56 protein-coding genes, 1 tRNA gene and 1 other RNA gene (2 of these 58 cut by a window edge) are annotated in these 55,580 nt (G+C 64.3%); 18 read left to right on the top strand and 40 right to left on the bottom strand.

The window, feature by feature from the left end; genetic code table 11:
- Positions 1-213, top strand: the 3' end of a protein-coding gene (locus C7455_RS08770; RefSeq protein WP_109667403.1) for a GNAT family N-acetyltransferase. It extends 294 nt beyond the left edge of the window; 213 of the gene's 507 nt are visible here — the last part of the coding sequence; the start codon falls outside the window, past its left edge; it ends in the stop codon at positions 211-213.
- Positions 214-273: 60 nt separating this feature from the next.
- Here C7455_RS08770 and C7455_RS08765 read toward each other — a convergent pair whose 3' ends face one another.
- The gene (locus C7455_RS08765) at positions 274-966 is read right to left on the bottom strand and encodes a metal-dependent hydrolase (protein WP_109667572.1); all 693 of its coding nucleotides are present in this window, start codon (positions 964-966) and stop codon (positions 274-276) included.
- Positions 967-1,135: 169 nt separating this feature from the next.
- Between C7455_RS08765 and gatC the strand changes: the two genes are divergently transcribed.
- From gatC to rnpB, 5 genes are all read left to right on the top strand, one after another.
- Positions 1,136-1,423, top strand: a complete 288-nt coding sequence (gene gatC, locus C7455_RS08760) for an Asp-tRNA(Asn)/Glu-tRNA(Gln) amidotransferase subunit GatC (RefSeq protein ID WP_109667401.1) — start codon at positions 1,136-1,138, stop codon at positions 1,421-1,423.
- 2 nt (positions 1,424-1,425) lie between these two features.
- The gene (gene gatA / locus C7455_RS08755) at positions 1,426-2,910 is read left to right on the top strand and encodes an Asp-tRNA(Asn)/Glu-tRNA(Gln) amidotransferase subunit GatA (RefSeq protein WP_109667399.1); all 1,485 of its coding nucleotides are present in this window, start codon (positions 1,426-1,428) and stop codon (positions 2,908-2,910) included.
- 34 nt (positions 2,911-2,944) lie between these two features.
- Positions 2,945-3,790 carry a hypothetical protein gene (locus C7455_RS08750; protein WP_245904268.1) on the top strand — a complete coding sequence of 282 codons (846 nt, stop codon included), beginning with the start codon at positions 2,945-2,947 and terminating at the stop codon, positions 3,788-3,790.
- On the top strand, positions 3,787-4,440 hold the full coding sequence (locus C7455_RS08745) for an N-acetylmuramoyl-L-alanine amidase (RefSeq protein ID WP_109667398.1): 654 nt from the start codon (positions 3,787-3,789) through the stop codon (positions 4,438-4,440). The genes C7455_RS08750 and C7455_RS08745 overlap by 4 nt, the downstream gene beginning before the upstream one ends.
- A gap of 33 nt (positions 4,441-4,473) precedes the next feature.
- An RNA gene (gene rnpB / locus C7455_RS08740) (RNase P RNA component class A) lies at positions 4,474-4,855 on the top strand.
- A 100-nt stretch (positions 4,856-4,955) separates the two neighbouring features.
- Here the strand turns inward: rnpB and C7455_RS08735 are convergent.
- The 18 genes from C7455_RS08735 to C7455_RS08650 form a co-directional block, all read right to left on the bottom strand.
- Complete coding sequence (locus C7455_RS08735; protein WP_109667569.1) at positions 4,956-6,725, bottom strand: IlvD/Edd family dehydratase; 1,770 nt, start codon at positions 6,723-6,725, stop codon at positions 4,956-4,958.
- Between the two features lie 111 nt (positions 6,726-6,836).
- Entirely contained in the window at positions 6,837-7,043 is a 207-nt protein-coding gene (locus C7455_RS08730; RefSeq protein ID WP_109667396.1) for a formate dehydrogenase subunit delta, read from the bottom strand.
- Entirely contained in the window at positions 7,030-7,842 is an 813-nt protein-coding gene (gene fdhD, locus C7455_RS08725) for a formate dehydrogenase accessory sulfurtransferase FdhD (protein ID WP_109667395.1), read from the bottom strand. The genes C7455_RS08730 and fdhD overlap by 14 nt, the downstream gene beginning before the upstream one ends.
- Positions 7,839-10,751: a formate dehydrogenase subunit alpha gene (fdhF, locus tag C7455_RS08720; protein WP_109667393.1), complete on the bottom strand. Its 2,913-nt coding sequence runs from the start codon at positions 10,749-10,751 to the stop codon at positions 7,839-7,841. The genes fdhD and fdhF overlap by 4 nt, the downstream gene beginning before the upstream one ends.
- Before the next feature lie 115 nt (positions 10,752-10,866).
- Positions 10,867-12,363: an NADH-ubiquinone oxidoreductase-F iron-sulfur binding region domain-containing protein gene (locus C7455_RS08715; protein ID WP_109667391.1), complete on the bottom strand. Its 1,497-nt coding sequence runs from the start codon at positions 12,361-12,363 to the stop codon at positions 10,867-10,869.
- Entirely contained in the window at positions 12,360-12,836 is a 477-nt protein-coding gene (locus C7455_RS08710) for a formate dehydrogenase subunit gamma (RefSeq protein WP_109667390.1), read from the bottom strand. The genes C7455_RS08715 and C7455_RS08710 overlap by 4 nt, the downstream gene beginning before the upstream one ends.
- A gap of 134 nt (positions 12,837-12,970) precedes the next feature.
- Positions 12,971-13,855, bottom strand: a complete 885-nt coding sequence (locus C7455_RS08705) for a LysR family transcriptional regulator (protein ID WP_109667568.1) — start codon at positions 13,853-13,855, stop codon at positions 12,971-12,973.
- A 44-nt stretch (positions 13,856-13,899) separates the two neighbouring features.
- Positions 13,900-14,790, bottom strand: a complete 891-nt coding sequence (locus C7455_RS08700; RefSeq protein ID WP_109667388.1) for a homocysteine S-methyltransferase family protein — start codon at positions 14,788-14,790, stop codon at positions 13,900-13,902.
- A gap of 255 nt (positions 14,791-15,045) precedes the next feature.
- Positions 15,046-17,778 carry a glycosyltransferase gene (locus tag C7455_RS08695; protein ID WP_109667386.1) on the bottom strand — a complete coding sequence of 911 codons (2,733 nt, stop codon included), beginning with the start codon at positions 17,776-17,778 and terminating at the stop codon, positions 15,046-15,048.
- Positions 17,775-18,806 carry a hypothetical protein gene (locus C7455_RS08690; protein WP_146199965.1) on the bottom strand — a complete coding sequence of 344 codons (1,032 nt, stop codon included), beginning with the start codon at positions 18,804-18,806 and terminating at the stop codon, positions 17,775-17,777. Before C7455_RS08690 ends, C7455_RS08695 begins: the two co-directional genes overlap by 4 nt.
- A gap of 86 nt (positions 18,807-18,892) precedes the next feature.
- Positions 18,893-19,495, bottom strand: coding sequence for a class I SAM-dependent methyltransferase (locus C7455_RS08685; protein ID WP_109667383.1), 603 nt, complete (start codon positions 19,493-19,495; stop codon positions 18,893-18,895).
- A complete protein-coding gene (locus C7455_RS08680; RefSeq protein ID WP_170119034.1) occupies positions 19,482-20,753 on the bottom strand; it encodes an NAD(P)/FAD-dependent oxidoreductase in 1,272 nt (423 codons plus the stop codon). The genes C7455_RS08685 and C7455_RS08680 overlap by 14 nt, the downstream gene beginning before the upstream one ends.
- Positions 20,750-21,013, bottom strand: coding sequence for an acyl carrier protein (locus C7455_RS08675; RefSeq protein WP_146199964.1), 264 nt, complete (start codon positions 21,011-21,013; stop codon positions 20,750-20,752). Before C7455_RS08675 ends, C7455_RS08680 begins: the two co-directional genes overlap by 4 nt.
- Positions 20,997-22,445 (bottom strand): AMP-binding protein, encoded by a 1,449-nt coding sequence (locus tag C7455_RS08670; RefSeq protein WP_109667379.1) that lies wholly within the window; start codon positions 22,443-22,445, stop codon positions 20,997-20,999. The genes C7455_RS08675 and C7455_RS08670 overlap by 17 nt, the downstream gene beginning before the upstream one ends.
- On the bottom strand, positions 22,442-23,542 hold the full coding sequence (locus C7455_RS08665) for an acyl-CoA dehydrogenase family protein (protein WP_211315468.1): 1,101 nt from the start codon (positions 23,540-23,542) through the stop codon (positions 22,442-22,444). The genes C7455_RS08670 and C7455_RS08665 overlap by 4 nt, the downstream gene beginning before the upstream one ends.
- Positions 23,543-23,580: 38 nt before the next feature.
- Entirely contained in the window at positions 23,581-24,516 is a 936-nt protein-coding gene (locus C7455_RS08660; RefSeq protein ID WP_109667376.1) for an LpxL/LpxP family acyltransferase, read from the bottom strand.
- The gene (locus C7455_RS08655) at positions 24,513-25,442 is read right to left on the bottom strand and encodes a lysophospholipid acyltransferase family protein (protein ID WP_146199963.1); all 930 of its coding nucleotides are present in this window, start codon (positions 25,440-25,442) and stop codon (positions 24,513-24,515) included. Before C7455_RS08655 ends, C7455_RS08660 begins: the two co-directional genes overlap by 4 nt.
- Positions 25,443-25,690: 248 nt before the next feature.
- Positions 25,691-25,775 (bottom strand) — tRNA-Leu (locus C7455_RS08650).
- 242 nt (positions 25,776-26,017) lie between these two features.
- On the opposite strand from C7455_RS08650, the gene C7455_RS08645 reads away from it, so the two are divergent.
- Complete coding sequence (locus C7455_RS08645; RefSeq protein WP_245904267.1) at positions 26,018-26,509, top strand: Hint domain-containing protein; 492 nt, start codon at positions 26,018-26,020, stop codon at positions 26,507-26,509.
- Here C7455_RS08645 and C7455_RS08640 read toward each other — a convergent pair.
- The gene (locus C7455_RS08640; RefSeq protein WP_109667566.1) at positions 26,506-28,053 is read right to left on the bottom strand and encodes an NAD(P)H-hydrate dehydratase; all 1,548 of its coding nucleotides are present in this window, start codon (positions 28,051-28,053) and stop codon (positions 26,506-26,508) included. The two genes, C7455_RS08645 and C7455_RS08640, sit on opposite strands and share 4 nt — an antisense overlap.
- Positions 28,054-28,247: 194 nt before the next feature.
- Here C7455_RS08640 and C7455_RS08635 point away from each other — a divergent pair, with 194 nt between their 5' ends.
- On the top strand, positions 28,248-28,586 hold the full coding sequence (locus C7455_RS08635) for a P-II family nitrogen regulator (RefSeq protein ID WP_109667371.1): 339 nt from the start codon (positions 28,248-28,250) through the stop codon (positions 28,584-28,586).
- Positions 28,587-28,667: 81 nt separating this feature from the next.
- Positions 28,668-30,074, top strand: coding sequence for a type I glutamate--ammonia ligase (glnA, locus tag C7455_RS08630; RefSeq protein ID WP_109667370.1), 1,407 nt, complete (start codon positions 28,668-28,670; stop codon positions 30,072-30,074).
- A gap of 109 nt (positions 30,075-30,183) precedes the next feature.
- On the opposite strand, the gene C7455_RS08625 is transcribed toward glnA, so the two are convergent.
- The 9 genes from C7455_RS08625 to C7455_RS08585 form a co-directional block, all read right to left on the bottom strand.
- Positions 30,184-30,378 (bottom strand): hypothetical protein, encoded by a 195-nt coding sequence (locus C7455_RS08625; protein WP_109667368.1) that lies wholly within the window; start codon positions 30,376-30,378, stop codon positions 30,184-30,186.
- 98 nt (positions 30,379-30,476) lie between these two features.
- Positions 30,477-31,151, bottom strand: a complete 675-nt coding sequence (gene scpB / locus C7455_RS08620) for an SMC-Scp complex subunit ScpB (RefSeq protein ID WP_109667367.1) — start codon at positions 31,149-31,151, stop codon at positions 30,477-30,479.
- On the bottom strand, positions 31,148-31,951 hold the full coding sequence (locus C7455_RS08615; protein ID WP_109667365.1) for a segregation and condensation protein A: 804 nt from the start codon (positions 31,949-31,951) through the stop codon (positions 31,148-31,150). Before C7455_RS08615 ends, scpB begins: the two co-directional genes overlap by 4 nt.
- On the bottom strand, positions 31,944-32,957 hold the full coding sequence (locus C7455_RS08610) for a glycoside hydrolase family 3 N-terminal domain-containing protein (RefSeq protein WP_109667364.1): 1,014 nt from the start codon (positions 32,955-32,957) through the stop codon (positions 31,944-31,946). The genes C7455_RS08615 and C7455_RS08610 overlap by 8 nt, the downstream gene beginning before the upstream one ends.
- 10 nt (positions 32,958-32,967) lie before the next feature.
- Entirely contained in the window at positions 32,968-33,966 is a 999-nt protein-coding gene (locus C7455_RS08605; RefSeq protein WP_109667362.1) for an SPOR domain-containing protein, read from the bottom strand.
- 97 nt (positions 33,967-34,063) lie between these two features.
- Positions 34,064-35,794 carry an arginine--tRNA ligase gene (gene argS, locus C7455_RS08600; protein ID WP_109667360.1) on the bottom strand — a complete coding sequence of 577 codons (1,731 nt, stop codon included), beginning with the start codon at positions 35,792-35,794 and terminating at the stop codon, positions 34,064-34,066.
- 135 nt (positions 35,795-35,929) lie between these two features.
- A complete protein-coding gene (locus C7455_RS08595) occupies positions 35,930-36,289 on the bottom strand; it encodes a hypothetical protein (RefSeq protein ID WP_109667359.1) in 360 nt (119 codons plus the stop codon).
- 116 nt (positions 36,290-36,405) lie between these two features.
- Positions 36,406-36,747 (bottom strand): hypothetical protein, encoded by a 342-nt coding sequence (locus tag C7455_RS08590; RefSeq protein ID WP_146199962.1) that lies wholly within the window; start codon positions 36,745-36,747, stop codon positions 36,406-36,408.
- Positions 36,748-36,806: 59 nt separating this feature from the next.
- Complete coding sequence (locus tag C7455_RS08585; RefSeq protein WP_109667356.1) at positions 36,807-37,982, bottom strand: deoxyguanosinetriphosphate triphosphohydrolase; 1,176 nt, start codon at positions 37,980-37,982, stop codon at positions 36,807-36,809.
- A gap of 99 nt (positions 37,983-38,081) precedes the next feature.
- Here C7455_RS08585 and C7455_RS08580 point away from each other — a divergent pair, with 99 nt between their 5' ends.
- Complete coding sequence (locus C7455_RS08580; protein ID WP_109667565.1) at positions 38,082-38,408, top strand: HesB/IscA family protein; 327 nt, start codon at positions 38,082-38,084, stop codon at positions 38,406-38,408.
- Positions 38,409-38,429: 21 nt separating this feature from the next.
- Here C7455_RS08580 and C7455_RS08575 read toward each other — a convergent pair whose 3' ends face one another.
- Entirely contained in the window at positions 38,430-39,365 is a 936-nt protein-coding gene (locus tag C7455_RS08575; RefSeq protein ID WP_170119033.1) for a Hint domain-containing protein, read from the bottom strand.
- A 172-nt stretch (positions 39,366-39,537) separates the two neighbouring features.
- Between C7455_RS08575 and xth the strand changes: the two genes are divergently transcribed.
- The 5 genes from xth to C7455_RS08550 all read left to right on the top strand — a co-directional run bounded on the left by xth (position 39,538) and on the right by C7455_RS08550 (position 44,769).
- On the top strand, positions 39,538-40,320 hold the full coding sequence (gene xth, locus C7455_RS08570) for an exodeoxyribonuclease III (protein WP_109667563.1): 783 nt from the start codon (positions 39,538-39,540) through the stop codon (positions 40,318-40,320).
- Positions 40,321-40,530: 210 nt separating this feature from the next.
- The gene (gene ugpB, locus C7455_RS08565; protein WP_109667352.1) at positions 40,531-41,856 is read left to right on the top strand and encodes a sn-glycerol-3-phosphate ABC transporter substrate-binding protein UgpB; all 1,326 of its coding nucleotides are present in this window, start codon (positions 40,531-40,533) and stop codon (positions 41,854-41,856) included.
- Positions 41,857-41,954: 98 nt separating this feature from the next.
- Positions 41,955-42,842, top strand: a complete 888-nt coding sequence (gene ugpA / locus C7455_RS08560; protein ID WP_109667351.1) for a sn-glycerol-3-phosphate ABC transporter permease UgpA — start codon at positions 41,955-41,957, stop codon at positions 42,840-42,842.
- A gap of 14 nt (positions 42,843-42,856) precedes the next feature.
- Positions 42,857-43,705 (top strand): sn-glycerol-3-phosphate ABC transporter permease UgpE, encoded by an 849-nt coding sequence (gene ugpE / locus C7455_RS08555; protein ID WP_109667349.1) that lies wholly within the window; start codon positions 42,857-42,859, stop codon positions 43,703-43,705.
- A 2-nt stretch (positions 43,706-43,707) separates the two neighbouring features.
- Positions 43,708-44,769: an ABC transporter ATP-binding protein gene (locus C7455_RS08550; RefSeq protein ID WP_109667348.1), complete on the top strand. Its 1,062-nt coding sequence runs from the start codon at positions 43,708-43,710 to the stop codon at positions 44,767-44,769.
- A 54-nt stretch (positions 44,770-44,823) separates the two neighbouring features.
- Here C7455_RS08550 and C7455_RS08545 read toward each other — a convergent pair whose 3' ends face one another.
- The 6 genes from C7455_RS08545 to C7455_RS08520 form a co-directional block, all read right to left on the bottom strand.
- On the bottom strand, positions 44,824-46,563 hold the full coding sequence (locus tag C7455_RS08545; RefSeq protein WP_109667346.1) for a SulP family inorganic anion transporter: 1,740 nt from the start codon (positions 46,561-46,563) through the stop codon (positions 44,824-44,826).
- A gap of 57 nt (positions 46,564-46,620) precedes the next feature.
- Positions 46,621-46,968, bottom strand: coding sequence for a protein tyrosine phosphatase family protein (locus C7455_RS08540; protein WP_109667345.1), 348 nt, complete (start codon positions 46,966-46,968; stop codon positions 46,621-46,623).
- Positions 46,969-47,068: 100 nt separating this feature from the next.
- On the bottom strand, positions 47,069-47,953 hold the full coding sequence (locus tag C7455_RS08535) for an MBL fold metallo-hydrolase (protein WP_109667561.1): 885 nt from the start codon (positions 47,951-47,953) through the stop codon (positions 47,069-47,071).
- Positions 47,954-47,970: 17 nt separating this feature from the next.
- Complete coding sequence (locus C7455_RS08530) at positions 47,971-48,408, bottom strand: DUF6691 family protein (RefSeq protein ID WP_109667343.1); 438 nt, start codon at positions 48,406-48,408, stop codon at positions 47,971-47,973.
- A gap of 4 nt (positions 48,409-48,412) precedes the next feature.
- Positions 48,413-48,844, bottom strand: a complete 432-nt coding sequence (locus tag C7455_RS08525) for a YeeE/YedE family protein (RefSeq protein WP_109667342.1) — start codon at positions 48,842-48,844, stop codon at positions 48,413-48,415.
- A gap of 199 nt (positions 48,845-49,043) precedes the next feature.
- Positions 49,044-49,715, bottom strand: coding sequence for a Crp/Fnr family transcriptional regulator (locus tag C7455_RS08520; protein ID WP_109667340.1), 672 nt, complete (start codon positions 49,713-49,715; stop codon positions 49,044-49,046).
- A gap of 366 nt (positions 49,716-50,081) precedes the next feature.
- Between C7455_RS08520 and C7455_RS08515 the strand changes: the two genes are divergently transcribed.
- Together C7455_RS08515 and C7455_RS08510 are read left to right on the top strand one after the other, a co-directional pair.
- Positions 50,082-50,810, top strand: a complete 729-nt coding sequence (locus tag C7455_RS08515) for a Hint domain-containing protein (RefSeq protein WP_146199961.1) — start codon at positions 50,082-50,084, stop codon at positions 50,808-50,810.
- Between the two features lie 113 nt (positions 50,811-50,923).
- Positions 50,924-52,513 carry an ABC transporter substrate-binding protein gene (locus C7455_RS08510; RefSeq protein WP_109667337.1) on the top strand — a complete coding sequence of 530 codons (1,590 nt, stop codon included), beginning with the start codon at positions 50,924-50,926 and terminating at the stop codon, positions 52,511-52,513.
- Positions 52,514-52,595: 82 nt separating this feature from the next.
- Here the strand turns inward: C7455_RS08510 and C7455_RS08505 are convergent, their stop codons facing one another.
- Entirely contained in the window at positions 52,596-53,045 is a 450-nt protein-coding gene (locus C7455_RS08505) for a nucleoside deaminase (protein ID WP_245904266.1), read from the bottom strand.
- Positions 53,046-53,098: 53 nt separating this feature from the next.
- On the opposite strand from C7455_RS08505, the gene C7455_RS08500 reads away from it, so the two are divergent.
- Positions 53,099-53,926 (top strand): pseudouridine synthase, encoded by an 828-nt coding sequence (locus tag C7455_RS08500; protein ID WP_109667335.1) that lies wholly within the window; start codon positions 53,099-53,101, stop codon positions 53,924-53,926.
- On the opposite strand, the gene C7455_RS08495 is transcribed toward C7455_RS08500, so the two are convergent.
- The 3 genes in view from C7455_RS08495 to ftsY are tightly spaced (at most 38 nt apart) and all read right to left on the bottom strand, a layout consistent with a single transcriptional unit that may run on beyond the window.
- Complete coding sequence (locus C7455_RS08495) at positions 53,880-54,512, bottom strand: inner membrane-spanning protein YciB (RefSeq protein ID WP_109667558.1); 633 nt, start codon at positions 54,510-54,512, stop codon at positions 53,880-53,882. The two genes, C7455_RS08500 and C7455_RS08495, sit on opposite strands and share 47 nt — an antisense overlap.
- A gap of 11 nt (positions 54,513-54,523) precedes the next feature.
- Positions 54,524-55,426, bottom strand: coding sequence for an EamA family transporter (locus C7455_RS08490; protein WP_109667333.1), 903 nt, complete (start codon positions 55,424-55,426; stop codon positions 54,524-54,526).
- 38 nt (positions 55,427-55,464) lie between these two features.
- A protein-coding gene (ftsY, locus tag C7455_RS08485; RefSeq protein ID WP_109667557.1) for a signal recognition particle-docking protein FtsY crosses the window boundary here: on the bottom strand, positions 55,465-55,580 show its end. Its footprint extends 1,042 nt past the window's final position; 116 of the gene's 1,158 nt are visible here — the last part of the coding sequence; its start codon lies beyond the right edge, outside the window; its stop codon occupies positions 55,465-55,467.

Below are 55,580 nucleotides of genomic sequence, written 5' to 3'. Positions count from 1 at the left end.
CCCAGCCACCTGCGCAAGGGACTGGCGCAGGCAATCGTGACGCGCGTTCTGGCCGATGCGTTGGCCGCAGGGGTGGAGCGGATGATCTGCCAATCGACGCAGACCGCCGTGCCCTTCTACAAGGCGATGGGCTTCCGCGTGCGCGGAGAGATCTTGATCGCGCTGCGCCCCGGCATCACCTTTCCCGCCGTGGAGATGGAGCGCGCGCTTTAGGCGCGGCACAGGGGGAAACCCCGGGGTTTCCCCTGCGACAAACGCGCGTTTTTCACCCCCTCAGACCTCGATCGTGACGCCGGGATCGGGGTCGAGCACCCGGACGCCCGGCAGCGCGGCCTTCATCGCATCCGCCGATTGCTCCAGCACCGGAAAGGTCTTGTAGTGATACGGGATCACGGTCTTGAAGCTGAAGAGCCTTGAGGCCGCATAGGCTGCGCGGCTCATGTTCATCGTGTAATGCCCGCCTGCGCACAAGATGCCGACGTCGGGCGCGTGGATATCGGCCCAGATCTTCATGTCGGCCATCACGTCGGTATCGCCCGAGACATAGACGCCCCGCCCGTCAGCCTCGATGATGTAGCCCGCTTCGGACCCGGCACAGAGCGGGCCGTCGGGCCCCGACAGAGACGACGAATGGGTGGCATTCACCATCGTGACGGACACGGACCCAAGCTGCACCGTGCCGCCCTTGTTGAACCCCGCCGTCTCGATCCCGTGCGCGCCCTTCAGGCACCCCACCAGCTCGACCATGCCGTAGACCGTCAGCCCGCGCTCCAGCGCCAGTTCGGGCACACCGCCCACATGATCGCCATGTCCATGCGTCAGCAAGATCGCCGTGGCGCCTTCGAACATCACCTCGCGCCGGTCTTGGGGGAACATCGGGTTGCCCTGTTCCCAAGGGTCGATCAGCAGCACCTGATCGCCGATCTCAAGGCGCACCCCCGCATGCCCCAACCATGTGTATTTCATGTCGCGTTTCCTTTGCATCCGGTCCATGTGGCCAATGCAGGATAGACAGCGACGCCCCGGCGGAAAAGACCCCTGCGCCCGCCACGCCCGAGATGCTTGCGGGCCGGGCGGCGCAGGGCTAAACCGCCCCCTGTCCGGCACCGCCCACCCACGAGGAGGCCCCACCGTCATGTCGATTGACCGCGCCACCGCCGCCAAGGTCGCCAAGCTTGCCCGTATCCGCGTGGAAGAGGCAGATCTGCCCGCGCTCGCAGATGAATTCAACGCGATCCTCGGCTTCATCGAGCAATTGCAGGAACTGAACGTCGATGACGTGGACCCGATGGTCAGCGTGACGCCGATGCGCCTGCCCCGCCGGACCGATGTGGTCTCTGACGGCAATCAGCAAGCCGCGGTTCTGGCCAATGCCCCCGACGCCCGCGAGGGCTTTTTCGCCGTTCCCAAGGTGGTGGAGTGAGCATGTCCGACCTGACGAAACTGACCATCGCCGGTGCCCGCGACGCGCTGCGCAAGGGCGAGGTGACGAGCGTAGAGCTGACCGAGGCCTGTCTGGCCGCGATCGACGCCGCGGACGCGCTTGGCGCTTTCGTCCACAAGACGCCCGAGATCGCGCTGGAGCGTGCCCGCGCCGCCGACACGCGGATCAAGGCAGGCGACGCGCCCGACATGTGCGGCATCCCGGTAGGCATCAAGGACCTGTTCTGCACCGAGGGCGTGCCGAGCCAGGCGGCATCGAAAATCCTCGAAGGCTTTCGCCCCGAATACGAATCCACCGTCTCGGGCCAGTTGCGCGACGCAGGTGCCGTGATGCTGGGCAAGCTGAACATGGACGAGTTCGCCATGGGGTCCAGCAACGAAACATCCGTTTACGGCAATGCCGTGAACCCGTGGCGCGCGGGCAATTCCGATGCGGCGCTGACGCCCGGCGGCTCCTCGGGCGGCTCCGCCGCCGCTGTCGCCGCCGACCTCTGCCTTGCAGCCACCGGCACGGACACCGGCGGTTCGATCCGCCAGCCCGCCGCCTTCACCGGCATCGTGGGGCTGAAACCCACCTATGGCCGCGCCTCGCGCTGGGGGATCGTCGCCTTTGCGTCCTCGCTCGATCAGGCAGGGCCGATGACCAAGACGGTGCGCGACGCGGCCATCATGGGCGCGGCGATGATGGGCCATGACCCCAAGGATTCGACCAGCGCCGAGTTGCCCGTGCCCGATTTCGAGGCGATGCTGACCGGCGACATCCGGGGCAAGGTGATCGGTATCCCCAAGGAATACCGCATGGACGGCATGCCCGCCGAGATCGAGGCGCTCTGGACCCGTGGCCGCGAGATGCTGGCCGACGCAGGTGCCGTGATCCGCGACATCAGCCTGCCGCACACGAAATACGCGCTACCGACCTATTATGTCATCGCACCGGCGGAGGCGTCGTCGAACCTGGCCCGCTATGACGGCGTCCGCTTCGGCTACCGCGCGAAACTGGCGCAGGGCGACGGCATCACCGAGCTCTACGAGAAAACCCGCGCCGAAGGCTTTGGACCCGAGGTGCGCCGCCGCGTCATGGTCGGCACCTATGTGCTGTCGGCGGGCTATTACGACGCCTATTACAACCGCGCCCGCAAGGTCCGCACACTCATCAAGCACGACTTCGAGACCGTGTTCAACGAGGGCGTCGACGCGATCCTGACGCCCGCGACACCCTCGGCCGCCTTTGCACTGGGCCAAAAATTCGACGATCCGGTGCAGATGTACCTCAACGACGTCTTCACCGTGACCGTGAACCTTGCCGGTCTGCCCGGTCTGGCCGTGCCCACGGGCCTTGATGCGCAGGGGCTGCCGCTGGGGCTGCAACTGATCGGCAAGCCTTGGGAAGAGGGCGAGTTGCTCAACATCGGCTATGCCTTGGAACAGGCAGCCGGATTTGTAGCGAAACCCGAAAAATGGTGGTAATGTCTCGAAAACGATAAACCTTCGAGGCAGTAAAATGGCAGGTTTTCCGAGGGGCGGCAGTGCCCTTATCCTTGTTGCGTGGGTCCTTGCGGCCTGTGGCGGTGGCGCGCCGCCCAATGATGTCGCGCAAGGTGTGGGCTTCAGCGACCTTCAATCCTTCCAGATGCGGCAGGCCGCGCTCCGGGGCACTTGGGTGCCGGTGCGCACGACGACGACCGTCACCTCTCCCATCGCGCCCGTCAGCGCAGCCCTGCCGCCTCGGCCTGCAGCCCCTCCGGCAGCCGCGGTGCCCCCTGTCGCCGTGGCCCGCGCGCCTGTCGCCACACAGGCCCCGATCCCGGCCGCAGCCCCCGCCCCGGCCCCAGAGGTCGCCAGCGTCGCGGCCGCCGCCATTGCCGCCCTTGACGCCAGCCCCCGACCGACCGCCTCCGCCCCGCAGGTGGCACTGGCCAGTGCACCCCCGCCGGAGAGCGTCGCCAACCCCGGGATCTCGGATGAACAGGAATTCGACGCGGTCGCAGGCCGCGAGACCATCGAAAGCGACGCCGCACGGCTTGCCCGGATGCAGGCCGAACGCGTGGTGATCGCGCCCACTGCCATTCCCGAACGGCCCGAGGGGCTTGGCCCCAACATCATCGATTACGCGCTGGCCACCTCGCATCCCGTGGGCGAGCGCCGCTACAACCGTCGCCCCATCTCCGAAGAAAGGCACCAACGCGCCTGCATCGCCTTCCGCTCCGCCGATCTGGCGCAGGAATGGTTCTTGCAAAACGGCGGGCCGGGCCGCGACCGGCAGGGGCTCGACCCCGACGGCGATGGCTATGCCTGCGGCTGGAACCCCGGCATGTTCCGGTCGGCTGCGGCGGCCGCGCGGAATTGAGCCTCTCGCCCAATTTCGGGCCGCGCCGCGACGGGCTGCGGCCCGAGCTTGTTGTATTGCACTACACGGCCATGCCCGATTGCGACGCGGCACTGCGCGTCTTGTGCACGCCTGAGCGCGAGGTTTCGGCCCATTACCTGATCCGCCGCGACGGGCGGGTGGTGGCGCTGGTCGACGAGGCAATGCGGGCATGGCATGCGGGTGCGGGCACATGGCGGGGGCATGGCGACGTCAATTCCCGCTCCATCGGGATAGAGCTGGACAATGATGGCGGCTCGCCCTTCGCAGCACCGCTGATGGACGCGCTGGAGGGGCTTTTGCCCGGTATCCTGTCGCGCTGGTCCATCCCGCCCCATGGCGTGATCGGCCATTCCTGCATGGCGCCCGGCCGCAAGATCGACCCCGGCCCGCGCTTTGACTGGTGCAGGCTGGCGCGCGCGGGGCTGGCGCTCTGGCCCGAAGGCAAGGGCGAGGCCCCGGTTGACGCCGAGCGTTTCCGCACCGAGGCACAGGCTTATGGCTTTCCCGATGTCGCGGACGATCTGCTGCTGGCCGCCGTCCGCCTGCGCTTCCGCCCTCGCGTAACCGGGCCGCTGGATGGCCGCGATTGCGGGGTCATGGCCGAGATGGCGGCGCGCATCAGCGCTTGAACCGCAGCGCGCACAGGCGTAGCAGGCACGGGCGCGGAGGGCTGGATGACCGCGGGCGGGCAACCGTTCGAGGAAAGTCCGGACTCCCCTAAGCCACGGTGCCGGGTAACGCCCGGGCGGAGCGATCCGACGGAAAGCGCCACAGAAAACAGACCGCCGCGGCCTTCGGGGCGCGGTAAGGGTGAAACGGTGGGGTAAGAGCCCACCGCGCGACTGGCAACAGGAGCGGCACGGCAAGCCCCACCGGGAGCAATGCCGAATAGGGATACCGCGGGGGCAACCCCGGGGCTTGGCTTCGGCCCCAGGTATCCGGGTTGGCAGCTTGAGGCGCAGAGGCAACCCTGCGTCCAGAGGAATGGTCATCCAGAGGGGGCAACCCCTTGGACAGAATCCGGCTTACAGGCCCTCCGCGCAAATTCGGGGCTTGGCCGCAGACGCCAAAGGCCTGCTTGACCGCTGGTTCAGTGATTGTCGTGCGGAACGCGCGCTCAGGGATTATCCCGCGGAGCGCGCGCTCAATGATTGTCCCGCGGCAGGTCCTTGGCGATGCGCTGATAGGCCGTCGCCAGTTCCAGACAGCCACCTCGCGCCAGTTGACCCACATGAGTGCGGTAGATCTCCTGCCAAGGCGTCTGGTGCACGATCTGGGGCGGTTGCCACGCATCGCGCCGCGCCTGCCAATCCTCGGGCGAGACCACCGCATCGAGCCTGCCCGCGTTCAGATCGAGCCGCACACGGTCGCCCGTCTGCAGCAGCGCAAGACCGCCCCCCACCACCGCCTCGGGCGAGGCGTTGAGGATCGAGGGGCTTTCCGACGTGCCCGATTGCCGCCCGTCGCCGACCGTCGGCAGGTGGCGGATGCCCGCGCGCACCAGATGGTCGGGCGGCTGCATGTTCACCACCTCGGCGGAACCCGGATAGCCGACGCAGCCCACACCTCGGATGAACAAGATCGTCGTCTCGTCGATGCCAAGGGCGGGATCGTTGATCCGGTCGTGGTAATCCTCGGGCCCTTCAAAGACCACGGCGCGGCCTTCGAAGACACCATCCTTGAGGAACCGCGCCCGGAAATCAGCTGAAATGACACTGGTTTTCATCAAGGCGCTGTCGAACAGGTTGCCCGTCAGCACCGCGAAGCCCGCCTTTTCGCGCATCGGGCGCTCGACGGGGCGGATCACATCGGGGTCCACGCTGCGCGCCGCCCCCAGCGCGTCGGCCAAGGGCTTGCCGCTGGCCGTCATCACGCTGCCATCCAGATGCCCTGCCGCCAGCAATTCACCCATCACGGCCGGCACGCCACCTGCGCGGAAAAAGCTCTCGCCCAGATATTCACCGGCTGGCTGCATGTTCACGAGCAAAGGCAGGTCCAGCCCATGCACCTGCCAATCCGTCACGTCCAGGTCCACCCCGGCATGCCGCGCGATGGCGGCCAGATGTGGCGGCGCGTTGGTCGATCCGCCGATGGCGGTGTTGACCTTGATCGCGTTCAGAAACGCCGCGCGGGTCAGGATGTCGGAGGGTTTCAGATCCGCCTCGACCATCTCCACGATCCGTCGCCCCGTGAGATAGGCCATCTCCATCCGCTCGCGGAAGGGCGCGGGGATGGCGGCGGCCCCGGGCAGGGTCATGCCCAAGGCCTCGGCCAGCGCATTCATGGTCGAGGCCGTGCCCATCGTGTTGCAATGCCCCAGCGACGGCGAGGAGGCGCAGGCGCGCGCCATGAATTCCTCGTAGCCGATCTTGCCCTCGGCCATCAGCCGGCGGCTTTCCCAGATGATCGTGCCCGACCCGGCGCGCTTGCCCTGCCACCAGCCATCCAGCATCGGCCCGCCGTTCAGCGCGATGGCGGGTAGGTCGACCGTGGCCGCCCCCATCAGCATGGCCGGCGTGGTCTTGTCGCAGCCGGTGGTCAGCACCACGCCGTCGATCGGGTAGCCATGCAGCACCTCGACAAGGCTCAGGTATTGCAGGTTGCGATCCAGCGCCGCCGTGGGCCGCTTGCCGGTTTCCTGAATCGGATGGACCGGGAATTCCATCGGGATGCCGCCCGCATCACGGATGCCCGCCTTGATGCGGTCCATCAAGAAGACATGGATCTTGTTGCACGGCACCAGATCGCTGCCCGTCTGCGCGATACCGATGATCGGCTTTTCCGCCTGCAATTCCCCTTGGGTGAAAGCCTGGTTCTGGTAGCGTTCCAGATAGAGGGCCGTCATCCCGGGGTTGTTGGGATTGTCGAACCATTCCTGGCTGCGATAACGGCGGTTCGCGCGGGTGTTGGACATGGCATGTTCCATATAGTGAAACCTTTGGCCGCATAGTGGAACGACCTGCGCCAGTGGTAGCGGAGGAAGCCACGCCCCCACAACCCCTTTGCCAAGAGCCGCCCGCGCGCCTCAGATCAGCGGCAGCGCCTGTCGCACCAGCACGTCCAGTTCGTCCTCTTGCGTCTTGGCCTTGGCCTTGAGATCCGCCCGCATTTCGGGGCCCCAGTAATCCTTGAGATGGGCGGCCACCCGCTCGGCCTGATCTGGGCCGGGCTGGCTGTGGAAGAAGATGGCGATCTGGTTGGCCATGCGGATCAGCTTGTCAGGCGACGACATCGACGGCTCCCTCGTTGATCCTGCGGGCGTGGGTGAAGACCTCGATCCGGCCGCCACGCGCCAGCGCCGCGACCGTCAGCCTGGCCGCATCTGCCACGCGCAGCGCCTGCGCGGTGGGGGCGGAGACGGCGATCAGGATCGCGCACCCCGCCAACACCGTCTTTTGCACCATCTCGACCGATACACGGCTGGTGATCACGACGGCGCCACAGGCAGGGTCGATCTCTGCCCGCAGCGCCGCCCCGATGAGCTTGTCGAGCGCATTGTGCCGCCCGACATCCTCTCGTGCCAGCACGATACCCTGACCAGGCATGAAAAAGCCAGCCGCATGAACCGCCTGTGTCAGGTCATGCAAAGGCTGATGGGCGCGCAGCGCCTCGCCGGCGCCCGCCGCGTCGTCAGCGGCAAGCGACAGGTCGGCCGACACGGGCCGCAGATCGCGCAGCGCCTGCTCGAGGCTGTCGATGCCGCAAAGCCCGCAGCCGACCGGCCCCATCATCGCGCGTCGTCGCGCGCCCAAAGCCGCCGCTGCCTCCTCCTCGATCCAAAGTCGCGCCTCGATCCCTTGCGCGACCTCGATGATCTCGATCCCCTCGATCTGCGATGGGGTCGCATACCCTTCGGTGAAGGCAAAACCCGTTGCAAAATCCTCAAGATCGGACGGCGTGCACATCATCACGGCCTGCGTCGAGCCGTTGCAGGTGATGGCCACCGGCACTTCCTCGGGCAGCGAGCGGGCAATGGCGCGCGCGCCATCGGGGCCAAGCGCCCTGGCGGATATGGACCGGCTCGCCCTCATTCGGCCGCCGGCAAGATGCGACGCGCGGCCGCCGCCTGCGCCTCATAGTCACGCTGCCACTCGGTCGGCCCGTTCGACAGCCCGACCTGCACCGCCGTCACCTTGTATTCAGGGCAATTCGTGGCCCAGTCGGAATGATCGGTCGTGATGACGTTGGCCTGTGTCGTGGGATGATGAAAGGTCGTGTAGACCACGCCGGGGCTGACCCTGTCGGTCAGATGCGCCCGCAGGCTGGTCTCGCCCGACCGGCTTGCCAGCTTCACCCAATCGCCCGCCTTCACGCCGCGCACCTCGGCATCATGGGGATGGATCTCCAGCACATCCTCGGCATGCCAGACGGTATTCGCCGTCCGCCGCGTCTGCGCGCCCACGTTGTATTGCGACAAGATGCGCCCCGTGGTCAGCAAAAGCGGAAACCGCGGCCCGGTCCGTTCCTCGGTTGCGACATATTCCGTGACGATGAACCGCCCGCGGCCCCGCACGAAGCCATCGACATGCATGATCGGCGTGCCCTCGGGCGCGGCGTCATTGCAGGGCCATTGCACCGACCCCTTTTCCTCCAGCAGTGCATAATCGACATGGGCGAAGCCGGGGGTCGTGGCCGCGATCTCTTCCATGATCTGCGCGGCGTGGGTGTAGCGCCACAAGGGCCGCCCCTCGGCCTCCAGCATCGCATTGGCCAGCAGCTGCGTGATCTCCCAATCCGCGTAGCCGTTGCGCGGCGCCATCACCTTGCGCACCCGGTTGATGCGGCGTTCGGCGTTGGTGAAGGTCCCGTCCTTTTCCAGAAATGTCGACCCGGGCAAGAAGACATGCGCGTAATTCGCCGTCTCGTTCAGGAACAGATCATGGACGATGACACAGTCCATCGCCGCCAGCCCCGCCGAGACATGCCGCGTGTCGGGATCGGATTGCAAGATATCCTCGCCCTGACAGTAGAGCCCCTTGAACTGGCCCGAGACGGCGGCATCGAGCATGTTGGGAATGCGCAGCCCCGGCTCCGGGTCGATCTCGACACCCCATGCGGTCTCGAAGATCGCGCGCACCTCCGGGTTCTTCACATGGCGGTAGCCCGGCAATTCATGCGGGAAGGATCCCATATCGCAGGACCCTTGCACATTGTTCTGGCCACGCAGCGGGTTCACCCCCACCCCTTCGCGCCCGATGTTCCCCGTCAGCATGGCAAGATTGGCAATCGCCATGACGGTGGTGGAGCCCTGGCTGTGCTCGGTCACGCCCAGCCCATAGTAAATCGCTCCGTTGCCGCCCGTGGCGTAGAGGCGCGCCGCCGCCCGCAACTCCTCGGCCGGAACGCCGGTCAGCATCTCGGTCAACTCGGGCGAATGACGCGGATCGCTGACGAACTCCGCATATTCCGCGAACTCGTCCCAGTCGCAGCGGGCTCGGATGAACCCCTCGTCAAACAGACCCTCGGTCACGATGACATGCGCCATGGCGGTCACCACGGCGACATTGGTGCCCGGCCGCAGCGGCAGATGATGCGCCGCCTCCACATGCGCCGTCTTGACCAGATCGATCCGCCGCGGGTCGATCACGATCAGCTTCGCCCCCGCCCTGAGCCGCTTTTTCAGCCGCGAGGCAAAGACGGGGTGCCCGTCGGTCGGGTTCGCCCCGATCACCACGACCACATCGGCCGCCGCCACGGAGTCGAAATTCTGTGTGCCCGCGCTGGTGCCGAAGGTCTGGCCAAGCCCATAGCCCGTCGGCGAATGGCACACCCGCGCGCAGGTGTCGGTGTTGTTGTTCAGAAACACCGCCCGCGTCAGCTTCTGGACCAGATAGGTTTCCTCGTTGGTGCAGCGGCTCGAGGTGATGACGCCCACCGACTTGCGCCCATGCCTCGCCTGAATGCCGCGCATCCTTGCCGCGGCAAAGGCCAGCGCCTCATCCCAGCTCACTTCCTGCCAGGGATCCTCGATCCGCTCGCGGATCATGGGCTTCAGGATGCGGTCGGCATGCGTCGCATAGCCATAGGCAAAGCGCCCCTTGACGCAGGAATGCCCGCGATTGGCCGCGCCGTGCTTGTAGGGCGTCATCCGCACCAGCTGGTCGCCGTTCAGCTCCGCCTTGAACGAACAGCCCACCCCGCAATAGGCGCAGGTCGTGATGACCGACCGCGTGGGCGTGCCCAGCGCGATCACCGATTTCTCCTGCAGCGTCGCCGTCGGGCAGGCCTGGACACAGGCCCCGCAGCTGACGCAATCGGAGGCGAGGAAATCATCCCCCACACCGCCCGCGCTCACTCGGCTCTCGAACCCGCGCCCTTCGATTGTCAGCGCGAAGGTGCCCTGCACCTCCTCGCAGGCCCGCACACAGCGGTTGCAGACGATGCATTTGGCCGGATCATAGGTGAAATAGGGGTTGCTGTCGTCCTTGGGCAACCACTCGGGGTTGGCCTGCCCACTGGTGTCGCGCGCCGCGAAATGGGTCCGTATCCCCCCCTCAGGCGCTGTATAGCGCTGGTCGCGCAACCCCACGACGCCTGCCATATCCTGCAACTCGCAATCGCCATTGGCGCTGCACGTCAGGCAATCCAGCGGATGGTCCGAGATGTAAAGCTCCATGACGCCCTTGCGGATGCGTTGAACCTGCTCCGATTGCGTCCTGACGACCATGCCAGCCGCCACCGGCGTGGTGCACGACGCCGGCGTGCCGCGACGCCCCTCGATCTCCACCACACAGAGCCGGCACGACCCGAAGGCCTCCAGATTGTCGCTCGCACACAGCTTCGGCACCGCGATCCCCGCGATGGCGGCGGCCCGCATCACGCTCGTCCCCTCGGGCACCGTCACCTCGAAGCCGTCGATGCGGAGCGAGACCGGCGCACCGTCCCGTGCAGGCGTGCCCATGTCGCGGTCGTCGCCCCAGGGAATGATGAAATCCTTCATGGCCCGACCGATCCCTGCTTCTCTGTTTCAAAAATATCCCGGGGGAGCGCAAGGGGGCAGCGCCCCCTCGCACGGGTCGGCGCCGAAGGCGACGAAACCCCTGTCCGCCCGCCGCTCACGCCGCCGCCTCCCGCAAGCCGCCGAACTCCTCGGGGAACTGTTCCAGTGCGCTCATCACCGGATAGGGTGTGAAGCCCCCCAGCGCACAGAGCGAGCCATGCTTCATCGTCTCGCACAGATCGACCAGCAGCGGCACGGCGCCTGCGTCGCCAGCCGCGATCCGGTCGATAGTCTCCACGCCCCGCACCGCTCCGATCCGGCACGGCGTGCATTTCCCGCAGCTTTCGATGGCGCAGAACTCCATCGCAAACCGGGCCATGGCCCGCATGTCGGCGCTGTCGTCGAACACCACCACACCCGCGTGCCCGATCAAGCCGCCCTGCCCGTCGAATTCCTCGTAGCCAAAGGGCGTGTCGAATTTCGCGGGCGCGAAATAGGCGCCCAAAGGCCCGCCGACCTGCACCGCCTTCACGGGACGGCCGCTGGCCGTGCCGCCTGCGATGTCATGGACCAGATCGCCCAGCGGCATGCCGAACGCCGTCTCGAACAGTCCGCCGCGCGCCACGTTGCCCGCGATCTGAACAGGCATCGTGCCGCGCGACCGACCAAGGCCGAAGCCCGCATAATGGGCCGCGCCCCTCTCGAAGATCACCGGCACGGTGGCGAGGCTCAGCACATTGTTCACCACCGTGGGCCGCCCCATGAATCCTTCGAGCGCCGGCAGGGGCGGCTTGGCGCGCACCACGCCCCGCTTGCCCTCGAGCGAATTCAAAAGCGACGTCTCCTCGCCGCAGACATAGGCGCCCGCGCCCACGCGGAGCTCGATATCGAACTCATGCGATGACTGAAGAATGCGGCCCAGTAATTTGTTCTTGCGCGATATTTCAACCGCATGCGTCATTACGTCGATCGCGTCGGGATATTCCGAGCGGATGTAGACAAAGCCCTTGGTCGCCCCCACCGCGATCCCAGCGATCACCATCCCTTCGATCACGGAAAACGGGTCGCCTTCCATGATCATCCGGTCGGCAAAGGTGCCGCTGTCGCCCTCGTCGGCGTTGCAGACGATGTATTTCCGGTCCGCCTGCGCGCGCGCCACCGTGTCCCATTTCACGCCGGTCGGAAAACCTGCGCCACCCCGCCCGCGCAACCCACTGGCCTTCACCTCGGCCACGATCCCCTCGGGGCCAAGCGCCAGCGCCCGGCGCAGGCCCGCAAGGCCGCCATGGGCCTCGTAATCGGACAGGTCCAGCGGGTCGATCAGCCCGCACCGCGCAAAGGTTAGTCGCGTCTGGCGGGCGAAAAAGGGGATATCCTCGACCGGCCCAAGGCTTTCCACCGCGCCCGACAAGATGCCCGGCACATCCGCAGGCGTCACCGCCCCATAGGCGCGGCGCAGCCCATCCTCCTCGATCTCGACCAACGGCTCCAGCCAGACCATCCCGCGCGAGCCGTTCCGGATCACGCGATGCCCAGCCGCGACAAAGGCGGCAGCGACCGCATCGGAGCCCAGCGCGCGGGCGGCTGCGTCGCGCGGCACATAGACCTTCATGCCTCCAACCCCGCCAAGACATCCTCGGGCGTCGCCCGTCCCTTGAGCGCGCCATCGACCATGGCCGCCGGCCCGCAGGCGCACAGGCCAAGGCAATAGACCGGCTCCACCGTCACGCGGCCGTCGGGCGTCGTGCCGTGCCAATCGAGGCCCAGCTTGTCCAGCACGGCTTGCGACAAGGCCACACCCCCGACCGCCTGACAGGCCTCGGACCGGCAGATCCTGACGACATGACGCCCCGCGGGCCTGTCCCGGAAATCATGATAGAAACTGATGACGCCATGCAGTTCCGCGCGGGTGATGTTCAGCGCCTCGGCGATGGGCCCATGGGCCGCAGCCGGAATATGCCCAAGGGCCGCCTGAACCGCATGCAAGATCGGCAGCAGTGGTCCCTCCACGCCAAGATGGTCGGCGATGATACGCGCGATGACCGGGTCCTCTGGGGTCCCGTGCGGGGCGGCTGTGGATGGCATGGCAAGCTCCGGTCGACTGCGGCCAGAGTGCCAGGTTTCATTCGACAATCAATATCGCAATTCCGTTGTTCGATAGGGAAATCGAATGAAGTACATGCGACGCCTCAGACACCAGCAGCGACGCGATGCCCCAATCAGACCGCCGAAAGCGCCGCCGCCTCGGCCAGAAGCGCGCCCAGAACCGGCGTGTGCGGCTCGCGGTAGGGCGCGACGAGGCCCACGACATGCTCAACATGCCCGCCCGTGATCGGCACGATGGCCAGCCGCTTGCCCGTGGCAAGAAACCGCGCCATGTCGGACGGCAGCACCGTGACCCAGCCGCCCTGCTCCACATGGGCGGCCAGCACGACGGTGGAATTGGCCTCGACCAACGCGTCCGGCGTCACATCGGCCTCCATGAAGCATTGGTTGATGATGCGACGGTTCTGCATGTCGGGGGTCAGCAGGCACAGGTTTTCACCCGCAAGATCGGCCCATGTCACCGCGGCCTGCAGGGCCAGCGGGTTGTCGGCATGGCACACCAGCATGTAGCGTTCCGTGTAGATGGGCATGGTCGTCACGCGCCCCAAAGGCTCGTTGTCAAGGTAGGACAGCCCCGCGTCGATCTCGAGGTTCTCCAGCATCTTCAGGATCTCGACCGAGGTGCGCGACAGAATCGTGAAGCGCGCCTTGGGGTGCCGCTCGGAAAACCGCGCCGACAGACGCGCAGCCCAGGTCAGCGCGGTGGGGATGACAGCCAGCCGCAAGTGCCCCGACAGCCCGTGCCGGCTGACGCGCATCTCCTCGCGGAAGGTGCGGCTGTCGCTGACGAGCTTGCGCGCCCAGACCAGCGCGCGCGCGCCCTCGGGTGTCAGACCCCCATAGCGCGAGCCGCGAAAGATCAGCTGCACGCCCAGCATCTCCTCCAGCTGCTTGATGCCGGTCGACAGCGTCGGTTGCGTGATGCCAAGCGTTTCGGCGGCGCGGCCGAAATGGCCTTCCTTGGCGACAGCGATGAACATTTCGAGCTTGTTGATCATGCGCCCGATCATGCGATCAAACGGCGATCAATCAATCGAAATCTTCAATCGTGCAGCCCGGCCTCGCGCAGGCGGCGGGCGATCTCGGCGATATGGGCGGGCCCCGTCTCGCAGCAGCCGCCGACGATGGTGGCGCCCTGCGCGATCCAGCCCATGACGTGCTCGGCATAGGCCACCGGGCCAAGGTCGCGCCGCGCCGACAGCGCGTCGACGGTCGGGCGATCCTGCAAGAAGGCCTTGGTGATGCGCTGGAACCCGTTGGCATAAGCCCCGAAGGGCAGACGCGCGCGGGCAAGGATATCAAGGCCCGCGGGCATCGCCTCGGGCGCGGAGCAATTGGCAAGAATTGCCGTCGCGCCGCCGTCGGTGGCGACGGGCAGCAGATCGGCCAGCGCCTCGCCCGAGCGCAGTTTTGTTCCGTCCTCGTCGTCCAGCGTCACCGCGAGCCAGACCGGTCGGCCCGCCGCCGCAGCCCCCTCCAGCCCCGCGCGGGCATGGGCGAGCGAGGCGACCGTCTCGACGATGATCAGATCCACGCCGGGCGCAAGCAGGCGCGCGATCTCGGCGTAAAGCGGCACGGCCTCGGCATGGGGCGGATGCAGGTCGGGCCGGTAGCTGGCCTTGAGCGGCCCGATGGAGCCCGCGATGCGCCCCGCGCCATGGGCGGCGCGCGCGGCCTGCGCTTCGGCAAGCGCTGCGCTCATCAGGGCCACGAGCTCGGCCTCGATCCCCTCATGGACAAGGCGGTCGCGGTGGATGGCATAGCTGTTGGTCGTCGCGATATCGGCCCCGGCGGCGAAGTAATCCGCATGCACGCCTTGCAACAGGCTGGGGTGGTCCATCATCGCGCGGGTCGACCAAAGGGGCGTCGGCCGGTCACCTGCCCGCGTCACCATTTCCTGCCCGATGCCGCCGTCCAGTAGCGTGATGGTCATGCCGCCCTCGTGAGGGCTCCTGCGGCCCCGCACTCACCTATCCCGAAGGTCGGCAGGTCAACAAGCCCGCGCTCAAGCAGCCGGCAGGGCGGTAGCGCGCAAAACTTGGTGCGGGTGAGGCTTGCTCGGGTCCTTCGCTCGCCAGCGCCCGAGCAACGGCTTTTGCGGAATGTCACGCAGGAGATCGGCCGGCCACTAGTCCGTTTTCCTACTTGTGCCGACGGTGTGCGGGAAAGGTCAAACGCTGCAACCGCGTCAATGGGCCATATAGGTGCTCAACATCACCTCCATTGTTTCTACCCGGCCCGCCATATCTGCCCGCGCCAGAAGGACAAGCTCAATGAGGGCGAAACCCAGTGTTCGCATTTCGGCGAAGCTGTCATCGTTTGCGAAATCGTAAGGCTCACCCGAAGTGAATGTCAGGGTCCCTTTTCCTTGTACGCTGGGTGGCAAGTCGAAATCGACGGCCACGAGACTCCTTTGCCCTGCATGAAGAGTACCTTGCCAGGTCGGGCCATCGGGCCCACGGACTTTGAGCGGCAACGAAGTAAGTTTGTCTGTCGTCGTCAGGACGGCATAGGCAGTATAAGACCCGACGGGAAGATCAAAGAGATCAATTTCGGCGATGCTGGCACTCGACCAACAGCCCCAACTGTCGGGTGCGTTCCAGCCAAGACCCGTACGCATCTGAAGACCTGTGATGCGGTTCGATTTAAGATCGCTTTCCTGATCGCGTCCGTATCTGTAGGGATGGCGTGTCTGTACACCGTACGAGACGGGCCCGGCCGGTAGCATCTTGTCGATGAACCGGCGCGTTTCCATGATCAGGTCGCCCCATTCCTTGAAACGTGCCTTCTGTCGGACGAGGGCCCTTTTCCGCGCAAGGCCTTCTCGATCCGACAGCACCTCTTGGAGACGGCTGCGCACGTTTCGCTCTGAGAGGGCATCTGTCTCGAATGCCAGACCTTGCAGGGCCGCCTTTGCCGCAGAGGCCCGCCCTGCGAAGACAGGCACGCCGGATGCGAGGGACTCGGTCACCGGCAAATTCCAGCCCTCGCCCCGGCTAATTGACACCGTCATCAGCGCATTTTCGTAAAGGGCAGCCAAGGTCTCGTTGTCTGTGTGCTGAAGAAGAAGAATGTCACAATGATCCGAGCTCGACTCGAGGGCCTCATGGATGCCCGCCGTCTTCCAGCCGTCCTTCCCGACTAGCACAAGCTTTGGGCAGCTCGTTCCCAGCTTGCGCTGAAGTGCCGTCCAGGCGTTGATCAAGGTGAGGTGGTTCTTGCGCGGCTCTAGCGTTCCCACGGCTAGCACATAGTCAACGCTCGCCAGTTCCAGCGCATCGAGTGGAGCTCTACGCTCGTGTTCGGGTCGCGCCAGATGTTCTTTGACAAATGTCGGCATTATGTCGAGGTTCACGACACCGACCGGCAGCCGTACCCGGGCGTGCGCAAGAAGCGCAGCCTTCGTTTCCTCGGAATTACACAAGATCGCGGCGGAATTGGTCAGGATTGTCTTGAGCCACTGCTCAAAGGCTTTCGCGTGCCCCTTCGGGAAGTTTTCGGGCATCTCGAGAGGCAGAACGTCGTGGATGTATGTCACGATGCGCGCGCCCGACCGGCGCAAATCGCCCATGGAGGTGGTCAGACCTGGTGCCGTCCAGGTGGCCCCCAGAAACACAATCACATCACGGGAGCCAAAGCATGCGGGTTCATGGCGTGGCAATTGCTCCATGCAAGATTTCGCCGCTTCCTCCAAAGACGCGCCCGAAACCATGGTCTGCGCGAAATCCTTGAGCGGGAGAGAAATCCAGCCGCGCTGCGCATCGAGGATGACCGCCTTGTCCTGATCGGTGGAAGTCCCACGCTCGGCGGCGGCGAGAACCGCGTCGAGTTGCACACGCTGGATTCCGGTGACAGAGCCATGTACCGACAGGAATTGCACCACGTCGCTCACGTCGTAGTGGATCACCAGGTTGGCGCCGAGCGTGGCCGCTGGCGCGATAGATCCCTGATGCGTGGCTTGCATTGCCGCGATCGCTTCGCGGGCAAAGTCGCCGTCAAGGGATGGAAGTTCTCGCGCATAGATGTCTTTGATCGTAGCGCGATACGAGATCTGATCGGGGTCCGAGGTATCAGCCAGCGCACCGAGCAATGCCCTTCTCAGGGCTTCATTGGCCAAGGCATCTTCCATTAGCCCACTGAGCGCGTTCCGTACGTCAGCAAGAGAGACGGTTCCAGCCTCACCCAAGACGGACGTGAAAGCCGGAACCAAGGCGGAGCCCGCTTCGAACTTCGTGGGGTCTTGCGACCTGTCCCTGTCGCGGGAATTCTGGGTGACGCGCGCATTGTCACTAAGGGCGGCGAGAAACGGGGAAGGGTCGCCCACGCCGATATGCTCCGCTATGGCGTCGAAGATCTTTGGTGCGGTATCCCGGGCGAGCATCTTTTCGTACGAGACGAGCAGCACGTCCGCTGGCCTGCGAAGGTCGGCGAGACACCGCATGAGCAGAAGTTGCTCGATATACGGAAAGACGCCGTACATGCCCGCTGGCCAGTGCTTGTCCTCTGGATTAACCGCCCTTTGGTACCAGGACTGCGCCACCTCGTCGGCGTTTCGCATGGGGACGATGATCTTGAGCCGCGCGCCCTTTTCCTCGAAACGCGGCATCGTCGTGCGCATATGAAGATAGGCCCGAGGAAACTTCTCGCCGAAGGTGACCCCCGGCCGATCCGCTTTTTCCCTGAGGTTTGCCGCAGATGCGAGCGCGTCCTTGCGCTCAAGGTCAAGCGTGCGAAACCCGATCTCGGACAGGCTCTCGGGCGAAAAGGTATGGCCATGAAAACGTTCGGACCCGCAAACGATATCGGGATGTGCGTTCATGACGCGCGCCAGCAACGTCGTGCCTGACCGCGGCACAGCCATGATCAGAAAACCCTGCGCGGTGCTTTCGAAGGCAATAGCATTGCGGCGATGCAGGTTCATGATATGGCACTCAAGGTGCCGCGGCTGATCGCCTCGAGCCTGTGCCACGCCGCTGTTCCTGGAGTGACAATGCCGCCATCCCGGTCAATGCGATCGGGTCCGAATTTTTCCGCCTTCGCGATCCACTCCTCGAGCTCGTCGTCTGCGATCTGTACGACGGTGGCTTCGTCCGGATAGGGTGCATCGTCCTCGAAGAATTTGGACGTTTCCGGCAGCCAATCCCCCCTCAACCGTTCATGATCCTTCGCGAAATGCGCAAGATGGGCTGCGGCCTGAGCGGCACTCGGGCGCCGCCCCTCACCTCTCGGGACAATGCCTTTGAGCAAACGCTGCAATCGCTTGATCTCCCCAAGCGGTCGCCCGCGCTCCAACTCGCGCATTCCCGCCAAGCGCAGCACCTGCTGCCCATAGGCGGACATGCCGGTATTTCTTCTGTCCTCTATTCGGGTATCGGCGACAAATCCGATGGCTGCAAAATAGGCCGCAAGCATGTTTGGGTGATCCTCGTAGGCGAGCACCGCGAGCTTCTCGCGCGGGATATGCTTGGCCCAGTGCGAAAGACATGTTGCATAATGCATGCCAGCCGGTTCCGGATGCTCAAGCCGCCCCTGACGTGTGCTCTCCAGCGGATTTTCCGAGATCGGGACCTCACCGACCAATCGTGTGTTGTAGGAACTCAACGCCCAACGATCTTGCCGCCGGATGGCCACGACAGCCCAGACATTCGACGTCACCTCGTGACAGAGCGCCATGAATCTGTCGATTTCATGCTTTTGCCGGGGAAGAAGACCTTCGAACGTGATCAACATCTTTTCGTGTCCGAAAACCCTTGCCTCCGCGAGAAAGATGTCCCGCAGACGCGATTGAGCCTGGTCCGGATCAAGGCCCTGAAAAGCCGGCAAAATCCTTATCTTGGACCATTGCTTAGGCATGCCCATGTAGAATCCGGCAAAGTTGTCGTTGTAGCCGTTCCGCAGAGCCGAGACCCGCCCAATTCCTTGCGCGTTGAGCGCGGCCTCATGTTCCAAGCAATATCCCTGAAACGATGTTGTCGCGGTCTTGCTCGCACCGAGATGGAGAATGATTTCTCTTGGGTTCATGGCATGATACCCAGCTAGACCTTGCGGTCGAAGACCATGAACCAGCCCTGCCGAGCATCTTCATCATCGGCGAAGCGCATCTCGTTGGCAGATCTCAGTTCGAAATGATCCGCCAAGGCGCTTTCAGTCCTGTCAACGAGGTCGGCGTCTTGAGGATCCACGCGATGGGACAAAAGGAGCATACCATCAGGGGCCAAGTGCCGCGCGATGTTGGCGGCGTAGAGCGCGGCATCGTCGTGCCCCAAACCGTGCAGACATCCCCGGTCATGAGCCACGTTGAACGGGGCTCCCGCAATATCGTCACGCGTGGCATCGGCACATGCAAATCCAACCTGATGACCGGATGCGACAGCCCGCGCACGCGCCTTTTCCACCGCAGCGGCGGAATAGTCGACGCCCAAGCAGGGGCCAAACCGGGCCGCAAGATCCATTGTCAGGACCCCATCGCCGCAGCCGACATCAAGCCATCTGGCTCCGTGCGGGATTTGCAGTCGCGCCACCTCTTGCACGAACCAATCGGGAAGCACCTCGATGCGCCAGTGGGGGTCGAAATCCGCACATCCCCATTTTCTGTCCCAAATGGATATCTTGGTCTCGTTGGTCTCACGCGGCCACATGGTTTTTGTCCTCGGCGCGCGAATTCTGCAGTGTCTGGCGCATCAACCTAAGCGCCTCCACGTCATCGACCGATGGATCGAAAATCCGACCAGCAAGCAGTTCTGCCACCTCGCGCTTGTGGGTGAAGTGCGCGAGCTTCAAGAAGGCGAGCGGCACCGTCCAGAACGTGTCGAGGATGGTTGTAACCACCGCCTGCGCGCGGTTCGATGTCGTCACGAAGGCCTCGATCGCGGCGCCCTCGGTCGCCAGGTCATCGAGGGTCTGCGCGATGAGAGCATCGACCAGTTCCGCCTCCTTCAATCCGAGCCAGACGCCGAAGGAAAAGATGGGATCAAGGAACCTGTGTGAATCCCCTATGGCTGCATAACCCGGCCCCGCGAAATCGGCGATCTCGTAGGAGTAGTTTGCACGGGTCCAGACCTCTGTCACGCGCGTCGCCCGCGCGCTACGGTCGGCAAGTTCGGGGTGCAGGGTTGCAAGCTGATGATCGTAGAATGCCTCCGGCGAAAGTCCGGATGCACGATAGGTATCCTGCGGCACGACGATGCCGATGCTGGTTCGCATGTCACTGACTGGAATGTGCCAGGACCAATGATACTGTTTTGTATAGTAGAGAAGCGTGTTGCCGCTTGTAGGGCCCTCGTCCCGCCTGACGCCGTCGACATGGGCATAAAACGCAATCTGTTTGTCGAAGCCGCATTTGTTCCGCACACCAAGAACCCCCACCTTGGAAAGGAAGGTTCCAAAACCTGACGCATCGGCCAAGAAGCGGCATCGAAGGCTCCGGTCTTCGCCGTCGGCTGTCCTGATCACAAGACCGGTGACGCGCGCATCATCCATGATGACAGAGCGCGCGTCGGCGCAAATGTGCACCGCGCCCGCGTCCGTGGCAGCCTTGAGCAAGATGGCGTCGAACTCGGGGCGTCTGACCTGCCATGTCGGGTTGGGAATGTGGCTGCCATCCTCCGCAATATCGATGATGGGTACATCAAAGGTGGCGCGCGGGTTTGGCCCATATACCCTGACGCCGCGCTTTACCGGAAAGCCGTGGGCCGTCATCTCGTCTTCAAGCCCCATGTCGCGCAAGAGCTGCCCCGCTGTGCCGGTGAGAGACTCACCCACGCGGTGGCGCGGAAAGTGCTCGCGCTCGACCACGGCCACGCGCAGCCCGCGGTTGGCGAGCCGCCAAGCCAATGTGCTTCCCGCTGGACCCGCTCCGACGACAACAACGTCGAAGGCATCAAAATCAGCCGTCATGCGCATGCCTTCTTGATCATGTCACCAATAGCCCTTGGTGTGGCGAAGTTTTCCGGCGTTAACCACTCAAGGGGGATCGACGTCCCATGGGTCTTCTCGAGGAAGAAGACGAGGTCCATGAGTTGCAGCGAATCCAGAAGCTGAATGTCCAAAAGCGCGGTATCGGGTTGGATATCCTCTGGCGAACTTCCGGTCTTGTCCATGATCCAGCCCAAAATTCCATGGAGCACGCGATCCGGTTGGTCAAAGCCAGTGTCCACGCTGTATCTCCTTCGATTTCGAGTCGAGGGCTTGCCGGTCAATTTTGCCGTTCAAGGTTCTGGGAAGCGCCTCAACCACAGTAATGCGACCCGGCACACACACCCGTGGCAAGCGACCGCAAAGCCAGTCCCTTACCTCCTTGCGGGCATCCACGGTTCGGTCATCCACCACAATGAACAAGTGCAGATTCGTGTCAATCAGACCGGAGCTGTATTGAACGACTGCACAGGCTTGTACCAGATGTGACTGCGAGGCGACGGCCTCTATTTCGTCGAGGCTGACGAGGATACCGCGGACCTTGATCTGTCGGTCACGCCTCCCCGACAGGTGGAGGATATCGCTGGCGTCTTGCCAACCGTAGTCCCCAGTTCGGTAGGTCGTCGCCCGGCCGTCCAGTCGGGTCCCGAGCGTCCGGTCCTGATCACCCCAGTAGCCCAGGAAGACCGACGGTCCTTCGACGCAGATCTCGCCTTCTTCACCAACGGGAACCGAGTGCCCTTCGGCATCGGCAATCCAGACACGCGCACCGCTACAGGGCCGACCTATGGGCACCAGCGAAGTGTCCGCTTCGGTGACCTCATGCCAAGTCACCACATTCGTCTCTGAGGGGCCGTAGAGATTGGCCAGACGCGCGTTTGGTGCAAAGCGTCGCAGCGCCTGCAACGTTGGCGCGCTCATCACCTCACCTGCGAAGAGAACCCAGCGAAACGCCGGCATTGCCGTCTCGTGCAGACGCGCAATCATCGCATAGACGGTCGGAACCGCGTAAATCAGTGTCGCCCCCTCGCGGCGGGATACTGTAGCCACCTTCGCGGGAAAGCTCGCCTCGATCTCGGAAAGCAGGTGCACATGGGCCCCCGCGCCGAGCCCCGCGAAGATATCGAAGGTTGCGAGATCGAAATGAAGCGGTGCGACGGAGAGTATGTGATCACTGCTGCCAAGCGAGAAGGCCTCGGTGGCCCAAGTCACAAAGGCTGACAGGTTGCCGTGGCTGATCGTGATGGCCTTGGGCGTCCCTGTCGTGCCAGAGGACATGAGCACGAGCGCCGGATGCCCAGGCTCTATCGCAGTGGGCTGGAAGGATGCAGCGTCAGGTGCGCCCGCGCGCACAGCGTCTGCGATTGCCTGCGTGACTTCAAGGCGAGGCGCCATCCGTTCGATCACGCTGGCCTTGCGCCGGTCGGGGGTTCGGTAGTCCAGCGGTACAGCGATCGCGCCTATGGCCAAGGCCGCGAGAAGAGCACAGACCGCGTCGCAGCCCTTCGGCAAAGTGATGAGGACCGGGTCGCCTGCCTTGACACCTGATGCACGGAAATGGTCCGCAAAGGCTGCAATGCGGGCGTGCATGTCGGCCCATGTAAGCCGTTCTGTTTCATCGCTGAGCGCAAGCCGGTGTGGATTGGTGGACTGGGCAAGAAACGAGACGATCATCGCTGCCCGCTTTGATGAAGACGCGTGGCGATCAGGGTTCTCTGGATTTCAGATGTCCCTGACGCCGCAGCCACGGCCAGCGCATCGTCCAAAGCATCAGCAATCCCCGCTTGGTTGGACCACCCCGCGCCCGCCATCAGCTGCCGAAGGATCACATGGCATTCCACGAGAGTTTCGGCCAGCGTCAGTTTCGAAATCGAGGGCCAATGCGCCGCGTCTTTTCCCTGATCAAGTGACCACGCTCCGCGATAAAGAATAAGCCTAGCGGCTTCGATGCGCGCCTGAACATCAGCGAGCGGATGACACACGGCCTGATGCGCGGTGAGGGACCCATTGGCATCGCGGCGCGCCTCGAGATGCGCGCAGACAGCGCGGAAATCCCTTTCAAGAGCGCCAAGGTTCCCCGCAAGGATACAGCTTCTCTCCCACTGCATCATCGCCATGAAGACCGCCAACCCTGCCCGCCGCCGACCTAGAACCGCACACTCCGGAAGGACGCATCCATCAAACCGCACGCGGCCCATATCGGCCCCGGCAAGACCCCGGCCGCCTGCCAGCGGCTCGATGGTAACGCCGGACGTGTCGGCCGGAACCAAGAGCACCGTGAGGTTCATGGGGGGCGGGGCCCCGTCCTCACGCGCAAGCACCAGCAACACGTCCGCCTGTGTGGCATTGGTGACGTAGGTTTTCGCACCAGCGAGAGACAGTTCGCCGCGCCCAAGGTCGCGGATCACCGTTTCCATAGCGCTCAGCGTCGATCCGCCGGACGGCTCGGTCAACGCGAGCGCCCCGACCGCTTGCCCGGCTGCAAGCTTGTCCAGCAGGTCTTGAACCTCGTCGGCACTCCCGAACCGAGACATCGCGGTAGCGGCTCCGAAAAGATGCGCGCCGGTGGCGAAAACTGCGCCGCGGGACGCGCCCGCTTCACCCAGCGCCTCGAAGGCCGTTACGGTATCCAGCGCACTCAGCCCGGCCCCGGCAGGCCGAGAGAGGCACAGCCCCATCCACCCTTCCTTGGCGGCGGCCTGCCAGCCTGCCGATTTGGCGAAAGCTCCGGCTTCGACGCGAAAGCAGCCAGCATCCCGGGCGGCCTTCATACGCAGCTCGAGCTGTGTTGGGGAATACGCGAAGTCCATCACCGGACCTGTGGCGGCGCGTCAGGCAGCGCCAGATACTCTTGCACGTCCCCGTCGCTGACGTTGCCGAAGTGATTGATCCAAGTCCACTCCAGTAGATCCCTGTACTTCATCGTGATTGCCTCGGCTCTCTCATCATCTGAACACCCGGCATCCATCGGGGCGATCTCGGGAAAGACCTCCAAGGTGGGGCTCCCGACGGAGTTCACGGTTGCTTGCCAAGGGATCACCCGTGCCTGGGCCCTTGTCGCACAGTAATTCAAGCCACTCTTGAAGATCCGTATTTTCCCGAGGAAACGCCGCGCATCCCCTGCCCGGCCCTGCCGTCCATCGGCGGCCATCACAAGGAACCGACCGGCCTTGAGCGCTTCCATTCCCTTGGCAACCACGAGCGGGCCTTGGTCTTTCGGCCGGAGCAATTGCAGCTTTTCGTGCCCCGGCAAGCCAAGAAGGCGCGTGGGAAGCCCTCCGCCCAGCACTGTGATGGGAAAGCCGAACTGCGCAAGGATGTGCGGGCCAATTTGACCAATGCCCACATGTGTCGTTGCGAGGATGACCGGATTTCCGGATACCGCCGCGGCCTCCAGATGCTCAAGTCCCTTGATTTCGATCGCCTCCGAAATGCGTTCTGGGTGAGAAGAGCAAAACTCGAAAAGCATACGCAGAACAAGCAGCCTTTCCCGCATGATCTTTTGTACGATGAGGTCGTTCGGGCTCGTGCGGTCGCTCAACTCGACGCCTGGCAAAGATGTGAGGTATTCCTTTGGAAATCCATGGGATTGCCGCTCCTCTGCTGAGGACGCAAGCCTGTGAACGAAGTCGATCACATCACGATAGGGCCAAGACCAGAACTCCCTGACCCACGCCGGCGCAAGACCGTGGACCTGCGCAAGGTGCGCGCTCATTCGTTCGATTTCTGGCACGTCGTGAGTCATCCGCGCACGCAAAATGAGTGTGCCGCAGCGCCCGGTTCGCACTCGGCGCGCGAAGCTTGGAGCCTGAGTTGGCGATCCGGAACGTTTCTCTCATGCAAGAGCCAGTATTTCTCGAGCGCGGTGACATACCCGTGGGCAATCCCTTCCTGACGGTCTTGATCTGGCCACTCATCCGCGATTGGGCACAGCGGATCCCCGAACTCGATGGTGAGGTTTGCGTCACTATCGAGGCGCGCGTAAACGGGAATCGCCTCGGCCTTGCAGCGCGTGATGGTGTAACCGAACCCGGACTGGAACTGCCGGGACTTGCCGAGGAAGTTGAAAGCCCTGCCTGATGTGCCTGCCACGCCATCTGCAGCGGTGAAGAGAACGCGGCCAGATTCAAGATCGGCCATCGCGCGCGCCAGCGATGCCAAACGAAATCCTCCTGTCGGAATATGCGCGATGGTCTCATATCGAGGAAGCTTGAGCCCCTCGAAGAAGTTTCGCCGCGATTGGTGGGAAATCGCATAACCCAACAGGTTGAGGACATACGATGTTGCAAGCCCCGGTCCGACATGGCCGCCAAGCAGACAGACACGCCCGCACGACGTCAAAGCCTCATCCAGCCTTTCAAGACCGACAACATTGACCTTGAGTCTGACTTCAGTCGTCTCGGTGCTGAAAAGATGCAGTGCCAGTGGCAGGATGAAAAGGTTCTTGGCCAGCACCCGCTCCGGCGGCATCGCACCGAGATGCGAGGTCGGGATCATCGCGTTCGGTTTCGCAAGCTCCGGGTCGGATGCAGCTCTCTTCACTTCCTGCACCAGCTCCGGCCATGGAGTGGACCAGATCCGCGCAAGGTCTTCTTCCTGCAGGTGCTCGCTAATTCGCTCCCCTGCCCACCACGCCGCCGCCGAATTCAGGATGTCGTGGTCGATTTTCACGTGGTTCGGCTCGCGTTTCTTGAGGGCTATCACTGACAAAACCAGAACATCCCCCCATGGTCACAACGGCTAGTGCGTCCAAGGCGGGCTGTGAAGGTCAAAGTACAAGAAGCTTTGGCGCCGTTGGTCCGACATGCGTACAACGGCACCAGACCGGAACACGAAAGTGCCAAACGGCGTGAGAACACTTTTGCCTATTCAGGTGGCGAAGTGCCCCTGATTTCATGGCAAACACGCTGAGGAAAATGTGGTGCGGGTGAAGGGACTCGAACCCCCACGCCTTGCGGCGCCAGAACCTAAATCTGGTGCGTCTACCAGTTCCGCCACACCCGCATTACCGCGGGGCTTTAGCAGAGGGTCGCCCCAAGCGCGAGACGGAAAACCGACCCGGCGTTAACCAGATGTCAATCTTGGCCTACGATGCTGCCGGCATGATCCGAAAGTTTTGTCGCAACACTTCAGGGGTGCTTTATTCGCGAAATAACATTTTTCCTGTGCAGGTCGAATCAGCCGCGTTACGGTCGTTTCACAAACAAAAGGGCGCACAAAGCGTCCGCGACCGAGCAGGTTTCGACATGATAGAGATGATCTCCATCGCAGCACAGCTGCGGGCGGATGACATGGGCGCAGGCACACCCATGGCAATCGCGCCCGGCACTTGCGTGCTGACGCTCGACGGCGCCTTGCCCGTCGACCACCTTTACCCCGGCGACCGGCTGGTGACGCGTCACGGCGCACGACGGATCGAGGCGATCGATCGCGTCACGCTGGCGGCAGGAACAGCCATCGTCAGCATCGCGCAAAACGCTTTGGGCGGGCGGCCAGAACGCGATCTGTGGCTGCCTGCGGGACAGCGCATCGTGATCCGCGACTGGCGCGCCAAGGCGCTTTACGGACAGGCGCAGGTCTGTATCGCGGTGGGCCAGCTGGTCGATGGCGAATATATCCGCTTGTCGGAACTGCCCGCGGAGGTGATGGCTTATGCGCTCCGCTTTGGCCGGCCCGAGGTGTTCTATGCCGACGGGCTCGAACTGGCCTCGGCTGACCGGTTGACCATCCCGGCCTAAAGCCCGAGGTCAAGGAACACCCGCGGCAGCATCTCGGGCAGATCCTCTGCGATCAGCCCCGGACCGAAGGCGCGCGCGGCCTCCACATGCAGCCATGCGGCGGCCTCGGCCGCCTTCATGGCGGGCCGCCCCTGCGCCATCAGCCCCGCGATCATGCCCGCAAGAACGTCCCCCGACCCCGCCGTGGCCAGCCATGGCGTCGCCCGCTCATAGGCGGCGGAATGGACCGAACAGGCGCCCGAGGCATCCGCCATGACCGTGTCCGGTCCCTTGAACAGCACCACGCAGCCTGCGCGCGCGGCGGCTTCCCGTGTGGCATCAACCTTTGAAAAGGCCGGGCCTGCCTGCGCCGGAGCATCCAGTTTCTCGGCGATGTCAGGGAAAAGTCGCGCAAACTCACCTCCATGCGGCGTCAGCACGCATCGCGGATGCAGCATGGCGAAAAGGGCCGCAGGCTCGCCGGCAAAGGCCGTCAACGCGTCCGCATCCAGCACGACCGCCCTGTCCGTCACCGGCGTCAGGGCCACCGGCACCAGTGCCCGTGCCCGCGCCACCCCCAACCCCGGGCCGAGACACAGCGCATTGATTCGCCCGTCCTCCAGCAGCGTCGCCAGCGCCCCGGCATCCTCCGCGGGCTGCAGCATGATCGCCGTCAGTTGCGCCGCGCATTCCGGCATCGCGGAACCCGGGGCACCCACCGTGACCAGCCCCGCGCCCACCCGCAACGCGCCCCTTGCGGCAAGGCGCGCGGCACCGGACCGGCCCATGGGACCGGACAAGATCAGGGCGTGACCGTGCGAGAATTTGTGGGCACCAATACGCTTTACCGCGACATCCGGCGCGCCGACTTTCCGGACCGCGCCCGAACTCTCGAGTTCGCTGCAAGATCTGGAGTCGAGGCCGATATCGACCGTGACGATCTTTCCGCATGCCCTCGGCCCTCGTCCAAGCCGATGGCCCAGCTTTTCTCGATGAAACGTGACCGTAAGTTGGGCGCAGAACTGACCGGCAACGCCACCCAGTTCCCGCCCGGAATCGCTGCAAATTCCGGAGGGCACGTCTATTGCAACGCATCGAAACCGCTGGCAGGCCATCCCCTCGCTGTCGCGCGTCTGGCTAGGGCCAAAGCTGGAAAGCGGCAGGTCGACGCCGCGCTTCAGGCCTGTTCCGAAGATCGCATCGACGAGCAGGTCCATACTTCGTGAATGGATCGTTGTCGTGATCGCGTGCTGGTCAAGTTCCCCAACCTCCCCCATCTCTCGCCACCGCTTGTAATTCACCTGCGCGTCCGGCGGCATTTTTTCGGCATTGCCGTAAAGGTAGACCTCCACCTCCCAGCCCCACGCCTTCAACAGCCGCGCCACAACGAACCCGTCGCCGCCATTGTTGCCGGGCCCGCACAGCACCACAGCGTGACGTGGGGCGGCCGCCAACTCCGGCCACTCCCCGAACACCGCCTCGACGACGCCGCGCCCCGCAGCTTCCATCAGCTGCAGCCCCGTGACCCGCCCGGTGGCGATATCGGCCTGCTCGACCGCGCGCATCTGCGCCGCGGTCAGAAGGTTGCCGGAGTCTATTGTTTTCAATTCGCTCACTTTATGTGCGCCACGCCTGTTTTTTGACCACTAAGGGGGAATCCAGGTCCACTTCCCCGATCCCCCGACGCTAGCGCATGGACCCTCCGGCGCGAAAGTGCTGTCAGAGGTCCGCACGCACTGGCGAGGAGGCCGCGAGACCGATGAAAAAGATCGAGGCGATCATCAAACCCTTCAAGCTCGACGAGGTGAAGGAAGCCCTGCAAGAGATCGGGATTCAGGGCCTCAGCGTGACCGAGGTCAAGGGCTTTGGCCGCCAGAAAGGTCACACGGAACTCTATCGTGGCGCTGAATATGTTGTGGATTTCCTGCCCAAAGTGAAGATCGAGGTGGTGCTGACCGACGACATGGTAGATGCCGCGATCGAGGCGATCATCGATGCCGCAAAGACCGACAAAATCGGCGACGGCAAGATCTTCGTCTCCGACATCAGCCAGGCGATCCGCATCCGCACAGGGGAAACCGGCGACGACGCGATCTGACGCGACGGCGCATACACACATCGGCCCGGCCACATCCGGCACGGGCCCGACACTGGACCACTACGTCAAGGGAAGGTCACGATGAGCAAAGAATCATTCCTGAAACTTATGAAGGACGAAGGCGCGGAATACGTCGACATCCGCTTCACCGATCCGCGCGGCAAGCTGCAGCACGTCACCGTGATCGCCGATCTCGTCGATGAGGATTTCATCGAGGAAGGCTTCATGTTCGACGGCTCCTCGATCGCCGGATGGAAAGGCATCGAAGCCTCCGACATGAAGCTGATGCTCGACACCGACAGCGCCTATGTCGATCCCTTCTACGCCGAAAAGACGATCTGCGTGCATTGCAACGTGGTCGAGCCCGACACCGGCGAGCCCTACAACCGCGACCCGCGCGGCACCGCCCTGCTGGCCGAGGCCTATCTGAAGTCGACCGGTATCGGTGACGCGTTCTACTGCGGCCCCGAGGCGGAATTCTTCGTGTTCGACGACGTGCGCTATGCCGTGACGATGAACAAGGTCTCCTTCGAGGTCGACGCCGTTGACGGCGCGTGGAACACCGACACCGAATACGAGATGGGCAACACCGGCCACCGCCCCGGCATCAAGGGCGGCTATTTCCCGGTCAACCCGATCGACCCCGGCCAGGACCTGCGGTCCGAAATGCTGTCCACGATGAAGCGGATGGGCATGAAGGTCGACAAGCACCACCACGAGGTCGCGTCGAACCAGCACGAACTGGGCCTCATCTTCTCGACGCTGACCAAGCAGGCGGACGAGCTGCAGAAATACAAGTATGTCATCCACAACGTGGCCCATGCCTACGGCAAGTCGGTGACCTTCATGCCCAAGCCCATGGCGGGCGACAACGGCACCGGCATGCATGTCAACATGTCGATCTGGAAAGACGGCAAGCCGCTCTTTGCCGGCGACAAATACGCCGACCTGTCGGACGAGGCGCTGTATTTCATCGGCGGCATCCTCAAGCATGCCAAGTCGCTGAACGCCTTCACCAACCCGTCGACCAACAGCTACAAGCGCCTGATCCCCGGCTTCGAGGCCCCGGTTCTGCGCGCGTATTCGGCCCGCAACCGCTCGGGCTGCGTGCGCATTCCGTGGACGGAAAGCCCCAAGGCCAAGCGCGTCGAGGCCCGTTTCCCCGACCCGTCGGCGAACCCCTACCTCGCCTTTGCCGCGCTGCTGATGGCCGGCCTCGACGGCATCCAGAACAAGATCCACCCCGGCGATCCGTCGGACAAGGATCTCTACGATCTGCCGCCCGAGGAACTGGCCGGCATCCCCACCGTCTGCGCCAGCTTGCGCGAGGCGCTGGAGACGCTGGAGAAGGATCACGACTTCCTGCTCAAGGGCGACGTGTTCAGCAAGGACCAGATCGAGGCTTACATGGCGCTCAAGTGGGACGAGGTCTACGCCTTCGAGCACACCCCCCACCCGATCGAGTACAAGATGTACTACAGCTGCTGACAGCTGGTCTTGATACAGGAAACGGGCGCCTTTGGGCGCCCGTTTTCTTTTTTGTCAGATGTTTGCGATGCGATCTTGATGTCGCGCGTGACACAGCTCGCCGGGGCTGTCAGAACCGGCCTATCCGCCGCGCCATCCGCATCGCCTGTTTCGTGCGCTGCGCGGTCTGGCGGGTCTGCGCCTGCTGGGCGGGCGTCGCCTCGCCTGCGTTGCCGCGTGACATGCGGCTGATCCCGGCGTCGATGCCACGGTTCATCAGCCGCCCGATCACGCGTCGGAAAATCATGTTCAGGATACGGTCCATCTGTCTGCCTTTCGCCTGTGCCCGTCTTGACGCGGGCCGCTTTGGGGGGTGCCATCGCAGTCGGGTATAGCATGATTGCGGCGGAATTCGGAGGGGTCTCAGAAATCCTCGTCCTCGGGCGGCAATTGCGCTTCGGCATCATCCTCGAACATGTCGCCCGTCCCGTCATCGCGGGGCAACTCGGCCTCTGCCCCCTCGGGCGGGCGGCTTTCCAGCAGACCCGCTTCGCGCAATTCCTTGAGGCCGGGCAGGTCACGCGCGCTTTCCAGCCCGAAATGGTCCAGAAACCCTTGCGTGACCACATAGGTCACTGGCCGGCCCGGCGTCATCTTGCGGCGGCCAAAGCGCACCCATTCCAGTTCGATCAATTGGTCCACTGTGCCACGCGACACGCTCACGCCGCGGATCTCCTCGATCTCAGCGCGCGTCACAGGCTGGTGATAGGCGATGATCGCCAGCGTCTCGATGGCCGCGCGGCTGAGTTTCCGCGTCTCCACCGTCTCGCGCGCCATGAGGAAGCCCAGATCCGCCGCCGTACGCATCGCCCAGGCATCGCCGACGCGCGTGACCTGCACGCCGCGCCCCTCATAGCGACGGCGCAAGAGTTGCACCGCCTCGGCGGGGTCCGAGCCATGGGGCATCCGCGCCTCCATCTCGGCCAGCGTCATCGGCGCGGGGCTGGCAAACAACATCGCCTCGACCATGCGTTCCTGTTCGGCCAAGGGCGGCGCGCGGAACAAGCTTTCGCCGCGGGCGTCATGCGCATCGCTCATCGGTCGTCCCTGCGGCGCAACTCGATGGGGGCAAAACTCTCGGTCTGGCGGATCTGCACCCGGCCCGCCTTGGCCAGTTCCAGCGCAGCGGCGAAATTCGCCGCCGTGGCCGACCTGCGGCGTTGGGGGTCAAGCTGCCAGCCGTCCGGCAGATAGCTCATCAAATCGGTCCAGTCGCCCGCATAGCCGATCAACCCGCGCATCCGGTCCAGCGCCTGTTCCATCGTCAGCACATGATCGCGGTCCATGACGAAGGGGCGGAAATCGTCGCGGGTGCGGATGCGGGCATAGGCCTGCATCAGGTCGAGCAGCCCGGCGCTATAGGTGATCTTGCGCGCGGTCGTGATTTCGTCGGACGCGCCGCGCGGGAAGCGGTCCTGAAACAGCCGATCGCGCGCCATCAGTTTCGCGGCGCAATCGCGCATCGCGGCCAGTCGTTCGAGCTGAAAGGCCAGATAGGCGGCCATTTCCTCGCCCGATGGCCCCTCCTCGGTCGGGTCGGGCGGCAGCAGCAGACGCGATTTGAGAAAGGCGAGCCAAGCCGCCATGACAAGGTAGTCGGCCGCAAGTTCGATCCGGAGCGTGCGCGCCTGTTCGATGAAGACCAGATACTGTTCGGTCAGTTGCAAGATCGAGACGCGCCGCAGATCGACCTTTTGCGTGCGTGACAGCGTCAGCAGCAGGTCGAGCGGCCCTTCGAACCCGTCCACATCGACGATCAGCGCCTCGGCCGCGCGGCGCGAGGCGACGGCATCCCATTCGGGCTCGGCGTCATTGGCGGCGATGGGCCGATCAGCCATAGACCTCTCCGTCCAGAAGGTCGGCAAGGTCAGCCTCGGCGGCCTCGATGTCAAGCGGTGCAGGCGTGGTGCGGGCGGCCAAGGCGGCCTCCGCCCTTGTCAGCGATGCGCCGTCGAGCGCGCCGGAATGGGCCACGACGGCCTCCATCTCGGGGCGCTCGCCGTTGCAATGCAAGATCAGGTCGCAGCCCGCCGCGCGCGCACGGGCCGCACGGTCCCCGAGTGGGCCGGGCAGCGCGCCCATCGACAGATCGTCGGTCATCAAGGCGCCCTGAAACCCGATCTCGTCGCGGATCATGGCGATCATTGCGGGCGACAGCGTGGCGGGCAACTCGTCGCCCAACGCCTCGTAGACGATATGGGCGGTCATCCCCAAGGGCAGATGCACGAGCGGGCGGAAGGCCGCGAAATCGACGCGCTTGAGTTCTTCCAGAGGGGCGGTGACGCGCGGCAGGGTCTTGTGGCTGTCCACCTCGCCCAGACCGTAACCCGGCAGGTGCTTGAGCACCGGCAACACCCCGCCCGCCAAAAGCCCCTCGGCGACCGCACGCCCCGCACCGATCACCGTGTCGGGTTCGGTGCCATAGAGCCGGTTCTTCAGGACCGGATGCGTCGTGTCGCGCGCCACGTCGGCCAGTGGCATGCAGTTCACGTCTATGCCGACGCTGCGCAATTCATGCGCGATCATGCGCGCGCGCAGACGCATGGCGCGCGCGGCGCGCAAGGGGCCTGCCTGCGCCATCTGGTCAAGCGCCGGTCGCCACTGCCGCCAATATGGCGGACGCATCCGCTGAACCCGGCCGCCTTCCTGATCGATCAGGATCGGCGCGTCGCGCCCCACCGCCGCGCGCAGGTCCGAGGTCAGCGCCAGAAGTTGCGTCGGATCCTCGATGTTGCGGGCAAAGAGGATGAACCCCCAAGGCTGCGCCTCGGAGAAAAAACGCGCCTCGTCGGGCGACAGGCGCGGACCTTCGCAGCCGAGGATCGTGGCGGAAAGCCCGGCCATGCGCGCCGCCCTACCTGACCGTCACGGGAATGCAGGGCGCGTTTTGTGCCATCAGCACGGCGCAGAACCGGCGCGAGGCGGCCAGATCGTCGAAGCCATGCGCGCGCAGCCGGTAAAAGGCCGATCCGCCCGAGGTTGCCTGCTGGATCACGCGGGGGCGACCTGCGAAGTAATCCGGGAAGCGCGCCGTCAGCCTGTCCCATTCGGCCCGCGCGATCTCGGGCGTGTCGAAGGCACCAAGCTGGACCAGCCGTGTGCCTTCCGGCAGGTCGGCGGCTTCCAGTTCTGGCACCGTCTCGACTGCCAGCGCGCTCGTGGCTGGGCCGGAAAATGCCAAGGCCGCCAGCGTTGCGGGCCGCGACGGCGGGCGCAGCGACCGCGACGGACCCGGAACCGACGCAGGAATGATCTGGAGGGATTCGCCCGCATTGGCCACTGCTGGCACTGGGCTGGCGGACACCACGGACGCCGGCGTATCGGATGACACCGGCCCAAGCGGTTCGGCCCGGTCCATCAGCCGCTCGATCAGGGCCTGTGTGCTTGCAGCGACCTCGGCGGGTGTGGGAGCCTCGGACTCGGTGGCCACCGCGGCGGTCTCGGTCACGGGAACAAGATTTGCCGCCGAGGCAGAGGCCAGCGCGCTCACATCCAGATCGACGGGCGGGGGCGCAAGGATCAGCCGGTCGGGCACAGGTGCTGCCTCAGCGCCTTCGGCCAAGCGGTTGACGGCCAAACCCTGATGTTCGGCCTGCGTGCCGCCCGGATCGGCCGGGGCGACGCGCATCGGGCCTTCGAGGGCGCGGATCACCGGCACGCCGGACATGTCGCGGACCGTCAGTTGATAGGCCCAGACCACCATTCCGATAACCAGACCGAGCGAAATCACCGCACCTGCCCAATTGACCAAGGTGCCGATCCGGGGCCCGCCTGCGGTCGCGTCAAGCTGTGCCGCACCGTTGCGCGGCGTGGCATGTGCCTCATCCGTCTCGAAATAGTCGAAATCCGCCATATCCTGCCATGCCTGCCCATGCGCCCCTTTTTGTCGGCGCGCGGGGGCGCCGGGGCCTTGCCTGTCTCGATCTGGCCGGCGGAAGGTCTTGATCGCCTTACATCTTGTCGGCCGGTTTAACTCCAAGAATACCAAGACCGTTGGAAATGACAATCGCCACGGACCGAATCAACGCCAGTTTTCCCCGGCTTGTGGCATGATCGTCCTCTTGCCAGAAGCGCAACGTGGTGTCGGAATTGCCCTTGTTCCACAGCCCGTGAAACTCCGACGACAGGTCATAGAGGTAAAAGGCGATCTTGTGCGGCTCATGGGTCTGGGCGGCGCTTTCCACGATCCGGGGCCATTCCGCCAGCTTTGCTGTCAGCGCCAATTCGACCGGATCGGCGATGCAGGCCAGATCATCGGCCCCGCCGGGGAACACACCCTGTTCCGCCGCGCGCCGCAGGACGGAGCTGATCCGGGCATGAGCGTATTGCACATAAAAGACCGGGTTGTCCTTGGATTGTTCACGAACCTTTTCCACGTCGAAATCCAGCGGCGCGTCGTTCTTGCGCGTCAGCATGACGAACCGGGTGACGTCCGAGCCCACCATCTCGACCACGTCGCGCAGCGTCACGAAGGTGCCCGCCCGCTTTGACATCTTCAGTTCTTCGTCCCCGCGCCTGAGCTTGACCAGCTGCGTCAGCTTGATGTCGAGCGGCACGCGACTGTCCGACAGCGCCGCGACCGCCGCCTTCATCCGTTTGACATAGCCACCGTGATCGGCGCCGAAAATGTCGATCAGCTCGTCGAAACCCCTTGAGATCTTGTCGAAATGATAGGCGATGTCGGGGGCGAAATAGGTCCAGCTGCCGTCCGACTTCATCACCGGGCGGTCGACGTCGTCGCCGAAATCGGTCGAGCGGAACAGGGTCTGTGTCCGCGGCTCCCAATCCTCAGGCGTCTTGCCCTTGGGCGGTTCCAGCACGCCCTCGTAGATCAGGCCCTTGCCGCGCAGATCGGCCAGCGCCGCCTCGATCCGGCCGGTGCCGTAGAGCGATTTCTCGGAGTAGAACACGTCCATCGCCACGCCCAAGGCGGCCAGATCCTCGCGGATCAGCTCCATCATCTTGTCGGTGGCGAAATCGCGGATCTCTTCCAGCCAGACCTGTTCTTCGGTGCCCACGAACCTGTCGCCGACCTTGTCCTTGAGCGCCTGCCCGACCTCGATCAGGTAGTCGCCGGGGTAGGTGCCATCGGCAAAAGCCACCTCCTGCCCATGCGCTTCTAGGTAGCGCAGGTAGACCGACCGTGCCAGAACATCGACCTGCGCGCCGCCGTCGTTGATGTAGTATTCCCGCGTCACCTCATGCCCGGTGAAGGCTAGAACGCTGGCCAGCGCGTCGCCGAAGACCGCGCCGCGCGTATGGCCCACATGCAGCGGCCCCGTGGGGTTGGCCGAGACGTATTCGACGTTCACCCGCCGCCCCTGCCCCATGTCGGACCGGCCATAGGCCGCCCCCTGATCCAGAATGGCCGCGATGACGCCGCGCCAAGCCTCGGCCGTCAGCCGGAGGTTCAAGAACCCCGGCCCCGCCGCCTCGGCGCTGGCGATCCGCGGATCAGCGACGAGCTTGACCGCCAGCGCCTCGGCGATGTCGCGCGGCTTCATGCCGGCGGGTTTTGCCAGAACCATCGCCGCATTCGTCGCCATGTCGCCATGCGCCGCATCGCGCGGCGGCTCAACCGCGACAGCCGACCGGTCGAGGCCTGCGGGCAGCGTGCCCTCGGCTTCCAACGCGGAAAGCGCGGCAAGAGTTGCAACGTGGATATCGGCAAACAGGGTCATCTTGCACCTAACGGATCTGGTGCCTGCGTCCTACCACGGTTGGGCCGGAGGTCAATCGACAGAGCCCAAACTGGCACAAACCATGACCCCGCAAGGCAGGCGGGCCTACCGCCCCCCTCTCTGCCTGCCCTTCTGTCAGTGCCCGCAATAGTGGAAGACTTCCGCGTAACCGTCCTCCACCAGCACGACACCGCCGGAATTGTCGGACACGAGCATGAAGGACCGCGTCCAGGTCTGGCCCTCGCTCCGGCAGGTCGCGGTATAGACAAAGGTATCATACAGACCGGCAACCGGCGTCCGGGCCGTAACGTCGCAATGGCTTTCGTAGAAGGTCAGCCCGGGCCAGTAGATGTCGAGCGCCAGTTCGTTGCGGTAGCCCAGCCCGCATTGATCCCCGTTATAGATGCCGTCGTACGTCTGGGATACGCCCGGAACGGCAAGGGCGGCACTCAGGACGGCAGCTGTGGCAAGCGATCGGAAAGGTCGGACAGGCATGTGGGATGTCCCTCATCTTATGGGTGATGCAGAGACCCTAGCCCCATGCCCAGCCCCAATCCAGCGTTTCGACGTGCCCGGGGCCTTGCCTTGCCGTTCCCAGCCCTGACGCGCGGTCAATTGCAGGTGACGAACCGATCTTCGTTTCCGTCGACCCTGAGCACAAGATCGCCATCGGCATTGCGGTAGAACAGGGCTGTCTGCACCTGCGGACCGCCGCCGTAATCGCATGACATCGTGTATTGGATACCGCCCGACGGTTCGTCGACCGGGGTATCGTCGGACAGCGTGCAAGGCGTCTCGTAGAAACTCATGTTGGCCCCGTCGATGACAAGGGCGACATAGGGCGGCGTGTCGCAAAAGGCGTATTCGTAAACGCCATCAAAGCCTTGAGCCATGCAAATTGCTGGCAGCACAATGACGAATGCAGTTGCAGGAATGATGCGGGTCGTGGTCATGGCGATGAATTCCTTTTGGTTGAAGGCGGAAAGCCTGCCGTGACCCATCGTAGTTGTCACTACAGGTTTTCCAATGGTTTCGCCGCAGACCTGTTTGCTTCGCCGAAAATCCGCGCATGGGTCTGCAGCGCGAAACGGTCCGTCATCCCCGAGATGTAATCCGACACCAGCCGCGCCAGTGCGGTCTCGCCCGTCACCTCCTCCACGTCCTTGCGCCATTGTTTGGGCAATTCCTGCGGGTTGGCCATGAAATGCGGAAACAGGTCATGGACCACCGCCGTCACCTCGCGCCGCATCACGATCACCGAAGGTGCCCGGTACATGCGGTGGAACAAGAAATCGCGGATCACCTTTAGATCGTCGAACAGGCCTTTGGAAAACCGGATGATCGGCCGCCCAGCGGCACGGATGTCAGTCGGGCTGGCGGGGTTCAGCGTGGCCAATTCCGTGCCCGCATATGCGATCACATCCTCGACCAGCACGCCGAAAAACCGGCGCAGCGCCTCGTGGCGGCGGCGGTAGTAGTTGAGGCCCGGGTAGCGGCGGTCGACCTCGGCGAAACAGTCGCGCAGGATAGGCAGTTCGGCCAGATCGTCGGTCGAAAACAGCTCCGCCCGCAACCCGTCATGCAGGTCGTGGTGATTGTAGGCCACGTCATCGGCGATGGCGGCGACCTGTGCCTCGGCGCTGGCATGGGTCGACAGCTCCAGATCATGGGCGTCGCAATATTCCGCCAGCGCCCAGGGCGTCGGGGGGGCAACCGGACCATTGTGTTTCGCAATCCCCTCAAGGGTTTCCCATGTCAGGTTCAACCCGTCGAACTCAGCGTAATGGCGTTCAAGATGGGTCACGATCCGGATCGCCTGCGCATTGTGATCGAACCCGCCATGGGGCGCCATCAGCGCCTGAAGCGCATCCTCGCCAGTATGGCCAAAGGGCGGGTGACCCAGATCATGGGCCAGCGCCACGGCTTCTGTCAGGTCCTCGTCCAGCCCCAGCGCGCGGGCAATGGTGCGCGCCACCTGCGCCACCTCGATCGAATGGGTGAGCCGGGTGCGGAAATAATCGCCTTCGTGTTCCACGAAGACCTGCGTCTTGTGCTTCAGGCGGCGAAAGGCCGAGGCGTGGATGATCCGGTCGCGGTCGCGCTGAAAGGGCGAGCGAAAGGTGCTTTCGTCCTCGGCCACGCGGCGGCCGCGGGTCTGGGTCGGGTCGCAGGCAAAAGGCGCGCGCATCGTATCGGTTCCGCTTCTTGTCGGAGTTGACCGGGTTCATATATGCTCAGGGCACAGAATGCGACAGCGCCGGAAGGATTGCCGCCCATGACCCTCACCCTGACCGTTCCGCCCAAGGTCACCGACCGCGCCTATGCACGGCTGGCCGAGATCAACGAGGCCGCGGGCGAGGCCAAGGCATTGCGCATCGCTGTCGAAGGCGGCGGCTGTTCGGGCTTTCAATATGAGATCAAGCTCGATGATCCGGCCGCCGACGATCTGGTGCTGGAAGGCGGCGGGCAGAAGGTGGTGGTCGATGCCGTGTCCCTTCCCTTTCTCGCCGATGCCGTCATCGACTTCACCGAGGAACTGATCGGCGCGCGCTTCACGATCCAGAACCCCAACGCCTCCTCGTCTTGCGGCTGCGGCACGTCCTTCTCGATGTGACCCGATGCCCGGCGCGGGCCGTCAGGCCGCGTCGCACAGCGCCCCGGCCTGCATGTCAACCAGCAAGGCCGCCTCGTGACGCCGCAACACCCGGCGGGCGGCCGTCATCTGGGGGCCCGGACCAGCAGGCGTGTCGGCGACGGCGGCAAGGATCTCGGCCCGCAGCGGGCTTTTCGGGTGGCACAGGTAGTCCCCGAACAAGAAGCTCTCGCTCGCCATCCCTTCGGCGTGAACGATTTCATGCGTGTCGAACATCAGATGCACATAGGTGACCTCGGCGCGGGGGGCGCGCCGGATCTTGTCGCCATTGACCAGCAGATGCGCCGGACACAGCACCTCGGTCTCGCCAAACAGCACCTCGGCGCGCCAATCGTCGATCAACACGCAATGCAGCGGTGACACGAACAGCGTGCGGTGATCGCCCAAGGCACCAGCTTCGAACCGGATTGGCGCATGGGCGCCGAAGGCCGGCACGGTCCGCCGCCCGACCCAGCGCAGCGGCAGCGGGCCATGGTCTAGCGTTTCGACCAGATCGCCGATCCGCAGCTCTTCGACCCGGACCTCGCCCCCGGGCACGGCGATGCGAGTCCCGGCCACGAAACAGGGCGGACCAAGGTTGCCCACGGGAAATTGCGTGCTTGCGGTGACGAAGGTGACAGCCGTCGCCGTCGCCCCGTCGATCAGGACGGACCCGTCCGAAGGCGTGAAATAGCGGCCGCCGTCGTTAGTGTAGAAGGTCACGCCGGTGATGGTGACGCCATTGATCGTCACCGTATCGCCAACCCAGACCGCGTTCACGATACTGCCATTGATCGTGTCGCCACTGTTGGGGCGGATCAGCCCGTCACCATCGGCATCGTCGATCGTCATCGTCACGACCGTGATCGTCACCGGCAAGGGCGGCGGCACACCGGGGTCGAAATTCCCCGCAATGGTCTGATCCGTATAGATCGGCATTGTGTCTCCATCTTGCTGTCCGAAGGCCAGCATGGGATGAATAGACTGCGCCTCTGTTTCCACTGTGGAACCAATGGGGCCATTTTGCGGTCATCGCAGGGCCGCGCCAAAGCGCGTCCGCCGCAATCTGATGCGGAAACGGGCGCGGTCTGGCACATCGGCGGAGGCGGGCATGAAGATCGCGACGTTCAACATCAACGGCATCAAGGCGAGGGTCGAGGCGCTGAGCGACTGGCTGGGCGAGTTTCAGCCCGATGTGGCCTTGTTGCAGGAGATCAAATCCGTCGACGAGGGGTTCCCGCGCGCGCAGTTCGAGGACATGGGCTACCGGGTTGAAACCCACGGCCAAAAGGGCTTCAACGGCGTCGCCATACTGTCGCGCCTGCCGCTGGAAGATGTGACGCGCGGCCTGCCCGGCGACGAGGCCGACGAACAGGCCCGCTGGATCGAGGCGACCGTGATGGGCGAGACCACCGCCGTGCGCGTGGCGGGCCTCTACCTGCCCAACGGCAACCCGGCGCCGGGGCCGAAATACGACTACAAACTGGCGTGGATGGCCCGGATGGAGGCGCACGCCCGGACCCTTCTGGCGCAAGAAATGCCGCTGGTCGTGGCAGGCGACTATAACGTCATCCCGCAAGACGAAGATGCCGCCAAGCCCGAGGTCTGGCGCGCAGACGCGCTCGCCCTGCCGCAAAGCCGGGCCGCCTATCGCCGCATCCTGAACCTCGGCTTCACCGAAGCCATCCGCGCCCGCACTCAGGCTCATGGCCTCTACAGTTTCTGGGACTATCAGGCCGGCGCGTGGGAGCGGAACAACGGCATCCGCATCGACCACCTGCTGCTCAGCCCGCAGGCCGCGGACCTGCTGGCAGATGCAGGCATCGACAAACCCGTGCGCGGGCGCGACAAGCCATCCGATCACGTGCCGGTCTGGATCGATCTTGCGGCCTGAACGGGGCCGATCGTTGCAAACGCAAAAACTTGCGCTGCCGATTTGTCTTTTAGTTGATTTCCGTCCCGACGTGATGTCTCAATCCGCCGCAAGGTGTAACATACCTGTCACAAAAGAGCGCTAAGCGCCATGCGGAGGGAGGGCCACGACGGCCCACTTTCGTTTCCTGACCGACATGAAGCGCCGGGCGACCGGCCGGAGGAGAAACATATGAAATTCCGTCACTTCGCTGCGGCAAGCGCCGTCAGCGTCCTTGCCCTGAGCAGCGCGGCCACAGCCCAGACCCAGATTGACTGGTGGCACGCCATGGGCGGCGAACTGGGCGAAAAGACCGAAGCGCTGGCCACCGCCTTCAACGCCTCGCAGTCCGATTACGTCGTCGTCCCCAGCTATCGCGGTTCCTACACCGAGACGATGACCGGCGCGATCGCGGCCTTCCGCGCGGGCGAACAGCCCAACATCGTGCAGGTCTTCGAGGTCGGCACCGGCACCATGATGGCCGCGCAGGGCGCCATCGTCCCCGTGTACGAACTGATGGCCAGCACCGGCGCCGATTTCGACCCCACGGCCTTCCTTCCCGCCGTCGTCGGCTATTACACCGACCCCAACGGCAACATGCTGTCGATGCCCTTCAACTCTTCCACCCCAATCCTCTATTACAACAAGGACGTGTTCGAGGCCGCAGGTCTTGACCCCGAACAGCCGCCGCGCACCTGGGCGGAAGTCGAGGAATTCTCGCGTCAGATCATGTCCTCGGGCGCTGCCCCTTGCGGCTTCACGACCGGTTGGGTCAGCTGGGCACAGCTGGAAAACTTCTCGGCCTGGCACAACCAGCCGATCGGGACCCTGTCCAACGGCTTCGGTGGGCTTGAGACCGAACTGACCGTGAACGGCCCGGTTCAGGTCCGTCACTGGGAAAACCTCGCCCGCTGGCAGGCCGAAGGCGTGTTCCGCTACGGTGGCCCCGGCGGCGGCAATGATGCACCCCCGGCCTTCTACGCTCAGCAGTGCGCAATCTACATGAACTCCTCGGCCTCGCGCGCGGGCGTTCTGAACAACGCCACCGAATTCGAAGTCGGCTTCGGCATGCTGCCCTATTACGACGACGTCGAGGGCGCACCGCAGAACTCGATCATCGGCGGGGCGACGCTCTGGGTTCTGGCCGGTGGCACCCCCGAGGAAGAGGCCGGCGTGGCCGCCTTCTTCAACTTCCTCTCCTCACCCGATGTGCAGGCCCAGTGGCACCAGGATACCGGCTACCTGCCGATCACCCAGGCCGCCTATGAACTGAGCGAAGCGCAGGGCTACTATGCCGCCAACCCCGGCGCCGATGTGTCCATCAACCAGATGAACATGAACCCGCCGACCGACAATTCCCGCGGCCTGCGCTTTGGCAACTACGTCCAAATCCGCACCGTCATCGACGAGGAATTCGAGCGTCTGCTCTCGGGTGCCGTCGATGCGCAGGGCGCGCTCGACGCGGTCGTGGAACGCGGCAACGCGCTGATCCGCGATTTCGAAGACGCCAACGGCTGATCCCGTTGACCTGATCACCGGCCCGCGCCGCACCTGTTGCGGCGCGGGCCTTTCCATCGCGTGCCTCGCGGCGCGGGCATGTCCAGCTTGGGGGCAGGATGCAGACCAAACGCACGATCTTCGGCAACAAGGGCCTGCCCTACCTGCTGCTGGCACCACAGATCATCATCACCTGCATCTTCTTCCTCTGGCCCGCGGCGCAGGCCGTGCGCACCTCCTTCCTGCGCGAAGATGCCTTTGGCCTGAACTTCACCTTCGTGGGCTGGCGCAACTACACCCGCCTGCTCGACAGCCCCGAATACCTCAACGCGCTCAAGGTCACGGTGATCTTCTCGGTCTCGACCGTGATCCTCGCGCTTGGCGTCTCCCTCATCCTTGCCTTGGCCGTCGACCGCATGATCCGCTCGGGGCGCGCCTACACCACCCTTCTCGTCTGGCCCTATGCCGTTGCCCCGGCTGTTGCGGGCATCTTGTGGTGGTTCATCTTCAACCCGACCATCGGCATCATGCCCTACATCCTCGAGAACTGGTTCGGCTACGACTGGAACCACCTGCTGACGCCGTCGGACGCCATGATCCTCGTCGTGATCGCCGCCGCGTGGAAGCAGATCAGCTACAATTTCCTCTTCTTCCTCGCAGGCCTCCAGTCCATCCCCAATTCCCTGCGCGAGGCCGCCGCCATCGACGGCGCGGGCCCGTTCAAGCGGTTCTGGACCATCACCTTGCCGCTGCTGTCGCCCACGACCTTCTTCCTGCTCGTGGTCAACATCGTCTACACGTTGTTCGAAACCTTCGCAGTGATCGACGCCACCACCGAAGGCGGGCCCGCACAAGCCACCAACATCCTCGTCTACAAGGTGTTCCGCGACGGCTTCGTGGGTCTCAACTTCGGCTCGTCGGCCGCCCAATCGGTAATCCTGATGGGCCTCGTCATCGTCCTGACCGTCATCCAGTTCCGCTTCGTGGAACGGCGCGTGACCTACTGAGGGGGGCCGGTCCAATGGTCGAAAATCAACGCTGGCTCGACTACCTCGCCCATGCCGTCCTGATCTGCGGCGTCATCATCGTGGCCTTTCCGGTCTATGTGGCCGTCATCGCCTCGACGCATGGGCCGACGGCCTTCACCTCCGGCACCATCCCGCTCCTGCCCGGCACGAACGCGGTCGAAAGCTACACGGGCGTGTTTCAGGGCGGGATCGCCGCGCAGATGTCCGTCCCGATCGGGGTCATGCTGACCAACTCCATGATCATGGCCTTGGCCATTGCGGTCGGAAAGATCGTCATCTCGATCCTCTCGGCCTTCGCCATCGTCTATTTCCGCTTTCCCTTTCGGGTGCTGGCCTTCTGGATGATCTTCATCACCCTGATGCTGCCCGTCGAGGTGCGGATCGTGCCCACCTTCCAGGTGATCGCGAACCTCAACATGCTCAACAGCTACTACGGCCTGACCGTGCCGCTGATGGCATCGGCCACCGCCACCTTCCTGTTCCGGCAGGTCTTCCTGACCATCCCCGACGAGATGATGGAGGCCGCCCGCATCGACGGCGCGGGCCCGATGAAATTCTTCCGCGACATCCTTCTGCCGATGTCGCAGACCAATATCGCGGCCCTCTTCGTCATCCTCTTCATCTACGGCTGGAACCAGTATCTCTGGCCGATCCTTGTCACGACCGACGACAGCTACCAGACCATCGTCGCGGGCATCAAACGCATGTCCGACGTGGTCGACAGCGAACCCTTGTGGAATTCCATCATGGCGGTGACCGTGCTGGCTATGCTGCCGCCCGTCGCCGTCGTCATCTTCATGCAAAGGCTCTTCGTGAAGGGCCTCGTGGACAGCGAGAAATAACCATGGCCGAGCTGAAACTGAGAGATGTGGGCAAGACCTATCTGGGCGGCGTCAGCGCCGTCCGGGGCGCCTCGGTCGACATCGCGGATGGCGAGTTTATCGTGCTGGTCGGCCCCTCGGGCTGCGGCAAGTCGACGATCCTGCGCATGATCGCGGGGCTCGAGACCATCACCGAGGGCGAGGTGGAGATCGCGGGCCGCATCGTGAACAAGCTGGAACCGGCCGAGCGTGACATCGCCATGGTGTTCCAGAACTACGCGCTTTACCCGCACATGTCGGTGCGCCGGAACATGGAATACGGGCTGCGCAATCGCGGCACCCCCCGGCCCGAGATCGACCGCCGCATCGCGCAGGCCGCCGAAACGCTGCAGATCACCCAGTATCTCGACCGAAAGCCCCGCGCGCTCTCGGGCGGCCAGCGCCAGCGCGTCGCCATGGGCCGCGCCATCGTCCGCGAACCCGCCGTGTTCCTCTTCGACGAGCCGCTCTCGAACCTCGACGCGAAGCTGCGTACACAGCTACGCGCCGAGCTCAAGGACCTGCACCGCCGCCTCGGGGCCACCTTCGTCTTCGTGACCCACGATCAGGTCGAGGCGATGAGCCTCGCCGACCGTATCGTGATCATGTCGAACGGCCAGATCGAACAGATCGGCACGCCGATGGACCTCTACGAAAACCCCGCCAGCCGCTTCGTCGCCGAATTCATCGGCGCACCCCCGATGAACGTTTTCGACATCACCTCGCCCGCAGGCCAGGCCTTCGGCGCGGTCGCGGGCGGTGCGCCTGCGGCTGCCGGGGCCGTCGGCGTGCGCCCCGAGCAGCTCCGCATCGGGCGCGAGGGCGTTGAGGCCGAGGTGACGCTGGTCGAGGCGCTGGGCGCCGAAACCCTGGTCCACCTGCGCATCGGCGCAGATCGTCTGGTCCTGCGCGACGGGCATGGCAGCCGGATCAAGGTCGCGCAATCGCTGCGGCTGGAAACCGATGCGGGCGCGATCTTGTTTTTCGACACGAACGGCCGCGCCATGGTGCGCGCCACCAAACCCGCGTTGAGCGTGGTGGACTGAGGGGAACGGGAAAACTGCAGTTTTCCCGCACGAGAAACCGCAGTTTCTCGTCTTCTACTCCGCCGACTTCATAGGCGGCGGCCCGGCGGTAAGGGCCACCCAAGCGTCATATTGCGACAAGAAAACCTGTCCCGACAGATCGTCGAGGAAATGGGTCTTCTTCAACCGGTCGGTCACCGGCCCCTTCACCTCGGACAGGTGCAGCGTGATGCCCATGTCCCTGAGCCGGTGGTTCAGCGCCTCGAGCGCCTCGAGCGCGGAAAAGTCGATCACGTTCACGGCCGAGCACATCAGCACCACATGCCGGATCGGCCCGCCGGTGCCCACACGGTCGAGAACGTAATCCTCGAGAAAGCGCGCGTTTGGGAAATACAGGCTCTCGTCGATGCGGATGGTCAGCACGGCGGGGTCGGTTTCGACCTTGTGGCGGTGGATGTTGCGGAAATGCTGAGTGCCGGGCACCAGCCCGACCTCGGCCACATGCGGCTTTGATGTCTTGTAGAGATGCAAGAGGATCGACAAGATCACGCCTGCCGACACGCCCGTTTCCACGCCGAAAACCAGCGTCAGCAAGATCGTGGCAGTGACAGCGGCGAAATCGGCCTTGGAATAGGTCCATGCGGTTTTCAGGATCGAGAAATCGACAAGGCTCAGCACCGCTACGATGATCGTCGCCGCCAGCGTTGCCGTGGGCAGGAAATAGATCAGCGGCGTCAGCGCCATGGCGGCAATCGCCAGCCCCACCGCCGTATAGGCGCCGGCGGCCGGCGTCTCGGCGCCGGCGTCGAAGTTCACCACCGACCGGGCAAACCCGCCCGTGACCGGATAGCCCCCGGTGAAGCCTGCGCCAAGATTGGCCGCACCCAGACCGATCAACTCCTGATTGGGGTCGATGCGCTGCCGCTTCTTGGCCGCCAAGGTCTGCGCGACCGAAATGGATTCCACGAAGCCGATCACCGAAATCAGCAGCGCGGGCACGAATAGAGCCGTGAGCAGACCGAAATCCAAACTCGGCAGCGTGAGGGGCGGCAGCGATTGCGGTACGGCCCCCACGATGGACACGCCCCGGTCCGACAGGCCAAGACCCCAGACCGCCAGCGTCGTGACCACCACCGCCAGAACCGGGCCGGCCTTTTGCACCACATCGGCCAACCGCGGACGCATGCCGCGCCGCAACAAGAGCGGCTTCAGCCCCTTGCGGACCCAAAACAAGAACCCTGTCGCCGTTACGCCGATGACCAGCGTGATCGGATTGACCTCGCCCAAATTTGTCCAGATCGAGCCCAGCATTTCGGGCAAGGTATGCCCCGAAGCGGAAATGCCCAAGACGTGCTTGATCTGGCTGGCCGCGATCAGGAGTCCACTCGCCGTGATGAACCCCGCGATGACCGGATGGCTCAGGAAATTCGCCAGAAATCCCAGCCTGAGCAATCCCATGCCCAGCAAGATAGCCCCCGACATGGCCGCAAGCGTGAGGGCGGCCACGGCATACCCGGCCGTGCCCTGTTCGGCGACCTGTCCCACCGCCGCCGCCGTCATCAAGGACACGACCGCCACCGGCCCCACCGCCAGCGCGCGGCTCGTGCCGAAGATCGCATAGAGGATGATCGGCAGGATCGAGGCGTAAAGCCCCGCCTCGGGCGGCAATCCCGCCAGCATCGCATAGGCCAGCGATTGCGGGATCAGCATGATGGTGACGATCACCGCCGCCATCATGTCGCTTTGCAGCGCCTCGCGGTTATAGCGGCGGCCCCAGTCGAGGACGGGAACATATCTGCGCAAGGTCTCGAACATGGGGCCGGTCTTTTCAGGGTTTGGGGCAGCCCGGATCGGGCGGCCTTCGATGTTGGGTCAGTTCGCGCCTGTCATCTTGGCGGCCGCCATCGCCCAAAGCGCGCCACAGCGCGCGCCAGACCGGCAATAGGCCAGCACCGGGCCGGGCAGGTCCTGCACCATCTGGCCAAAGCTGCGCGCGTCGGGATCCTTGATAAGGCCGGGGATGACCGGGAGATTGCGAAACTGCAGGCCCAGCTTGCGGGCCGCAGCTTCGATTCCCGCAACAGGCGGCTGGCCGGGTTCTTCGCCATCGGGGCGGTTGCAGATGATCGTACGATAGCCCTGCGCGGCAAGCGCGGGAAGATCGGCGGCGGTGATCTGGCCTGTGACGGACAGGCGATCAGTGATTTTGCGGGCGTCCATGTCGGAGCCTCCTTCGGGGAAAATCGTTACAATCAAGAGGGTTTCACCGGCAACCGGATTGGCCGCCGGGGGGCTGGTCAGGGGCGGATCGGCGTCGCGGTCACAGACCGTTGACCGGCACCTTGAGCATCGGGCGCCCGTCCTTGTCCGTCGGGATGGTGCCTGCGCGCATGTTCACCTGCAACGACGGGATGATCAGCTTGGGCATGCCCAGTTGCGCGTCGCGTTCGGTGCGGAACTTGACGAAATCCTCTTTCGTCTTGCCCCCGCCGACATGGATGTTGTGCGCCTTTTCCTCGCCCACGGTGGTTTCCCATGCGATGTCGCGCCCGTTGGGGCCGTAGTCGTGGCACATGAACAGCCGCATCTCGTCGGGCAGCGCCAGCACCTTGTGGATGCTGTCATACAGCGTGCCCGCATCCCCGCCGGGGAAATCGGCGCGCGCCGATCCGCCATCGGGCATGAACAGCGTGTCGCCGACAAAGGCCGCGTCGCCCATCACATGCACCATGCACGCGGGCGTGTGGCCGGGCGTGTACATGGCCAAGGCGGGCATGGTGCCTATCATGTAAGTGTCGCCATCCTCGAACAGGGCATCGAACTGCGAGCCGTCGCGCTGGAACTCGGTGCCTTCGTTGAAGATCTTCCCGAATGTGTCTTGCACCACCATGATCTTGGAACCGATGCCGATCTTGCCACCCAATTTCTGCTGGATGTAAGGCGCGGCCGACAGGTGATCGGCGTGGACATGGGTCTCGATGATCCATTCGAGCTTGAGACCTTGGGTCTCGATCGCGGCGATCAGGGCATCGGCATGGCCATAGGTGATGCGGCCCGAGGCGTAATCGATGTCCATCACGCTGTCGACGATGGCGCAGCTGGGCGAATTCGGGTCCTTCACGATATAGCTGATCGTGTTGGTGGCCTCGTCGAAAAAGGCTTGCACCTGCGGCTGGATGGTCATGTTGACGGGATAGTCGGTCATGTCGGGATCCTCCGGGATCACTGGGCTGCCTGCGCGCGGGCGCGCGACAGCGATTGCAGGTATTTTGCGGCAAAGATGCCCGCAAGCATGGCCGCGACAAAGGCGATCACGTCGATCCGCCCCGTGCCCAGCGCCGGCAGCGCGCCGCCGGGGCAAAAGCCCGAGATGCCCCAGCCGATGCCGAAGACCGCCGAGCCGCCGATCAGCCGCGCGTCGAGATTGCGCGCGGTGGGCAGGCTGAACTTGCCTTCGAAGATCGGGCGGCCGCGTCCGAAGACGATCCGGTAGCCCACGGCGGTGACGATCAACGCGCCGCCCATCACGAAGATGAGGCTCGGGTCCCACGTCCCCGCCACGTCGAAGAAGTTGATGACCTTGGCGGGATTGGCCATGCCCGACACGACGATGCCGGTCCCGAAGATCACGCCAATGAGAAAGAGAACGATCAGGTGCATGGATTTACCCTCCGATCACATGGCGCACGACAAAGACCGTGAGGCCGGTCGCGATCATGAAGGTGATGGTGGCCGCGATCGAGCGCGGGCTGAGCCGCGCCATGCCACAGACGCCGTGACCCGAGGTGCAGCCCGAGCCATAGGTGACGCCCACGCCCACGATGAAGCCGCCGATCAGCAGCATCGGCATCGACACGGGCACTGCGATCTCGGGCATGCCGCCCGTTGCCAGCCAGTAGACGGCGGGACCGGTAAGCATGCCGAGCAGCAGCGCCAAGCGCCAGCTCATGTCGGCGACCGAGGCGGGCGCGAAGATGCCTGCCAGAATGCCGGTCGCGCCCATGATGCGGCCCACGGCCAGCATCAAAAGGACCGAGGCCGTGCCGATCAGCACGCCGCCGCCCAGCGACTGCCAAGGCGTGAATGCGGTTTCCATCACGCGGCACCTCCCGCACGGGGGCGCACGCATGGCTCAACGATTGATGTCATCTGGACGGGTCTCCTTCCTGTTCGCGCCATGATGACTAGCGATTCTGTCGCAGTCGATCTGTGACTTGGTCACACAACTGCCAAATCGAAACAGGTATGCTCAGGATCCGGATACGCCAGCCCCGTCAGCATGCCCGGCGCGCCCCTCAGGCCTCGGCCAATGCGCGCAGCCCGTCGCAATCGAGGATCTCGACCGTGCCGCGGGATTGCGCGATCCAGCCGCGCCGCTGGAATTCCGCCAATTGCCGCGAGATGACCTCGCGCGCGGTGCCCAGCTCGGCGGCCAGCTGCGCATGGGTCGCCTTGAGCACCCCGGTATCGGCACGTTCGATGATCTTCTGCGCGAGGCGAATGTCCATCCGCCGGAACGCGATATCCTCGATCACGCGAAACAGGTCGGTGATCCGCCGCGAATAGGCGCGAAAGACAAAGGTGCGGAACTCGGGCGACGAGGCGACCAGATCGTCGAACACCCCGCGCGGGATGGCGGCGGCCGTCACCTCGGTCTCGGCGATGCCTTCGGCGGCGTGATCCTCATAGGCCAGCATGCAAGCCGTGGTCAGCACGCAGCTTTCGCCCGCCGTGGCGCGGTAAAGCACCACCTCGCGCCCGTTTTCGGCCAGTTGCTGCACGCGCACCGTGCCGCTGAGCAACAACAAGAGCTGATCGGGCGATTTGCCGGGCGCAAAGATCGTCGTGCCCTTGGACAAGGTGACGACCTTGCTGCGCGCCGTCAGCAGGTCACGGATGCGCGGCTCAAGGCTGCTCAGACCGTCGAAGCGGTCGATCCAGGCATTTTGCTGGGCGGGGGCGGGCATCGGGCTCAGGTCCTCGGGCCGTGACAGGGGGCGCCCATGCTCTAGCAGGGGTGACGGTCGATTGCACGCCTGTCGCGCGCGCGGCGCCGTCAATCCCATTGACGGCCTTGTTTGATATGCCAACATCCGGCTGTCGCGTGCATGCGATGATGTTTTGTATTGTAAAGTACCGAAAGGACACCTGAATTTGGCTCCATATCAACAAGCAGCTTCGCAAATTATTCTTCCAGCGATGGCGGGATCACCTACACGCGGACTGGCACCTTCAGTCCCAGCGCGCCCGGCACATACACCGAAATCGGGGGCAGCACCGAATTCGCGCTGGAACCGGGCGAGGTTCTCTTGCTTGAGCCCGACAATCTCCAGATGACCTTTCTCGGGACGGTGACCTTTGGGTCGATCACCTTTCTGCATTTCAGGAGCCCTTTCGGTGAGAGTTTTCTCGACTCCATAGATCCCGTCAGCTTGATCGACTTCTTTCCCACCAGTTTCTCGACGACCGACCCGGAGTATTCCACCGCCAACTTTGTCCTCTGCTTCCTGCAAGGCACCCTGATCCGCACATCTGCGGGCGATGTCGCGGTCGAAAAGCTGGCCATCGGCGACAAGCTCCTGACCGCCGCGGGTGCTGCTACGACGGTAGAATGGATCGTCCGCCAGTCCGTCTCACCGCGGTTTGGCGGCAGCACTATGCTGCCGGTGCGCATCAAGGCCGGCGGGCTGGGTCATGGCCTGCCCGAGACGGATCTCTACGTCAGCGCCGATCACGGTCTGATCCTCGATGACCTTATGATCAACGCGGGCGCGCTGGTGAACGGCACGACCATCACTGTCATGTCGGCCGCAGACCTGCCCGACCGCATCACCTATTACCATGTCGAGACGACCTCCCATGAGGTGATCCTGGCCAATGGTACCCCAGCGGAAACCTTCATCGACTATGCCGGGCGACAGCGCTTTGACAATTACGCCGAATATGTCGAGCTTTTCGGGGCTGACCGTCCGTTGGCGGAAATGGCGCGCGCCCGCATCTCTGCCGCGCGCCACCTGCCCGCGGCGCTGCGCCGTCACCTTGGCCTGACCAGCGCCGCCTGACGATCCGCATGCGGGGCGAGGCCTGCATCAGGCGTTGCCCCGCATGGCTGGACAAGCCTGCAAACCTATCCATACTGGCGGCAGTCCACAAAAAACGAACAGGGAGCTGCCCCATGACCACCCGTTTCGCCGCCTTTGGCGCGGCCCTGCTGGCGACCTCGGCGTTGACCGCCGCTGCCGCCTCGGCCGAAACCCTCCGCTGGGCGCGTGCCTCCGAGGCGCTGACGCTCGACCCGCATTCCCAGAACGAGGGGCCGACCACCACCTTGATGCACCAGATCTACGAGCCGCTGATCGTGCGCAACATGGAAGGCGTGATGGAACCCGCGCTGGCCCTCAGCTGGGAACCCTCGGCGGATGACCCCAACGTCTGGGTTTTCCAGCTGCGCGAAGGCGTGACCTATCATGGTGGTGAAACCTTCGACAGCGAGGACGTGGTGTTCTCGCTCGACCGCGCGCGGTCCGAGACCTCGAATTTCAAGGAATTGCTGACCGGCGTGGTCGAGGTGCGCGCGGCAGGCCCCTACACGGTCGAGATCGTGACCGACGGGCCGAACCCGCTTTTGCCCAACAACCTGACCAACATCATGATGATGGATGCGGGTTGGGCTGCCGCAAACGGGGCCGAGGCGGTGCAGGATTATGCCGCGGGCGAAGACACATTCGCCGCACGCAATGCCAATGGCACCGGCCCCTTCATCTTGCAAAGCCGCGAGGCCGATGTGCGCACGGTGATGACCCAAAACCCCGATTACTGGGGCATCGGCACCTTTCCGATGGCGGTCACCGAACTGATCTTCACCCCGATCCAGAACCCCGCCACCCGCGTGGCGGCGCTTTTGACCGGCGAGGTCGATTTCATCCAGGACGTGCCGGTGCAGGATCTGGCTCGCGTCGATGAGGCCGACGGCATAGGCCTTGCCACCGCGGCGCAGAACCGCAACATCTTTTTCGGCATGAACGTGGGCGACGCCGACCTGACGCTCGACAATGTCGAGGGCGCCAATCCGCTGGCCGATGTGCGGGTGCGGCAGGCGATCAACATCGCCGTCAACCGCGAGGCGATCCAGCAGGTCGTGATGCGCGGCCAGTCGGACCCTTCGGGCGCCATGCTGCCCCCGCCCGTCAACGGCTGGACCGAGGCACTGGACGCTTACCCCGCCTATGACGTGGAGGCCGCCCGCGCCCTGATGGCCGAGGCGGGCTATGCCGATGGCTTCTCGATCCAACTCGATTGCCCCAACGACCGCTACGTCAATGACGAAGGGATCTGTCAGGCCGCCGTCGGCATGCTGGCGCAGATCGGGATCACCGTGAACCTGTCGGCGACGCCGCGCGCCCAGCACTTCCCGCTGATCGCCAACCTGCAGACCGATTTCTACCTGCTCGGCTGGGGCGTTCCGACCTACGATTCGGAATACGTCTTCAACTTCCTCTACCACACGCTGGGCGACGGGCGCGGCTCATGGAATGGCACGCGCTATTCCAACCCCGAGATGGACGCGATGATCCAGTCGCTGACCTCGAACACGGATCTGGAGGCGCGCAATCAGACCATCGCCGATCTTTGGGCCATGGCCTCGGAGGAGCTGATCTACATCCCGATCCACAACCAGGTGCTCAACTGGGGCATTTCGGATGACTGGCTGACCGTGGTGGATGCCGATGATAGCGTGATGTTCAAGTATTTCGACGCGAACTGAGCACACTGACACTTTTGGTCACATCGAAACCGCCCCGGATGCCGGGGCGGTTTTTTCTTGGGGGATCAAGTGCTGCCTGCCCTCAGCGCCGGGCGGCGAAGAAGTCGCGCATCAACGCCGCCGCCTCGGCCTCGGCTATGCCGCCATAGACCTCGGGCGCCCAATGCGCCTGGCTGTGGTCAAAGATACGCGGCCCCTGCGCCACGCCGCCGGATTTGGGATCGCTCGCCCCGTAATAAAGCCGCGAGAGCCGCGCCGCCGCGATCGCGCCCGCGCAGGCGGGGCAAGGTTCCAGCGTCACCCACAAGTCGCACCCGATCAGCCGCTCGGACCCCAACGCCAGACAGGCCGCGCGGATCGCCAGCATCTCGGCATGGGCCGTGGGGTCGGTCAGCTCGCGCATGCGGTTGCGCGCGCGCGCGATGACCTGCCCGTTCTTCACGATGACAGCGCCCACCGGGACCTCGCCCGCCGCGGCGGCCGCGCGCGCCTCAATCATCGCCGCATCCATGAAGGTGATGAAACCGCTCATGGCCGCCGTGATCGTGCCTTTCGCTTCGCCTGTCAAACCGCTATGCGGCACATATGAGTGAGCCTGAACGCATCGCAAAACGCCTCAGCCGCGCCGGGATCGCCTCCCGCCGCGAGGCGGAGCGCCTGATCGAGGCGGGCCGCGTCACCGTGAACGGCAAGGTGATCGACAGCCCCGCGCTGAACGTGACCGAGGCCGACAAGATCACCGTGGATGGCAAGGCAGTGGGCGAGGCCGACCGCCCGCGCCTGTGGCTTTACCACAAGCCGACCGGGCTTGTGACCTCGGCCAGTGACGAAAAGGGCCGCCAGACCGTGTTCGACAGCCTGCCTGCGGACTTGCCGCGGGTGATGAGCGTGGGCCGGCTCGACATCAATTCCGAGGGGCTGTTGCTGCTGACCAATGATGGCGGCCTCAAGCGCAAGCTCGAGCTCCCCTCGACCGGTTGGCTGCGCAAATACCGCGTGCGGGTCAAGGGTGCGCCGACCGAGGCGACGCTGGAGCCGTTGCGCAAGGGCTTGGTGATCGACGGCGAACGGTTTCAGGCGATGGAAGCGACGCTTGACCGCCAGCAAGGTGCGAATGCGTGGCTGACCGTAGGCCTGCGCGAAGGCAAGAACCGCGAGATCCGCCGCGCCATGACCGAGATCGGGCTGGACGTGAACCGCCTGATCCGCGTGTCCTATGGCCCGTTCCGGCTGGGCACGCTGAAGGCTGGTGAGGTCGAGGAAATCAAGCCGCGCGTCTTGCGCGACCAATTGGGGTTAGAGGCCGCCGTCGAAGGCCACGCGGTCGCCAAGGAAAAGCCCAAGCGCCCGCCGATGCGCAAGAAACCTACGCCGCGCCCCCTTGATCGTCCGGGTCGTCGCCCCCAGCGCTGAGGCTTTCACGCTCGATCAGCTTGGCCTGCGACATGAAGGCCACGAACAGGAAGGCTGGCAGGCCGAAGGTCTCGAAGGTCACCCAGAATTCGGTCGATTGCGTACGCCAGACCGCTTCGTTGGCCACTGCCATCGCCGCAAAGGCCATGGCCAGCCGCCGCGACAGGATCAACCAGCCACGATCGGACATGGGCAGCATCTCGCCCATCAAAACCTTGAGCCAACCTTGTCCGCGCAAAAGGCCGATGCCCAGCGTCACGGCAAAAAAGCCGTACACCAGCGTCGTCTTCATCTTGAAGAACCGCTCGTCGTTCAGCCAGACTGTCAACCCGCCGAACACGATCACCATAACGGCGGTAAAGACCTGCAATCGGCTGACCTTGCCGGTCAGCTTCCACAAGACGGCCATGGACAGCAGCAAGAGCGGCACGAACCCTGCGGTAACGAGGATGAAGCCGTCGTAATCGCGCCCGCCGATGGTCCAGGTCACATCCTGAAACCGCATGTAGGCAAGGAAGAACAAGATCGGCGGCCCAAGCTCCAGCGCCTGCCGGAGCCAGGGGTTGATCGGTTTTTCAACGTGCATGCTTGGCCCTTTCATCGGCCTACCTGAACTATCACCGCCCCCGCCGCGATCAACCCCATCAGCGCCAGACGGCGCGGGCCGACGCGTTCGCCCAGCACCAGCCAGCCGATCAGCGCGGCAAAAACGGTCGAGGTTTCGCGCAACACCGCCGCTTGCCCCACCTGGTCGAGCCGCGTGGCCAGCATGATCGAGCCAAAGCTGGCAAAGGCCACGAGGCCGCCGAAGATACCGCGAACGGCCAAGGGACCAAGGGGCGGCTTGTCGGAAAGGCCGTTGAAAAAACGCAGCGCGAGCAGCGGGAAGAGCAGGCCGTCAAGAAAGAAGAACCAGGCCAGAAAGGTGAACGGGTCCGCGGTGGCGCGGATCGCATAGGCGTCATAGGTGGTGTAGAGCGCGACAAAGAGCCCCGTCAGAACCGCAAAGCCCAGTGCCGGCACCAGCGTGTCACGGTCCAGCGTGACATGGATCAGGTTGTAGGCCGCAAGACCGTAAAGCCCCGCCAGCAAGACCGCGACGCCCAACCATTGCACCGGGTTGAAGGTCTCGCCGAAAACCAGAAACGCGCCGATGATGGCGAACAGCGGTCCGGTGCCACGCATCACCGGGTAGACGACCGTGTAGGCCCCGCGCCGGTAGCTGGCGAGCGTGGCCCATTTGTAAAGAACATGGATGACGAAGGCTCCGGCAAAGATCGGCCACATGTGCGGCTCGGGCCAGGGCACCACGAAAAAGGCGAAGGGCGCGGCCATCAGCGCATAGCTTGCGTCAATGGCGCCGCGCGCGAGAAGCGGGTCGTGACGGCCTTTTTGCAAGGCACCAAAGATTGCGTGCAGCACCGCCGCCATCAGCGCCAGAACGGTCGCCCAAGACGCGGCCTGAGCCGTGCCCTCGACCGAGGTAATCCAGGCGCTCATGGGGTTTTACTCACAGGGTCTGTGGATGAATATCGGATTTAGTCAAGACCAACCACGGCTCTGGCGAAGTCTTCGGGGTCAAAAGGTTGCAAATCGTCAATCTGCTCTCCGACACCGATGGCATGGATCGGCAAGCCGAACTTGTCGGCCAGCG

The sequence above is a fragment of the Roseicyclus mahoneyensis genome (assembly GCF_003148775.1).
Classification (GTDB): domain Bacteria; phylum Pseudomonadota; class Alphaproteobacteria; order Rhodobacterales; family Rhodobacteraceae; genus Roseicyclus; species Roseicyclus mahoneyensis.
This window is presented reverse-complemented; position numbering and strand designations above follow the sequence as displayed.

Excerpts from the sequence above, each read along its gene's own strand:
- C7455_RS08585 (WP_109667356.1), bottom strand. The coding sequence starts at position 37,982 with ATGCGCGCGCCTTTTGCCTGCGACCCGACCCAGACCCGCGGCCGCCGC.
- C7455_RS08520 (WP_109667340.1), bottom strand. The coding sequence starts at position 49,715 with ATGCCCGCCCCCGCCCAGCAAAATGCCTGGATCGACCGCTTCGACGGT.
- C7455_RS08705 (WP_109667568.1), bottom strand. The coding sequence starts at position 13,855 with ATGATCAACAAGCTCGAAATGTTCATCGCTGTCGCCAAGGAAGGCCAT.
- C7455_RS08645 (WP_245904267.1), top strand. The coding sequence starts at position 26,018 with ATGATAGAGATGATCTCCATCGCAGCACAGCTGCGGGCGGATGACATG.
- C7455_RS08510 (WP_109667337.1), top strand. The coding sequence starts at position 50,924 with ATGACCACCCGTTTCGCCGCCTTTGGCGCGGCCCTGCTGGCGACCTCG.
- C7455_RS08730 (WP_109667396.1), bottom strand. The coding sequence starts at position 7,043 with ATGTCGTCGCCTGACAAGCTGATCCGCATGGCCAACCAGATCGCCATC.
- C7455_RS08540 (WP_109667345.1), bottom strand. The coding sequence starts at position 46,968 with ATGGACGCCCGCAAAATCACTGATCGCCTGTCCGTCACAGGCCAGATC.
- C7455_RS08625 (WP_109667368.1), bottom strand. The coding sequence starts at position 30,378 with ATGGACCGTATCCTGAACATGATTTTCCGACGCGTGATCGGGCGGCTG.
- ugpE (WP_109667349.1), top strand. The coding sequence starts at position 42,857 with ATGGTCGAAAATCAACGCTGGCTCGACTACCTCGCCCATGCCGTCCTG.
- C7455_RS08660 (WP_109667376.1), bottom strand. The coding sequence starts at position 24,516 with ATGACTCACGACGTGCCAGAAATCGAACGAATGAGCGCGCACCTTGCG.
- fdhF (WP_109667393.1), bottom strand. The coding sequence starts at position 10,751 with ATGAAGGATTTCATCATTCCCTGGGGCGACGACCGCGACATGGGCACG.
- C7455_RS08595 (WP_109667359.1), bottom strand. The coding sequence starts at position 36,289 with ATGCCTGTCCGACCTTTCCGATCGCTTGCCACAGCTGCCGTCCTGAGT.
- ugpB (WP_109667352.1), top strand. The coding sequence starts at position 40,531 with ATGAAATTCCGTCACTTCGCTGCGGCAAGCGCCGTCAGCGTCCTTGCC.
- glnA (WP_109667370.1), top strand. The coding sequence starts at position 28,668 with ATGAGCAAAGAATCATTCCTGAAACTTATGAAGGACGAAGGCGCGGAA.
- gatA (WP_109667399.1), top strand. The coding sequence starts at position 1,426 with ATGTCCGACCTGACGAAACTGACCATCGCCGGTGCCCGCGACGCGCTG.
- C7455_RS08535 (WP_109667561.1), bottom strand. The coding sequence starts at position 47,953 with ATGACCGACTATCCCGTCAACATGACCATCCAGCCGCAGGTGCAAGCC.
- xth (WP_109667563.1), top strand. The coding sequence starts at position 39,538 with ATGAAGATCGCGACGTTCAACATCAACGGCATCAAGGCGAGGGTCGAG.
- C7455_RS08695 (WP_109667386.1), bottom strand. The coding sequence starts at position 17,778 with ATGAACCTGCATCGCCGCAATGCTATTGCCTTCGAAAGCACCGCGCAG.
- C7455_RS08490 (WP_109667333.1), bottom strand. The coding sequence starts at position 55,426 with ATGAGCGCCTGGATTACCTCGGTCGAGGGCACGGCTCAGGCCGCGTCT.
- C7455_RS08765 (WP_109667572.1), bottom strand. The coding sequence starts at position 966 with ATGAAATACACATGGTTGGGGCATGCGGGGGTGCGCCTTGAGATCGGC.
- C7455_RS08590 (WP_146199962.1), bottom strand. The coding sequence starts at position 36,747 with ATGACCACGACCCGCATCATTCCTGCAACTGCATTCGTCATTGTGCTG.
- C7455_RS08750 (WP_245904268.1), top strand. The coding sequence starts at position 2,945 with ATGGCAGGTTTTCCGAGGGGCGGCAGTGCCCTTATCCTTGTTGCGTGG.
- C7455_RS08635 (WP_109667371.1), top strand. The coding sequence starts at position 28,248 with ATGAAAAAGATCGAGGCGATCATCAAACCCTTCAAGCTCGACGAGGTG.
- C7455_RS08495 (WP_109667558.1), bottom strand. The coding sequence starts at position 54,512 with ATGCACGTTGAAAAACCGATCAACCCCTGGCTCCGGCAGGCGCTGGAG.
- C7455_RS08575 (WP_170119033.1), bottom strand. The coding sequence starts at position 39,365 with ATGCCGATCTATACGGATCAGACCATTGCGGGGAATTTCGACCCCGGT.
- C7455_RS08500 (WP_109667335.1), top strand. The coding sequence starts at position 53,099 with ATGAGTGAGCCTGAACGCATCGCAAAACGCCTCAGCCGCGCCGGGATC.
- C7455_RS08670 (WP_109667379.1), bottom strand. The coding sequence starts at position 22,445 with ATGATCGTCTCGTTTCTTGCCCAGTCCACCAATCCACACCGGCTTGCG.
- C7455_RS08610 (WP_109667364.1), bottom strand. The coding sequence starts at position 32,957 with ATGGCCGGGCTTTCCGCCACGATCCTCGGCTGCGAAGGTCCGCGCCTG.
- C7455_RS08685 (WP_109667383.1), bottom strand. The coding sequence starts at position 19,495 with ATGTGGCCGCGTGAGACCAACGAGACCAAGATATCCATTTGGGACAGA.
- C7455_RS08640 (WP_109667566.1), bottom strand. The coding sequence starts at position 28,053 with ATGCGCGCGGTCGAGCAGGCCGATATCGCCACCGGGCGGGTCACGGGG.
- C7455_RS08710 (WP_109667390.1), bottom strand. The coding sequence starts at position 12,836 with ATGCCATCCACAGCCGCCCCGCACGGGACCCCAGAGGACCCGGTCATC.
- C7455_RS08545 (WP_109667346.1), bottom strand. The coding sequence starts at position 46,563 with ATGTTCGAGACCTTGCGCAGATATGTTCCCGTCCTCGACTGGGGCCGC.
- C7455_RS08735 (WP_109667569.1), bottom strand. The coding sequence starts at position 6,725 with ATGTCCAACACCCGCGCGAACCGCCGTTATCGCAGCCAGGAATGGTTC.
- C7455_RS08665 (WP_211315468.1), bottom strand. The coding sequence starts at position 23,542 with ATGAAGGCCGCCCGGGATGCTGGCTGCTTTCGCGTCGAAGCCGGAGCT.
- C7455_RS08605 (WP_109667362.1), bottom strand. The coding sequence starts at position 33,966 with ATGGCGGATTTCGACTATTTCGAGACGGATGAGGCACATGCCACGCCG.
- C7455_RS08530 (WP_109667343.1), bottom strand. The coding sequence starts at position 48,408 with ATGCACCTGATCGTTCTCTTTCTCATTGGCGTGATCTTCGGGACCGGC.
- C7455_RS08505 (WP_245904266.1), bottom strand. The coding sequence starts at position 53,045 with ATGAGCGGTTTCATCACCTTCATGGATGCGGCGATGATTGAGGCGCGC.
- fdhD (WP_109667395.1), bottom strand. The coding sequence starts at position 7,842 with ATGAGGGCGAGCCGGTCCATATCCGCCAGGGCGCTTGGCCCCGATGGC.
- C7455_RS08515 (WP_146199961.1), top strand. The coding sequence starts at position 50,082 with ATGACCTTTCTCGGGACGGTGACCTTTGGGTCGATCACCTTTCTGCAT.
- gatC (WP_109667401.1), top strand. The coding sequence starts at position 1,136 with ATGTCGATTGACCGCGCCACCGCCGCCAAGGTCGCCAAGCTTGCCCGT.
- scpB (WP_109667367.1), bottom strand. The coding sequence starts at position 31,151 with ATGAGCGATGCGCATGACGCCCGCGGCGAAAGCTTGTTCCGCGCGCCG.
- C7455_RS08525 (WP_109667342.1), bottom strand. The coding sequence starts at position 48,844 with ATGGAAACCGCATTCACGCCTTGGCAGTCGCTGGGCGGCGGCGTGCTG.
- C7455_RS08700 (WP_109667388.1), bottom strand. The coding sequence starts at position 14,790 with ATGACCATCACGCTACTGGACGGCGGCATCGGGCAGGAAATGGTGACG.
- C7455_RS08615 (WP_109667365.1), bottom strand. The coding sequence starts at position 31,951 with ATGGCTGATCGGCCCATCGCCGCCAATGACGCCGAGCCCGAATGGGAT.
- ugpA (WP_109667351.1), top strand. The coding sequence starts at position 41,955 with ATGCAGACCAAACGCACGATCTTCGGCAACAAGGGCCTGCCCTACCTG.
- C7455_RS08715 (WP_109667391.1), bottom strand. The coding sequence starts at position 12,363 with ATGAAGGTCTATGTGCCGCGCGACGCAGCCGCCCGCGCGCTGGGCTCC.
- C7455_RS08550 (WP_109667348.1), top strand. The coding sequence starts at position 43,708 with ATGGCCGAGCTGAAACTGAGAGATGTGGGCAAGACCTATCTGGGCGGC.
- C7455_RS08680 (WP_170119034.1), bottom strand. The coding sequence starts at position 20,753 with ATGACGGCTGATTTTGATGCCTTCGACGTTGTTGTCGTCGGAGCGGGT.
- argS (WP_109667360.1), bottom strand. The coding sequence starts at position 35,794 with ATGACCCTGTTTGCCGATATCCACGTTGCAACTCTTGCCGCGCTTTCC.